The following is a 57148-nucleotide window of genomic DNA, read 5'->3' as shown; positions in this document are numbered from 1 at the left end:
GGCGGCCTTGCGCAGGTCCACCTTGGTCGCGGCGACGACGCGCAGGTCCACGGGGATCAACTCGTTCGACCCGAGCGGCTCCACCACCCGCTCCTGGATCACGCGCAGGAGCTTGACCTGGAGCGACAGCGGCATGCTCTCGATCTCGTCGAGGAACAGGGTGCCTCCGCTGGCGTGCTCGATGCGCCCGACCCGGCGCTTGCCGGCCCCGGTGAAGGCCCCGGCCTCGTGCCCGAACAGCTCGCTCTCGAAGATCGCTTCGGGCATCGCCCCGCAGTTCAGGGCGACGAAGGGGTGCTTGCGCCGGCCGCTGCCGGCGTGGAGGGCGCGGGCGACCATCTCCTTGCCGGTGCCGGTCTCGCCCAGCACCAGAACGTCGGCGTCGGTGTCGGCCACCGCGGCGATGGCGGTGCGCAGCCGCTCGATCCCCGGCGTACGACCGACGATGGGCGAGGCATCCCCGGCGGGCAGCCCGGCCAGCTGGTCGCGCAGGCGCCGGTTCTCCAGAACCAGCCGGCGCTTCTCCACCGCGCGCCGCGTCACCTCGACCAGCCGGTCCGACGGAAAAGGCTTTTCCAGGAAGTCGTAGGCGCCGCGCCGCATCGCCTCCACCGCCATCGGCACGTCGCCATGGCCGGTGATCAGGATGACCGGCAGCTCGGGGTCCAGCGCCAGGGCGCGCTCCATCAGTTCCAGCCCGTCGATCTGCGGCATGCGCACGTCGGTGACCAGGGCGCCCGGCCAGTCGCGGCCGAGATGCCGCAGCGCGCGCTCCGCCCCGTCGCAGGCGGTGACGTCGAAGCCCGCCAGTTCCAGCGTCTGCTGCCCGGCGAGGCGGACGGACCGCTCGTCGTCCACGAAAAGGACGGAGCCGCCCGGGGCGATGCTGCCGGTCGTCATGTCTGGGAATCCCTACGCTTGAGGCGGATGGTGAAGAGGGCGCCGCCCTCCGGATGGTTGGCGGCGGTCAGGCTGCCGCCGAAATCCTCGACGATGCCGTGGCTGATCGACAGGCCGAGGCCGAGCCCGTCGCCCGCCTCCTTGGTGGTGAAGAAGGGCACGAAGATGCGCGGCAGGTCGGCCTCGGCGATTCCGGGGCCGCTGTCGCGGACGGTCAACACCGCTTCCTCCCCCTCCTCGGCCAGGGCGATCCGGACATGGCGGCGGGGGGAGGCGCGCATGGCGTCGGCGGCGTTGCCGATCAGGTTGACCAGCACCTGCTGCAACCGCACGTCCTCGCCGGTGACCAGCAGGGGGACTGGCGGCAGGTCGGTGTCCACCGTCACGGACTCGCGGCGCAGCCGCGCCTCCAGCAGGGCCAGCGCCTGCCCGACGGCGGCGGCGGCGGAGACGGCGCCCAGCGTGCCCGAGGCGCGCCGGGCGAAGCCCTTCAGGCTGCGGGTGATGGCGGCCATGCGGTCGGTGAGGTCGGCGATCTCCGCCAGATTGTCGCGCACCGCGTCCGGCCGTCCGCGCCCCAGCAGCACCACCGCGTTGTCGGCGAAGCTGCGGATGGCGGCCAGCGGCTGGTTGATCTCGTGCGCCATGGCGGCCGACATCTGGCCCAGTGCCGCCAGCTTCGCCGCCTGGGTCAGCTCATTCTCGGTGGCGCGCAACTCCGCCGTGGCGGCGGCCACGCGGCGCTCCAGCTCGGCCCGCGCCTCCTCCTGGATGGCCAGCCGCTCCACGAGATTCAGGCGGCGCTGGGCCAGCGCGTAGCCGGTCAGGGCGGCAAGCGCCACCACCGCGGCGGCGAGCAGCCCGGCCTGCTGGGCGCGGGTGGCGACCGGGGCGAGGCTGGTCAGGGCGTGGATCGTCCAATCGCCGCCGGGCACCGCGGCGGATTGCAGGAGGTAGCGCCGCTCCACGTTCCCTTCCCGCAGGGTGATGCGGTCGGACGCCCCGCCGAAGGCCCAGGGCAGGGTGGGGATCTCCTCGGTCGGGGCCGCCGCCGCTGCGGGCAGCGTGACCGGCAGGCGGCGGGGCAGGGCGTTGTAGCGCCAACCCTCGACGTTGGTGATGAAGACAATGCCGTCGCGGTCGGAGACCAGAACCTTCTCCCGGCCGTGCGACCAGGCGCGTTCCAGCTCCTGGAAACCGACCTTCAAGACCACGACGCCCGCTGGTCGTTGGTCTGTGCGGTTTTCCGCCACCACCCGCTGGGCCGTGTAGTAGCCGGGAACGAGCGAGGTGGTGCCAAGCGCGAAATGGTGCCCCTCCCCCTGCTCCATGGCCGACTGGAAATAGGGGCGGTAGCTGAAGTTCTGCCCGACGAAGCTGGGTGCGGCGTTCCAATTGCTGGCCGCGACGGTGGTTCCCGCCCCGTTCATCACATAGAGGGCCGACGCCTTCAGCGTCGCGGCGATGGCCTCCAGCTTGCGGTTCAGGCGGTCCACCCGCTCCGGGTTGGGGGCGCGCAGCAGGTCGGCAACCTCGCGGTCGCGGGCGAGCACCATCGGCACGGCGGCGTGCCGCTCCAACTCCGTCCGCAGGTTGGATTCGTACAGCGACAGCTGCGCTGACCCCTGTTCGCGCAAGGATTCGCCGGCGTTGTCCGCCGCCAAACCCGCGGCCACCGCCGCGGCCAGCGGCATGCCGACGACCAGCACGGCCAGCATCACCCGCCGCGGACGGGCGAACAGGACGGGCAGCCGCCGGGCGACCCAGTCGCGGCTTTGCGAAAATGTCCAGCGGGTGGGGGCGATCCTAACCAACGGTCCTCAATTCATGCTGCGTCGCAACAAGAGGTCTTGATGTGCGGATTTTCGCACATGGATTCCGCCCCTGTCGTGCGGATTCTGACCCACGCCTTTTGTCAGAGCGCTGCGATTCCTCGTTTTTATTTTTGGCACACCGCTTGCTTGGAGAGAGGCATGACGGGCAGGCCGCCGACCGCGAGACAAGAGCGGCAGCCCATTTCAGGAACGCCACGAGGAGACGATCATGCACGCCCAAGGGCAGCCCCAGAAAAAGCCATTCTATACGAACCTGACTGTCCAGGTTCTCACCGCGATCACCATCGGCATTCTGCTCGGCCATTTCTATCCGGCTCTTGCGGTGCAGATGAAGCCCTTGGGCGACGTCTTCATCAAGATGATCAAAATGGTCATCGGCCCGATCGTCTTCCTGACCGTGGTCACCGGCATCTCCTCGATCGGCGACATGAAGAAGGTCGGCAAGGTCGGCGGCAAGGCGATCCTGTATTTCGAGATCGTCACCACCTTCGCCCTGGGTCTCGGCCTGCTGGTCGTCAATCTGGTGAAGCCGGGCGCGGGGATGAACATCCAGGCCGGCTCGCTGAAGGCCGACGCCGTCGCCAAATACGCCACCGAGGCGCAGAACCACACCACCATCGACTTCCTGGTCAACATCGTCCCGGACAACGTCGTCGGCGCCTTCGTCAAGGGCGACATGCTGCAGATCCTGTTCTTCGCGGTGATCTTCGGCGTCGCGCTGTCCGCCATGGGCCAGAAGGGCAAGGTGGTCGAGGACATGTTCGAGAAGGTGTCGCACGCCATGTTCGGCGTGATCGGCATCCTGATGCGCGTCGCCCCGCTGGGTGCGTTCGGCGCGATGTCCTTCACCATCGGAAAGTACGGCGTGTCGTCGCTGACTTCGCTCGGCCAGCTCATGGCGGCGGTCTACATCACGATGGCGCTGTTCGTCTTCGTCGTGCTGGGCAGCATCGCCCGGCTGTACAACTTCAACCTCCTGACCTTCCTGCGCTACATCAAGGACGAGCTGCTGATCGTGCTCGGCACCTCCTCGTCGGAGTCCGTGCTGCCGCGCATGATGGAGAAGATGCAGAAGTTCGGCTGCTCCAAGCATGTGGTCGGCCTCGTCATCCCGACCGGCTACTCCTTCAACCTGGACGGCACCTCGATCTACCTGTCGATGGCCGCGATCTTCATCGCCCAGGCCTTCAACATCGACCTGACGATCTGGCAGCAGCTCACCATCCTGGGCCTGCTGATGCTGACCTCGAAGGGTGCTGCGGCGGTCACCGGCGGCGGCTTCGTGACGCTGGCGGCCACGCTGTCGGCCACCGGCCACCTGCCGATCGAAGGTCTGGCGCTGCTGCTGGGCGTCGACCGCTTCATGTCGGAAGCCCGCGCCATCACCAACCTGATCGGCAACGGCGTCGCCACCATCGTGGTCGCCAAGATGGAAGGCGAATTCGACGAGAGCAAGGCGGTCGCCGAATACCAGGAGCACTTCAAGGAACCGGCCCTGGCCCGCATCTGAGGCGGGGGCGGGCTCCGGTTCCCGGTGGTGAAAAGGAAGGGGTGGTCCGCCGCGGGCTGCCCCTTTCCCATTCCGGTGCTCGGGTAATTCGGGTATAAGCCGAAGGGGAAACAGTTCGTCGTTCGGCAAATTAACTGAAATCAAGTTAAAAGGGGAGAGGACGTATGTCCGGCGACTTCGACGCGATGGCGCTTGAGTACCACCGGAATCCGAAGCCCGGTAAGTTGGCGATCGTCGCCACCAAGCCCATGGCGAACCAGCGCGACCTCGCGCTGGCCTATTCGCCGGGCGTGGCCGCGGCGTCCAGCGCCATCGCCGCCGACCCGGCCCAGGCCGCGGAACTGACGGCCCGCGCAAACCTCGTGGCGGTCATCACCAACGGCACGGCGGTTTTGGGTCTGGGCGACATCGGCCCGATGGCCGCCAAGCCGGTCATGGAGGGCAAGGCCGTCCTCTTCAAGAAGTTCGCCGGCATCGACTGCTTCGACCTGGAGTTGAACGAGAAGGACGTCGACGGTCTGGTGGACACCATCGTCCGCCTGGAGCCGACCTTCGGCGCCATCAACCTGGAGGACATCGCCGCCCCGGCCTGCTTCGAGGTGGAGCGCCGCTGCCGCGAGCGGATGAAGATCCCGGTCTTCCACGACGACCAGCACGGTACCGCCATCGTGGTGGGTGCGGCCGTCCTGAACGGGCTGAAGCTGGTCGGCAAGGACATCGCCACCGTCAAGGTCGTCTCCACCGGCGGCGGGGCCGCGGGCATCGCCTGCCTGGACCTGATGCTCAGCCTGGGCGTGAAGCGCGAGAATGTCTGGCTGGTCGACCGCATCGGCGTGGTCCACAAGGGCCGCAACGAGGAGATGAACCCCTACAAGGACGCCTACGCGCAGGAGACGGACGCCCGCGTGCTGAACGACGTCATCGACGGGGCGGACATCTTCCTCGGCCTGTCGGGCGCCAAGGTGCTGAAGCCGGAGATGCTGACCCGCATGGCCGACAGGCCGCTGGTGCTGGCGCTGGCCAACCCGGAGCCGGAGATCATGCCGGACCTCGCCCGGCAGGCGCGCCCCGACGCCATCATCGCCACGGGGCGGTCGGATTTCCCCAATCAGGTCAACAACGTCCTCTGCTTCCCCTTCATCTTCCGCGGCGCGCTGGACGTCGGCGCGACGACGGTGAACGAGGAGATGAAGATCGCCGCCACCCACGCCATGGCCAGCCTCGCCCAGGCCGAGCCGTCGGACGTGGTGGCCGCCGCCTATGTCGGCGAGAACCTCCGCTTCGGCCCGGACTACATCCTGCCCAAGCCCTTCGATCCGCGTCTGGTGATCGAAGTGTCCTCGGCGGTCGCCAAGGCCGCCATGGAGTCAGGCGTGGCGACGCGGCCGATCGTCGATTTCCGCGCCTACCGCGACAGCCTCGGCCAGTATGTCTTCCGCTCCGGCCTCGTCATGAAGCCGGTCATCACCAAGGCGAAGGCGGCGCCCAAGCGCATCGTCTACGCGGAGGGCGAGGAACCGCGCGTCCTGCGCTGCGCCCAGGTGGTGGTGGACGACGGCATTGCCCATCCGGTGCTGCTGGGCCGCGCCGACGTGATCGAGCGGACGATCGCCGACATGGGCCTGCGCATCCGCATCGGCAAGGACGTGGAGGTGATCGAGGCCGCCCGTGACCTGCGCTGCCACAACTACGCCGAGGTCTACCGGCAGCTGATGGGCCGCCGCGGCGTGTCGCCGGCCAACGCGCTGAACGTCGTGCGCACCCAGCCGAGCGTCTTCGGCGCGCTGATGGTCCGCCGGGGCGAGGCCGACGGCATGGTCTGCGGCACCTCGGGCCGCTACGGCGACCACTTCAACCACGTCATGGACGTGATTGGCCTGCGCAAGGGCGTGAAGGTGGCCGGCGCGATGAACGGCCTGATCTCGCAGAAGGGCACGCACTTCATCTGCGACACCTACGTCAACCACGATCCGACCGCCGAGCAGGTGGCCGAGATCGCCCGGCTGGCGGCGGAAGAGGTGAAGCGCTTCGGCATCGAGCCGAAGGTGGCGCTGCTCTCCCACTCCAACTTCGGCAGCGCGGACACCCCGTCGGCCCGCAAGATGCGGCTGGCCTACCAGCTCATTGCCGAGGAGAATCCCGACCTGGAGGTGGACGGCGAGATGCACGCCGACGCCGCCCTGTCGGAGGTGCTGCGCAAGGGCGTGCTGCCCGACAGCCGCCTGAAGGGCGAGGCGAACCTGCTGGTCATGCCGACCCTGGACGCCGCCAACATCGCCTTCAACATGCTGAAGATCATGGCCGACGCGCAGAATGTCGGGCCGATGCTGCTGGGCGCCGCGCGCCCCGTGCACATCGTCACCCCGTCGGTCACCACGCGCGGTCTGGTCAACATGACGGCGGTGGCGGTGGTCGACGCCCAGCTCGCCGCCCCGGTCAACGCTGCCCCGCGTCCCCCGGCGCTGCAGGACGGCGAGGACTGAGCGACCGCGACCGCGGAACCGGACGGTGCTTGCGCCGCTCCGGTCCCGCGGGCCACTCTGCCGGGATGAGTCCCGACGTCCCTTTCGGCAACGACCTGCCCACCCTGACGGCGTCGGCCGCCCGCCACCACGCGCAGGGACGGCTGGCCGAGGCGGTGACCGCCTACACCGACGCCTTGCGGCTGGACCGGCGCGACCCGGCGCTGCTCTGCGGCTTCGGGCTGGTTCTGCGCGATCTCGGACAGATTGACGGGGCCGCCACATGCTTCGAGGCGGCCTTCGCTCTTGATCCCGCGTGCGTGGACGCGGCGGACAGCCTGGGCACGCTGCGCGCCGGGCAAGGCCGCCTTGCGGAGGCCGAAGCCTGCCACCGCGCCGCGCTGGCCCGCGGCGGCGACCGGGCACCGATCTGGAACAATCTGGCAAACGCGCTGAGCCGGCAAGGGCGTGCGGCGGCGGCCCTGACGGCGTGGCAACGCGCCGTCCTGCTCGACCCGGCCTTGCCGGAGGGGTGGTCCAACCTCGGCGGCGGGCTGCGCGACGCGGAGCGGTTGGACGAGGCCGAGCGGGCGCACCGCCGCGCCCTGCGGCTGATGCCGGACGAACCGCAGGCCAACAACAATTTCGGCCACGCGCTGCAGGCGCGGCTCCGCCATACGGAAGCGGCCCGCTGGTTCCGGCGCGCCCTGACGCTCGACCCCGGCTATGCGGCAGCACTCTGCAATCTCGGTTTGGCGGTGCAGCGCCTGGGCGACGGGGGGCTGGCGGAGCGTTTGTACGGGTGGGCGTTGCGCGTGGCTCCCGATCTGGCGCTGGCCCATTTCAACCGCGGCCTGCTGCGGCTGGAGCGCGGCGCGCTGGCGGAGGGCTGGGCCGGATATGGGTGGCGCTTCGCGTCCGGTCAGGCGGGTGGGGCGCGGCAGCCGCGGATGCCCGCCTGGCGGGGCGAGGATCTGGCGGGAAAGCGCCTGCTGATCTGGGGCGAGCAGGGGGTCGGCGACACCATCCTGTTCTCCTCCCTCTGCGCGGAGGCCATCGCCCGCGCCCGCTCCGTGGTGATCGAAACCGACCGGCGGCTGGTGCCGCTGTTCGCCCGCTCCTTTCCCGCCGCGCTGGTCCGTCCCCCGATGCCCGATGCGGCGACCGTGCCCGACTGCGACCTGCACACGCCCATCGGCTCCCTGGCGCGGGTCTTCCGCCGCGAGCTGTCCGCGTTCGCCGGTGCCGCCGGCGGCTGGCTGGTGCCCGATCCGGTTCGGGTGGCGCTCTGGCGGGAGCGGGTGGCGGCGCTCGGCCCCGGCCTTCGCGTGGGGATCGGCTGGCGCAGCGCGCTGATGACCGAATCGCGCCGCGCCGCCTACAGCCGGCTCGACCAGTGGGACGCGCTGTTCGCCGTGCCGGGCGTGGTCTTCGTCAACCTCCAGTATGGCGCGTGCGAGGCCGAGCGGGTCGCGGCGGAGGCACGCTTCGGCGTCGCCATCCACCGCTGGGACGATCTCGACCTGACCGATGATTTCGACGGGACGGCGGCGCTGATGGCGAACCTGGATCTGGTGATCGCGCCTGCCACGGCGGTGGGGGAACTGGCGGCGGCGCTCGGTGTGCCGGTCTGGCGCTTCGGCGGGCGGGACTGGACCCAACTCGGCAGCGCGGTGCGCCCCTGGTTTGCGGCGCAGCGCCTGTTCCAGCCGCAGGGCGGGGAGGACATCCCTGGCGTGCTGAGGCGGATGGCCAGACAACTCGCCCGCTGCCCTATCTGAAATTTCGGCGAAAAACAATTCGCAACTTTACATGCTTTGCGGTAAAGTGAGGGTCGAGCGATCCATTCGCGCCTTCCCCGTTCGGGGGCGTGCCTGATGGGAGGGGGGTGTCATGTCAGACGCAATGGCCGGCGTTGGTCAGATGGTTGCGGACCTCAACAAGTCCGTGTCCGCGGCCGTCGAACGCCTGAACGCCCAGCGCGAGGCCGAGGCCGCCGCCGCCGGGAACGTGCAGGAGTTCCGCAAGGACGTCCGCAAGTCCTCCGTCAATACCCCCGGCTTCGCCACGGACATGGGCGTTCTCGCCAAGAACGTGACCCGCCTGAACGTGGTCGGTGCGCTGGGCGCCGACGACCCCGTCGACTTCTACAAGTTCCGCGTGACCACCAAGGGCGAGGTGACGCTGGGTCAGGTCGGCGACGAAGGGCTGCGCGTCCAGGTGATGTCCAAGTTCGGCACGGTCGTGGCCGACAGCGACAAGAGCGCCGGAAAGAACTACGACGCCTTCAAGAGCATGATGCAGGGCGAGTATGAACTCGACCGCGGCGACTACACGCTGCGCCTGACGCGCGAGAAGGGGCAGTCCGCCAAAGACCCCAAGAACTACGCGATCCAGCTCAGCATGGGCAAATACACCCAGGATTACGACACGGTCGTCAAGGCGCCGAAGAAGGGCGAAAGCCCGTTCAACCTCTCCACCGGCCAGCAGGCCATGCTGGACGGGCTGAGCCAAGCGGCGGCGAGTCTGAATTCGATCCCCACCGGCCAGTCCGGCACGCAGAAGCTGCTGGGCAGCTTCAACATGTTCGTCTGATCGAATCCTGTCCTCGACCAAAGGCCGAAGCCCTTTCCCCACCCATGGGGGAAGGGCTTTTTCCATTCGGGGCCCATGGTCCGCCCCGCTCGGTGCTCCTTCGCAGGCCCACTCCACAATCGGCGGACCTTTCGCCCGTGGGAAATGTTAAGTCAACGCTATGACCGCACCGGACCACCCGATCCTTCTCTGCCACGACTGCGGGGCACCGCACGCCCTGCCGCCGGCCATGCCCGGCCATCGCGCGGAATGCCACCGCTGCGGGGCGGTGCTGCGCCATTTCCGGACCGGCGGGCTGGGGCACGCGGTGGCCCTCGCCATCGCCTCGACGATTCTGTTCATCACCGCCAACCTGTTCCCGATCCTGACCTTCGAACTGGAGGGGCGGGCGCAGACCGCGACCCTGCTCAGCGGTTCGGTGGCGCTGTGGGACGGCGGCTACGAGGTGCTGGGCGTCCTGGTCTTCTTCGTGCTGTTCCTGGCACCGCTGGCGCAGGTTCTCGGCACGCTCTACGTCGTGATGCCGCTCGCCGCCGGGCGGACGGCGGCGCCCGGAGCGGCCTGGACCTTCCGGACGGTGGCGCGGCTGCGCCGCTGGGCGATGGCGGAGGTCTTCCTGCTCGGCCTGATCGTCGCCTATGTGAAGCTGTCCGATCTGGCGGAACTGGAGCCGGGGGCGTCGCTGGCCGCCCTGGTCGCCTTCATCCTGGTGCAGGTGTGGGGGGAGGCGTCGCTCAGCCCCTTCGAGGTGTGGGAGCGGATCGCGCCGCAAACCCGCGTGGCCCAGGCGGCCAACGCCGACCCGGAGCGGCTGACCGCCTGCCACGACTGCCATCAGGTGGTGGCCGATTCGGAAGGGCCCGGATTTAAGAGAGGGTGCCCGCGCTGCGGCGCACGGCTGCACCACCGCAAGCCGAACAGCCTGCCGCGCGGCTGGGCGCTGATTTCCGCGGCGACGATCCTCTACATTCCGGCGAACCTGCTGCCGATCATGACGGTGGTCTATTTCGGTGCCGGCCAGCCCGACACCATCCTGTCCGGTGTGGAGGCGCTGATCGCGGCGGAGATGTGGCCGGTGGCCCTGCTGGTCTTCTTCGCCAGCATCACCGTACCCGTGCTGAAGCTGGTCGGGCTGGCCTATCTGTTGTGGACGGTGCAGCGGGGCTCGCCGAAGCGGCAACGCGACCGCACGCGGCTCTACCGCCTGATCGAGGGGGTCGGGCGCTGGTCGATGGTGGACATCTTCATGATCTCGCTTCTGGCGGCCCTGGTCCAGCTGGGCGCCATCGCCACCATTCACGCGGAGCTGGGCGCCGTCGCCTTCGCCGCGGTCGTCATCATCACCATGCTGGCGTCGGAGTCCTTCGACCCGCGGCTGATCTGGGATGCGCCGTCCCGGCGGGCGCAGCGGCAGGATTCCTCCTATGACTGACCCGAATTCCTCGGTGGAGCCGGCCAGCCCGGTGATCCGCCGCCGTCGCGGCCCGCCGCTGATCTGGCTGGTGCCGCTGGTCGCCGCGCTGATCGGCGGCTGGCTGGCCTGGAGGACGCTGAACGAGCGCGGCCCGACCATCACCATCACCTTCGACACGGCGGAGGGGCTGGAGCCCGGCAAGACCCGCGTGCGCTACCGCGACGTCGATGTCGGGACGGTGCAGGGGGTGGCGGTCTCGCCCGACCTGTCGAACGTCATCGTCTCCGTGCGTATGGTGAAGGGCGCCGCCTCCTACCTCAACGACCGGACCAGCTTCTGGGTGGTCAAGCCGCGGCTGGGCTTCGGCGGCGTGTCGGGCCTCGGCACGCTGGTTTCGGGCGCCTACATCGGCATGGACCCGGGAACGGGGAACGGCAAGGCGCTCAGCGCCTTCCGCGGGCTGGAGGAACCGCCGCTGATCCGCTCCAGCTCTCCGGGCCGGCGCTTCGCGCTGCGCGCCGACCGGTTGGGCGGGCTGGGGCCGGGGGCGCCGATCTACTACCGCGGCATCCAGGTCGGCGAGGTGGTCGGCTATGAATTCTCCCAGGACTGGCAATCGCTGACCCTCCCGGTCTTCATCCACGCGCCCTACGACCGGATCGTCAGGCCCAATACCCGCTTCTGGAACGCCAGCGGCCTGTCGGTGTCCATCGGGCCGGAGGGGCCGACGGTGGCGCTGGAATCGTTGCAGTCGCTGGCGACCGGCGGGGTATCCTTCGAGACTCCCGGCCTTGGCGGACCCGGCGACGGTGGCGAGATCGCCGCGGAGGGAACGGCTTTCCCCCTCTATGAGAGCCGCAACGCCGCCAGCGACGCGCGCTTCACCCGGCGGGTGCCCTTCCTGGTGCATTTCGACGGGTCGGTGCGCGGCCTGCATCCGGGGTCGGCGGTGGAGTTCCGCGGCATCCGGGTGGGTGAGGTGACCGACATCCGCCTGGACGTGGACCCGGTGACCGGCAACGCGCGTATCCCGGTCACCCTGAACATCGAGCCGGAACGGCTGGGCGGCGAGCTGCCGGCGGCGCACGACACCGAAGCCGCCTATGCCGGCATGAAGGCGCTGGTCGAGCAGGGGCTGCGGGCGCAGTTGCGCACCGGCAACCTGCTGACCGGCGAGTTGATCGTGACGCTGGACCTGTTCCCTGACGCGCCGAAACAAACGATGATCTCCGGCGGTCCCTATCCGGAAGTGCCGTCCCAGCCGAACGTGCTCGACACGGCGACCAAAACCGCCACCGACCTGATGAACGAGCTTGCCCGCGCGCCCATCGCCGAAACGGTGGTGGAGCTGCGCTCGACCATCCAGAAGGCCGGCGCCCTGATCGGCTCGCCGGAGGTGGCGCAGGCCATGGGCTCGCTCAGCCGGTCGCTGGCGGAGCTGGAGAAGACGACGCAGGCGCTGGGCAGCGAGGGCGAACCGACCATCCGCGCTCTGCGCGACGTGGCGGAGAACACCTCCAAGCTGGTCCGGCAGGCCGAAAAGACGCTCAGCAGCACGGACGGGCTGGTGAACTCGTCCCGCCCCGCCGTCAGCGACCTGCAGGGGCTGGTGCGCGAATTGACCGCGGCGGCCCGCTCCCTACGTGGACTGACCGACTATCTCGAACGCCATCCCGAAGCCCTGATCCGGGGCAAACGCGGTTGAGGACTCCCATGGCTCCGATTGTTCATGCCCGTCGCCTGCTGCTGTGCGCCTCCGCCCTGGCGTCGCTCGCCGCCTGCAGCACGCCGCCAAGCCGCTTCTACCATCTGGACGCCGTCGCGCCGGATGCCGCCCAACCGCGGAGCGCCGAGGCGCAGCGGCGGGTGATCGGGCTGGAGGGCGTGGAGGTCCCCGGCTATCTCGACCGGTCCGAGTTGGTGATGCGGGCGCCGGGCAACCGGCTGATCGTCAAGGAGTTCGACCGCTGGGGCGGCCCCCTCGACGAGATGGTGACCCGTACGCTGCTGCGGAACCTGGAGAAAGGCCTGCCTGGGGCGGAGGTGGTCGGCCTGCCGCTTCAGCGCGACTTCCCACTGTCCCAGGCGGTGGAGGTGACGCTGGACCGCTTCGACGCGGCGGAGGACGGGCCGGCGGTTCTGCAGGCGCGCTGGCGGGTCTTCGACCAGGGCGGCGACCGGCTGCGCCGGCTGGGCCACACCGCGGTGGAGGAACCGGTGAGTGCGGCCGGCGATCCCGGTGCCGTCGCCGACGCCCTCAGCCGCACCCTGGCCCGTCTGGCGCAAGATATCGCAAGCGCGCTGCGCTGATCTGGTGAGTCTGTTTTAAAACGGACGATCCAGATGAAAATATTCGATTTCCGGTGGATTGTATCAAATGCTGCGCCGCAAAAGTCGCGCATTCCTCCAGTTTTTGTGACAGGACGTGCCTTGGACGGTGCCCTGCGTATTTCGCAGAGATTGATTGACTGGGATCAATGTGGCCGGGGACCTTTGGGCGCCTACTGATCGAGTAAGCGCGATGCTTGGCCGGGCGGGCTCGTCCGGTCCGGCGCCGCGCAACGTGGCGCGGCCCCCGCCGGGGAGGGCAGGGACCGCCGCAGACCAATAGAGGCGCGTCATGGATTCCCTGATGTTCGAACCGAAAATCCCCGTTGCCGAAGCCGAGACGCCGAACCCCTGGCGCGGTTTTGCGCCCGGTTCCTGGCGGACTACGGTCGATCTGCGCGATTTCATCGTGAAGAACGTCCGCCCCTACGGCGGCGACGGCAGCTTCCTCTCCCCGGCCAGCGACCGCACCCTGTCGCTGTGGAACACGGTGCGCGATCTCCTGAAGGAGGAACGCGCGGCCAAGGGAGGCGTTCTCGACGCCGACACGGAACTGGTGTCCTCCATCGTCAGTCACGCCCCCGGCTACATCGACCGGGAGCTTGAGGTCATCGTCGGGCTTCAGACGGACAAGCCGCTGAAGCGGTCGATCATGCCCTTCGGCGGCTGGCGCATGGTCAAGACGGGGCTGGAGGCCTACGGCTTCAAGCCCTCGGCGAAGCTGGACGACGTGTTTCCGGCGCTGCGCAAGACGCACAACGACGGCGTCTTCGACGTCTACACCGACGAGATGCTGCGCTGCCGCAAGTCGGGCGTCATCACCGGCCTGCCGGACGCCTACGGCCGCGGGCGCATCATCGGCGATTACCGCCGGCTGGCGCTCTACGGCGCCGATTTCCTGATCGCCGACAAGAAGGCCCAGTACAAGAGCCTGGAAGTCGACCGCATCGACGAGAACACGCTGCGCCTGCGCGAGGAGATCACCGAGCAGATCCGCGCGCTCCGCGACCTCGTGACGATGGCGTCGTCTTACGGCTTCGACGTGACCCGTCCGGCGACCAACGCCTTCGAGGCGGTGCAGTGGACCTACCTCGCCTATCTGGCGGCGGTGAAGGAGGCCAACGGGGCGGCCATGTCGCTCGGCCGCGTCTCCAGCTTCCTCGACGTCTACATCGAGCGCGACCTGCGCGAAGGCCGCCTGGACGAGGCGGGCGCTCAGGAGCTGATCGACCAGTTCGTCATCAAGCTGCGGATGGTGCGTTTCCTGCGCACGCCGGAATACGACCAGCTCTTCTCCGGCGACCCGACCTGGGTGACGGAATGCATCGGCGGCATGGCGCTCGACGGGCGGACGCTGGTGACTAAAGGCAGCTTCCGCATGCTGCACACGCTCCAGAATCTCGGCCCCGCTCCGGAACCGAACCTGACCGTGCTGTGGTCGGAGAGCCTGCCCGAAGGCTTCAAGAAGTTCTGCGCGGAGACGTCGATCAAGACCTGCTCGGTGCAGTACGAGAACGACGACCTGATGCGGCCCTTCTGGGGCGACGACTACGGCATCGCCTGCTGCGTCTCGGCCATGCGCATCGGCAAGCAGATGCAGTTCTTCGGCGCCCGCGCCAACCTCGCCAAGACACTGCTCTACGCCATCAACGGCGGCCGCGACGAGGTGTCGGGCGAGCAGGTCGGCCCGGCCTTCGCGCCGATCACCGGCGACGTGCTCGACCACGACACCGTGGTCGCCCGGCTGCTGCCGATGATGGAGTGGCTGGCGCGCGCCTACATGAACACGCTCAACGCCATCCACTTCATGCACGACAAGTACATGTACGAGCGGCTGGAGATGGCGCTGCACGACCGCGACGTGCTGCGCACCATGGCCTGCGGCATCGCCGGCCTGAGCGTGGTCGCGGACAGCCTGTCGGCGATCAAGCATGCCACGGTGAAGGTGGTGCGCGACGAGCGCGGGCTGGCCACCGACTTCGTCATCGAGGGCGACTATCCGGCCTTCGGCAACAACGACGACCGGGTCGACGGGATCGCGGTGTGGCTGGTCGAGACCTTCATGGGTCTGCTGCGCAAGCAGAAGGCCTACCGCGACGCGGTGCCGACGCAGTCGGTGCTGACGATCACCTCGAACGTGGTCTACGGCAAGAAGACGGGCAACACGCCGGACGGGCGCAAGGCCGGTCAGCCCTTCGCACCGGGGGCCAACCCGATGCACGGGCGCGACCGCAAGGGCGCCGTCGCGTCGATGGCGTCGGTGGCCAAACTGCCCTACGCGCACGCCCAGGACGGCATCAGCTACACCTTCACCATCGTTCCCGGCGCGCTGGGGCCGACCGAGGGTGAGCGGGTGGACAATCTGGTGGGCATGCTCGACGGCTATTTCGGCCAGGGCGGCCACCACATCAACGTGAACGTCTTCGACCGCGAGACGCTGCTGCACGCCATGGACCATCCGGAGCTGTATCCGCAGCTGACCATCCGGGTGTCAGGCTACGCGGTGAACTTCATCAAGCTGACCCGCGAGCAGCAGATGGACGTCATCAGCCGCACCTTCCATGGGGCGCATTGAGGCGCAGCTGAGTTGTTGAGTCGCGCAGTATTGCCCCCACCCTAACCCTCCCCCGCTGGGCGGGGGAGGGGACAAATCTCCCTCTCCCGCGTAAGCGGGGGAGGGAAGGGGCCCGCGGCGGAGCCGTGGGAAGGGTGGGGGTCCTCCTCCAAGACCTTCACACCACCCCCTGCGCGTCCTCCTTGATCCCCAGCGCCTGCATCCGCTCGTAGAGCGAGGCCCGCGAAATCCCCAGCAGCTTGGCGGCCTTCGCCTTCACCCCGCCGGTGCGCGACAGGGCGCCGATGATGGCCGCGCGTTCCGTGTCCTTCAGCACGTCGCTCAAGGGACGGTTTCCGCCCTCCGCCGGACGGTCGGCCGAGCCGGCCGGACCCGCCGTGCGCGGCAGGGCGGCGCGGATGTGCTCGGCGGTCAGGGCCGCGTCGTCGGTCATGGCCGACACCCGTTCCAGCACGTTGCGGAGTTCCCGCACGTTGCCCGGCCAGTCGTAATCCTCCAGAACGGCGATGGCCCCGGCGGTCAGCTCCCGCGACGCGGCGGCGGTGGTGAAGGCCAGCTCGTCGAGGATGCGGTCGGCGATGCTGCCGATGTCCTCCGTCCGATCGCGCAACGGCGGCAGGGTGATCGGAACCACGTTCAGCCGGTAATAGAGGTCGGCGCGGAACTGCCGCTCGCGGACCAGGGCGTCGAGGTCGCGGCTGGTCGCCGCGATCACCCGCAGATCGACGCGCACCATCTTGTTGGAGCCGACCGCCTCGAACTCCCGCTCCTGAAGCACGCGCAGCAGCTTGGCCTGGAGCGGCAGCGGCATGTCGCCGATCTCGTCCAGGAACAGGGTGCCGCCGTCGGCCAACTGGAATTTGCCTTCGCGCATCTTGCGGTCGGCGCCGGTGTAGGCGCCGGGAGCGACGCCGAACAGCTCCGATTCCAGGAGGTTCTCCGGAATCGCCGCGACGTTCACCCCGACGAAGGGCGCGTTGGCGCGCGGGCTCGCGGCGTGGATGCCGTGGGCCAGCAGCTCCTTGCCGGTGCCCGTCTCGCCCAGCAGCAGGACGGTGCTGTCGAGCTGCGCGGCGCGACGGGCCAGGCGCTTCACCTCGCGCATGGAATCGCTGTTGCCGATCATCTGCGACAGGGAGTATTTCGCGCGCCGCTCCTGCGCGAGCTCCTGCCGGGTGCGGTTCAGCTCCTCCTGGAGCTTCTGGTACTTCGACATCAGCGGGCGCAGCCGGTCGGCCCGGTCGAACAGGGCGAAGCCGATGGCGCCGATCAGCGTCCCGTCCTCCGCACGCAGCGGCAGGCGGGTCACCACGATGGTCCGCTCCTTGATGTCCATGAGGTCGAGCAGCATGGTCTGCCCGCTCTCCACCACATGGCGCATCTGGCTGTTGGGAATGACCTCCTCCACCGGGCGGCCCAGCGCGTCCTCCGGGTTGCCCGAATAGCCCAACAGCTCCAGATAGCGGTCGCCGATCCAGGCGATCCGCGCATGCTGGTCGACCACGATCAGCCCGACGCAGGCGTCCGCCAGATGGTGGAACAGCGACTCCACGGCCCTGGCCCGCAGATGTTCGAAGTTCGGTTCGAGGCTCATGCCTTCTTCCTTCTTGACGAGGGGCTTGATGGGGGGCGTCGCGGACCTAGCATCAAGTGGGAACACCATACCAGGGAATCCAGTTGGGGGATGCCCCGCCCCCACGCACGACGGTAATCCTATGCCGAATTACGCCGTGTGCCGCGGGACACGCTGTTGTATGGTGCGGCACGATTCCGACCGACCGAAGACTTCCCACTGGCATGCTGCCGAAGGCCGATTCGAACGACCCGACCATGCCGGGCCACGAGCAGCTGCTGCTTGCCGTCGCCCGCAACCGCGATTCGACCGCCTTCCGCACGCTGTTCGACCATTTCGCGCCGCGGATCAAGGCCTACATGCGCCGGCTGGGTGCCGACAGCAGCGCAGCGGAAGAGCTGGTCCAGGACGTCATGATGGTGGTGTGGCTCCGGGCCGACCGCTTCGACCCGGCGCTGGCCAGCGCGTCCACCTGGATCTACACCATCGCCCGCAACCGCCGGATCGACCGCGTCCGGCAGGAGCGGCGGCCGGAACTTCAGCCCGATGACCTGATGTCGGACGTTGGGGAGGAGCCCGCGCCCGATCATCAGTTCGAAGCCGCGGAAACGGCTTTCCGCCTGCGCGCGGTGATCGGCAACCTGCCGCCGGAGCAGGCCGACGTGTTGCGGCTCGCCTATTACGAGGACAAGGTTCATGCGGAAATCTCCGCCGAACGCGGCATCCCCCTGGGCACCGTGAAGACCCGTTTGCGGCTGGCCCTCGTCCGTCTGCGCCGGGCCTTCGAGGAGGGTGCGTGATCGTGCCGGCCCATCATCCCGCCCCCGAACTGCTTCTCGACTACGCCGCCGGCAGCCTGCGCGAGGTGCAGTCGCTGCTGGTCGCCGCGCATCTCGCCTATTGTCCGGAGTGCCGGGCGCAGGTTGCGGAGTTGGAAGCCTGCGGCGGCGTCCTGCTGGCGGATCTGCCGCCGGAGCCGGTGTCCGATTCCCTGTTCGGCACCCTGATGACCCGGTTGGACGGTGCGGTGGCCACGCCGCCGCCTGTTCCCGCGCCGGCCGGAAAGAGCCTGTTTCCCGGCCCGTTGCGCCGCGCCATCGGGGCGGAACCGGAGGCGCTGGAGTGGGTGCGCGTCGTTCCGGGCGTCCACCTGTCGGCCTGGGGCATTGGTGCGGGGACGGCTTCGGCCTGCCTGCTGCGCATGGCGCCGAGGTCGCGGGTGCCGGCCCACCGTCACACCGACAGCGAGATGCTGCTGGTTATGAAGGGCGGATTCTCCGACGAGTTCGGGGCTTATCGGGTCGGCGACGTGGCGTCCTACGACACCGGCACGCCGCACCACGCCGTGGCCGACGCGGATGGCGAATGCCTGTGCCTGCTGGTGCAGGATCAACCCCTGGTGTTCACCGGCCCGCTCGGCTGGCTGCTCAACCGTGGTTTCCGCTTCTGATCGGAAAACTGGAACGGGACAGGAACATTCCTTTCCCGCCGCGGGCGCGCTGCTGTTAGACTGCGGCCATGGCTGTGTTCGACGATTGCAAGGCCCTGTGCCGCGACTGCGCGGCAGCTCTCCGCGGGAGCGAGCCGCGCTGTGCGAAATGCGGCGGCCGGCGGCTGGTCCGGCATGACGAGTTGCACGGCCTCGCCATCGGTCACATCGACTGCGACGCCTTCTACGCCACGGTGGAGAAGCGCGACCGGCCCGAGTTGGTCAGCCGCCCGCTGATCATCGGCGGCGACCGGCGTGGGGTGGTCGCCGCCTGCTGCTACATCGCGCGGATGGCCGGGGTGCGCTCCGCCATGCCGATGTGGCAGGCGCTGGAGGCCTGTCCGGACGCCGTCGTGCTGCGGCCCGACATGGCGAAGTACAAGGCTGTGGGCCGGCAGGCGCGGGAGCTGATGCACGCCTTCACGCCGCTGGTCGAGCCGCTGTCCATCGACGAGGCCTTTCTCGACCTGTCCGGCGTGTCGGAACGGCTGAGCATCAGCCCGGCCCAGGCGCTGGCCGAACTGATCCGCCGGTTCGAGAGCCAGCTGGGCATCACCGCCTCGGTCGGGCTCAGCTACAACAAGCTGTTCGCCAAGATCGCCTCCGACTTGGAGAAGCCGCGGGGATTCTCGGTGATCGGGCGGGGGCAGGCGCTCGACTTCCTGGCGCCGAAGCCGGTGTCGATCCTGTGGGGCGTCGGGCCGGTGCTCCAGCGCAAGCTTCAATCGGACGGAATCCGCACGGTCGGCGACCTGCACGGCTGGTCGGAGATCGATCTCGTGCGCCGCCACGGCAAGATGGGCCGCCTGCTGCACCGCTTTGCCCGCGGTCAGGACGACCGTCGGGTGGAGCCGGAGTCGCCGAGCAAGAGCATTTCCGCGGAGACGACCTTCGATTGGGAGACCGCCGACAAGGCCGCGCTGAAGGACGCGCTGCGCCCGCTGGCCGAAACGGTGGCGCGTCGCCTGTCCGCCGCGGGCTTGCGGGGGCGCAGCGTGGTGCTGAAGATGAAGACCGCCGATTTCCAGACGATCACCCGCTCCCGCCGGGTCGATCCGCCCGCGCGATCGGCGGGGCTGATCTGGCAGACCGGCTGCGAGATGCTGGATGCCGAGCCGGACGGACGGTCGATCCGCCTGATCGGCGTCGGCTGCACCGACCTGCTCGACCCGGAGACCGAGGCGGAACCGGGGCTGTTCGACGGATTCGCTCCGTCTCCGCCGGGTTGAAGCGAATTCGGACCAATCCGGTCCAGGGACCGCTTGCCGCGGGGCGATGGAGGCGCACACTCTTCGCCTGGACGTTTCGGTATGGAGAGACGGGATGAGTCAGGCGGTGTGCGCGGGGGCCATGATGACCTGCAGCTTCGGGGCGGCGCCGTCCGCCCTGGTGGTGCTGCCGCTGAACCGGACGATGGCCGGCGGCCCGCCGATGGCGAACATCATGGACAACAAGCCGATCATGAACATCCCGCCTTTCGGTGTCTGCACCAGCCCGGCCAACCCGATGGTCGCCTCGATGATTCCGGTGCCGCCGCCGGGTGTGATCAAGCCGCAGCCCTGCGTTCCCTGCACCGTCGCCCCCTGGGTGCCCGGCGCCCCGACCGTGATGGTCGGGAACATGCCGGCCCTGACCTCCACCAGCAAGCTGATGTGCAACTGGGGCGGGGTGATCCAGATCACGCTGCCGGGGCAGTTCACGGTGCAGACGCCGTGAGGTGTGCGGGGATGTGAGTTGTGGGGGGCGTTCTTGCCCCCTCCCTAACCCTCCCCCGCTATCGCAGGGGAGGGGACGGACGCCGCTTCGCAGAAGGCACCCTCTCCCGCAACGCGGGGGAGGGTCGGGGTGGGGGCAAAGTTCTTAAAACAACGGTCTGCCCTCACCCCGCCGGGGGCTGCAGCACGGCGATCTCCTTGCCGTCCTCCGAATAGGTCCGCAGCGGTTCGATCAGCAGGCCGCGGCGGTAGACGCCGTGCTGCATCAGCGCGCCGGAGGGGAAGAAGCGGCGCAGCACGCCGTCCTGGAGCCCGTCCAGGAAGGCGGCGCGCTCGCTCACCGTGCCGTCGTCATAGTAGCCCAGCACCGGGCCGTGCAGACGGTCGTTGGCGTAGCTCTCCCGCCGCATCGGGCGGCCCTGCGGGCTGTGGAACAGCGCTTCCCCCTCGCGCTTGCCGTCGCCGTACTGGAAGACGGCGGCGACGGTGCCGGCCTCGTGGAAGAAGACGGACGGCCCGTCGAGAAGGCCGTTGCGGTAGGTCATGCGGCAGGTCGGGCGGGCGTTGGCGTAGAAGGTGGTCAGTCCATGCTGCACGCCGTCCACATACTCCGCCACCTGGACCAGGGCGCCGCCGGGGGCGTAGTTGCGCACCTCCCCGTGCAGCCTGCCGGCGCGCAGCCGGGCGCGCAGGATCGGGTGCCCATCGTCGCCATAGGCGGTATAGAGGCCATGGAACAACTCGTCGCGCATCTCGCCGCTGCGCACGATGCGGCCCTGCTCGTCGCGCTCCTCCACGGGTTGGGGAGCGGATGCAGCTTCGTCGGCCATCTCAGTTCACCTTCACCAGGGTGCCCTTGACGGTGAGGATGCCACCGGCGCTGACCTCGCCCATGCCCTGGGCCTTCAGCGCGGCGGACAGCCCTTCGGCGGACAGGGCGAGGCCGGCCTTGAGGTTCATCCCCATGCTGGCCTTGATGTCCATGCCCATGCCCGACTTGATCTCCATGGCCATGCCGGACTTCGCGTTGAAGGCGCCGCCGGCGTCGAGCTTCATGTCCGTCCCGGACTTGACGCCGACCTCGCCAGAGGTGGCGGTCACCTTCACCGACTTGCCCTTGATGACCACGTCGCCGGTCACGTCGATGGTCAGGTTGCCCTTCACGGTCAGGGTGTAGTCGCCGTCGGCCTTGTGGATGAAGTCGGCCTTGTTGGTGTGGGTCTCGTTGCCCTTCACCGTCACGGCGCGCGTGCCCTTCGCGACGTCGTGCGTCTCGTTGCCTTCCGACACGGTGATGCTGTGATCGTTCTTCACGGTCAGCTTGCGATCGTGCTGGATGTCGATGGTGCTGTCGTTCTCGACCGTCTCTACCTCGTCGTGTTTGATGAGGCGGGTCACGTCGTTCAACACCTCGACGTTCATGTCCTTCTGGGCGTGAACGAAAATCTCCTCGGCATCGGCCTTGTCCTCGAAACGGATCTCGTTGAACTTGCCGGTGCCGTTCTTCGAGGTCTGGGTCTTGATGGTGCTCTTGGTCGAATCGTCGGGCAGCGTGTAGGGCACGGTCTGCTCCGCGTTGTAGACGGAGCCGGTGACCAGCGGGCGGTCGGGGTCGCCGTCGAGGAAGGTCACCACCACCTCCTGCCCGACGCGCGGGAAGAACATGATGCCGTAGTTCTTGCCCGCCCAGTTCTGGGCGACGCGGACCCAGCAGGAGCTTTTCTCGTCCTTCTTGCCCAGCCGGTCCCAGTGGAACTGCACCTTGATGCGCCCGTACTTGTCGAGCCAGATCTCCTCCCCGCTCTTGCCGACGACGATGGCGGTCTGGGTGGAGTGGATGCGCGGCTTCACCGCCGTGTCGAGCGGGCGGAAGGGCAGGTCCGGTGGGAAGGCGGTGAAATGGGCGTTGAAATGGCCGCTCGCCCCGTCGATGCGCACGGAATGCAGGACATATTCGGCGTTCAGGTCGCTCTTGCGGTGGCCGGACACGGTGATGCGCGTCCCGGCCTCCAACGAGCGGCATTCGCCGCTGCCGCGCACCCGGCGACCGGGAAAGGCCAGAGCCTGCTGGCGCAGCTTGGCCAGCGCCTCCCCATCCGCCGAGGTGGTGTGGCGGCTCAGATAGTCGCTGACCGTGCCGAAGCCCGACGCGCCTTCCGCCGTGGCGTAGAGGTCGGTCGAGGGCGTTTCGAAATGATAGCTGTCGATGCCGTAGCTCTTGGATGTGACGCGCCGCTCGACGCTGAGCCCGTTCAGCACGTTGTCCTCGTCGTCGTGCCCTTCGGTGGCGCGGTACTCGAAGGCGTCGAGCAGCGGGCTCTTGGCGAAGGCGCTGTCGCTGTCGCCCAGCACCAGCGTGTGCTTCCCGTCCTCATGCGCGAAATAGTAGAAGATGCCTTCCTCTTCGAGCAGCCGGGCGACGAAATTGTAGTCGGTCTCGCGGTACTGCACGCAATATTCACGCTTGGCGTAGGTTCCGGTCAGCGACTTCTTAAGATCGGTGTAGCCGGCACCCTTGCAGACCTCCTCGACGATTTCGGGGACCGTCTTCTCCTGGAAGATGCGGCAGTCGCCGGAATGGGTCAGCATCCACAGCCAGGGGTGAAGCTCCGCCTCGTAATGGGCGACTTGGCTGCGGTCGTCGACGTGGGTCAGCTCGATCCGCCCGACGATGGCGTTGATGTGGCGCACCGTCTCCTGGTCGCCGAGCGTGACGGCGACGGTCACCGCCTTGCCGACGACACGGTCGAAGGCGATGTCCTCGTCCGACGAAATCATGGTGACGCGGTAGGTGAACAGCGACGACAGCCGCTCCTCCCCCACGATGGTGCGCAGCGCCAGCGCGTCCGCCCCCAACGGGGTGGTGATGGACAGATACTGGCCGTCCTGGGCAAAGCGTTTCGCCATGATCGCCGTTCCCCGTTCAGGCCGCCGTGCCGCCCAGGCTCACGGCGAAGCGTCCGTCCGCGCCGTGGTCCACGGTGATGCGGCCCACCGGCTGGCCGGCGGCAACGCGGTCGAGGATGCGGATCGCCACCTCCGGCACCACGAACTCCGACAGCAGCGTGTCGATCATGCGCGCCCCGGCGTCGGAGTTCAGCGCCCGCAGAACCAGCGCCTCCACCGCCGCGTCGGTGACGGCCAGTTCGGCGCCGCGGTTGCCGGCGGTGCGGCGTTGCAGCTTGTCCAACTTCATCGTCACGATGCGGCGGATCTGCGCCTCGCTCAGCGGGTAATAAGGCACGACGGACAGGCGGCCGAGGAAGGCCGGGCGGAAGCGGCGGCGCAGCACGTCGGAGATGGCGGCCAGCCCCTCTTCCCGCGCCTCACCGATGCGCCCGGCGTCGAGCGCCTCGCGGCCCAGAGCGAACAGCTCGGTGTCGCCCAGGTTGCTGGTCAGCAGGATCAGCGTGTTGCGGAAGTCCACCTCCACGCCCTCGCCGTCCTCCAGCACGCCCTTGTCGAAGACCTGATAGAACATGTCCAGCACGTCGGGGTGGGCCTTCTCCACCTCGTCCATCAGCACCACGGCGTGGGGGCGGCGGCGCACCGCCTCGGTCAGCACGCCGCCGCTGCCGTAGCCGACATAGCCCGGCGGGGCGCCGCGCAGGGTGGCCACCGCGTGGGCCTCCTGATACTCCGACATGTTGATGGTGATCAGGCTGTCCTCGCCGCCGTTCAGCAGTTCGGCGAGCGCCAGGGCGGTTTCGGTCTTGCCGACGCCGCTCGGGCCGCTCAGCAGGAAGACGCCGATCGGGCGCTGCGGCTCGCCCAGCCCGGCGCGATAGCCACGCACGGCCCGCGCGATGGCCTGGAGCGCCTGCGGCTGGCCGACGACGCGGGCGGCCATGCGGTCCTCCAGCGTGGCGACCACTTCCAGATCGTCCTTGGACATCGAACCGACCGGGATGCCGGTCCAGTTCGACACCACGGCGGCGACCACCGCCCCGTCCACCCGGTGCGGGACCAGCGGGCTGTCGCCCTGGATCGCTTTCAGCTTTTCCATGGCCGCGGCGGCCTCCACGGCGTGGCCAGCCTTCAAGGCGGCTTCCACCGCATCGACCAGATCGCGCTCGCGCGTCCAGCGCTCGTCCAGAGCGGCCTTTTCCAGCGCGATGGCGCCCCGGCGTTGCAAAATCTGCGACAGGCGGGCGTGGTGGGCGGTGCCGGGCTCGGCCTCCAGCCGCTCCGCCTCGCGGGCCAGGATGGCGTCCTCGCGCTCCATCGCCTCGATGGCCTCGGGCTTGGAGCTGCGGGCGATGGCGACGCGGGCGCAGGCGGTGTCGAGCACGCTGATCGCCTTGTCGGGCAACTGGCGGGCGGGGATGTAGCGGGCGGACAGAGCCACGGCGGCGGCGATGCCGTCGTCAAGCACGCTGACCCCGTGATGCTCCTCGAAGCGGCGGACGAGGCCGCGCAGCATCGCCGCCGCCGCCGTCTCGTCCGGCTCCGGCACCGAGACGGGCTGGAAGCGGCGGGCCAGCGCCGGGTCCTTCTCGAAATACTTCTTGTACTCGGCCCAGGTGGTGGCGGCGATGGTGCGGAACTCGCCACGGGCCAGGGCGGGCTTCAGCAGGTTGGCGGCGTCGCCCTGGCCGGCGGCCCCGCCGGCGCCGATCAAAGCGTGCGCCTCGTCGATAAAGACGACCATCGGCACGGGGGAGGCCGAGACCTCCTTGATGATCGACTTCAGCCGGTTCTCGAACTCGCCCTTCACCCCGGCCCCGGCCTGGAGCAGCCCGAGGTCGAGCGTGCGGATGACCATGCCGCGCAGCGGCGGCGGCACGTCGTCCTCGGCGATGCGCAGGGCCAGCCCCTCGACGATGGCGGTCTTGCCGACGCCGGGGTCGCCAACCAGGATCGGGTTGTTCTGGCGGCGGCGCATCATCACGTCGATGACCTGCCGGATCTCGCGGTCGCGCCCGATCACCGGGTCGATCTTCCCGGCCTTGGCCTGGGCGGTCAGGTCCTGGCTGTACTGGTCCAGCATGGCCCGCCCGTCCGACGCGGCGGAGACCGGAGCGGCGGCGGGAGAGGATTCGGATGCGGCGGCGGACGGTCCGCCTTCTTTCAGGACGCGCACCAGCTCCGGCAGGTCGGACGCGGTGCGCTCGCGCGGCAGGGCGAGCAGGGAGGGGGCGGACTCGGTGACCACCGCCCGCACGGAATCGCAGGCGACCGCGGCCCAGAGGATGGCCGGGAGAAGGATCTGCGGGCTGTCCAGATGGGTGACGGAGATCAGCAGCGCCGTCTCCAGCATCTCCGGAACGCGGGGGGAGAAGGCCGGGGTGCGGCTGTTGCCGCGGCGGATGCGGTCCAGCGCCGCATCCAGTTCGGTCTCCAGCCGGCCCGCCTCGACGCCGTAATGGCGCAGGATGCCGGCGACGGTGGCGTCCTTCAGCCGCAGCAGGGCCAGCAGCACATGCTCCGCCTCGACGTCGTAATGGGTCTGCGAGACGCACAGCGCGGCGGAGCGTTCGAGAACCTTGCGCCCGTCGCGGTCGAGCTTTCCGATGAGGGACTTGATGTCGGCGGTCACGGGACGGCTCCCTGGGGTGACGTTGCGGGCGGGGCGGGGTCGAGGGTCAAGCGCCCGTCCTTCAGGTTCGGGCGGCCCGGCGCCCGCAGCCAGGAGGTCCAGCCGAGGCGGCTGCCCTCCGGCGGCTTGGTGGACAGGCGCGTCGGCGGCACCTTGGTGGCCTCCAGCACCAGCACGATGCGGAAGTCCATGCCGTCCCCGGTGTGGAAGCGGGCGAGCGCGCAGAGCGTCTGGTGGTGCCGCCCGTCGGGCAGGAACTCGCGGAAGCGCTCCAGGCTGTCGAGCGTCAGTTCGATGGCGTAGCAACTCTGCTGGTCCCAGACGCGGCGGCCCAGCACCACTGTGCGGCCGAGGCTGTTGTTGCGCGCGCCGAAACCGCCACCGATGCGGGTCCGGCTCTCGTCGTCCAGCGGCAGCCAGCGCCCGACGAAGCTCTCGACCCGCACCTTGACCCGGAAGACGGCGCCGAGGATCGCCTCCAATCCAGCCGACGAGCGGCGCCGGTTGGCGAGGATGCCGGAGAAGGCCAGCAGCATGCGGTCGGGCGTGCCGGGCAGGCGCTGCTCCAGGCCGGGCGTGCCGATGCCGGCCAGCGCGCGCAGCACGCGGGCCATCAGGGTGCGTTCGGGGTCGCGCTCCAGCAGGGGCAGGCTGCCCTGGCGGGTGCGGTAGAAGATCGACATCAGGCGGTGGTTGAAGATGTCGTAGAAGGCGGAGCCCGCCGTGTCACGCCGCGCCGCCCGCTCGACCAGCAGTTCGGTGGCGACGTAGGGCAGGGGGCCGTTGATGCCCGCCACGCCGAGAACGGGGGAACGCACCACGCCGCGCCCGTCCTCGGTCCGCCGCGCCTCGACCACGTCGCTGGCGGGGAAGACGAAGCTCGGGTCGTGCTCGATGCGGACGGCCTCCTGCTCCGGGTCGATGCCGGTGCCGAGCGGGGCCAGGCCGGGGGCGGCGCGCTCCAGCAGGGCGATGGCCTGCAGCAGGTCGAAGCCCCAGGGCTCGGCCTCCAGCCGGTCGATCAGGGCAGGGGCGCTGCCGGAGGTTGGGAAAGGACGATCCGTCACAGGACCGGCTGGCTGCCGGCAAGGCGCGACCATGCCTTCCACACCCCTTCCCGTTGCACCGAGCGCAGCCGAAGCTGGGCGAAGGCGTTGACGTTGATGTAGAGCCCGAGGAAGCGGCTGAGCACTCCGCCGAAAACCAGCGGGCTGGCGCCGACGAAGTTCCGCTCGTCCAAAGCCACCGTCACCTCCAGCCCGCGCACGAAGCCGCGCCAGGCGTCCTGCCCCATGCGGTGCAGCACCGGGCGGGAGGACAGGCCCTGCACGCCGCGGATCTGGTGCTGGGCCGACGGGTCGTCGGGCGCGTGCAGCAGCAGGATGGATTGCAGGGCGCGCAGCCCCTCGGCGTCGCCGGTCATGCTGAGATGGTTGACCGACAGGTGCGAGATCAGCTTCCAGGCCGAGGAACCGCCCGCCGGGGCCGGGCGGCCGGGCGTCGGCTTGTGCAGGCAGCGGATGGTGGCGATGGGGGCGGATTCCTCGATCATCAGCGCGGCTCCCGCCGGCACTTGCTCCGCCAGCGCCCGGTTGGTGCAGAGCGTGCGCACCAGGAGCGTCTCGTCCGCCGGGTCGGTCGGCGTCAGGTCGAGGTGGTGCAGGCTGAGATGCAGGTCGGTGCCCGGCACGTCGTCGCGCTGGGTCGGCTCGCGCGCGGCCAGCCAGAACCCGCGCGGTTCCGTTTCGGCCTCCGCGTGCTGGTGCGAGAACAGGGGGACATAGCGGTGGTGCATGCCGTCGCCGTCGCGCAGGCCGCTGACCTCCAGAATCGAATGGACCTCGGTCGTCCGCTCGCGCAGGGCGTCGGGAACGACGCGGTAGGCGGTACGCCGGTGGTTCAGCCGGATCGGCTCCGCCGTACGGTTGAACAGGTTGACGATGGGCGTGCAGCCGAGAACGAAGCTGTCCTTGCGCAGGGTCAGCCGGTTGGGCAGCGGGCGCGACACCGCGATCAGGATGTCCACGACCTCCCCCGACAGCCGGCCTTGCGGAAGCGGCAGGTCGTAGAAGTCGAACTTCTGCGGAAACTCGAAGTATTCCTGCAGCAGACCGTAGGCGGGCTGGGCGTGCTTGGGGTGCGGCAGCACCGTCTCGTCCGGGCCGAAGCCCACGGGGGCGATCAGGTTCTCGCCGCGCAGCCGCACCGGCGGCTTGCCGGGCTGGACGTAGGCGATCTCCACCACGCCGCACAGGAACAGCTCGTGCAGGGCGGAGGTGAGGATCGTCTCGCCGTCGATGAACAGGCGCAGCTTGTCGATCGGCAGATTCTCGAAGGACTGGTTGCGCGTCTCCAGCCGCAGCCGCAGCACCGACGCGGTGGCGGCGCCGTCGAGGAAGTCGTAGCGGTCGGCCGGCTCCACCGCGGCGTCGGTCACCGCGACCGGCCACAGCGTCACGTCGTAGGCGGTGCGGAAGCGGCAGCGGATGTTGTCCTCCGCCACGGCGTGCAGCGGGGTGCCGCGCGGCACTCGGAATCCGCCGGTCAGCCGCCCCTCGCCGGGCACCGGCTCCATCCGGGCGATGCCCATGGCGGGGATCGGCGCGATCATCTGCGGGTGCAGGATGCCGAGCAGCGCCTCGGAGAAGCGCGGGAACTCGCGCTCCAGATTCAGTTGCAGGCGCCCGGACAGGAAGGCGAAGGATTCGATCAGCCGCTCGACGTTCGGGTCGGCGGCCTGATCCGGTCCCAGCGCCAGCCGGCGCGCGATCTTGGGATAGCTGCGCGCGAAGGCTTCGCCCGCCCGGCGGACGTACAGAAGCTCGCGTTCGTAATGGTCGAGGAGATCCTCGCGCCGCATTCCCGCTCGTCCTTTCAGCCGGTCCGGTCCGGCCCGTTGGGGGCTTGGCCGCGCAGGCCGACGTCGAACTCCAGCCGCTCGGTGACGGTGCCCGCCACGACCTCGCCGGAGATGCTGGTGACCATGGTGCCGCGCCCGTTTCCGGCGCTGACGGTCACCCGCGGGCGCTTCAGCCGCGGCTCGAAATCGATGATGGCTTGGCGCACCATCCGCTCCACCTGACGGCGGTCGGCGTCTGAGGCGGCGTCCAGATGCGTGATGTCGGAAATCCCATAGTCCAGCGCCGTTCCGCCGAGGTCGGGGCGGCGCGTGCCGGTGCTGCGGCTGTCGAGGATGCGCGCGACCTCGCGCCGGATGGACGCCTTGAGGTCGGGCATGGACAGCACCGTGGCGGACGGCTCGTCGCCCGTCGGGTGGTCCGGTTCGAAGTCGATCAGCCGTTCGAACAGCAGCGACCGTCCGCCGGTCATCGTCTTGGGCTGGGTCATCGCCGTGTCCGTTGGGGGTGAGGTCGCTTCAGTTCCTTCTCCCCCCTGGGGAGAAGGTTAGGATGAGGGGGGGGCGCGTCGCGGAGCGTCCGGCAAAAGCGCAACCCCCTCACCCGGCCCTACGGGCCACCCTCTCCCCGCTATCGGCGGACCGAAGGTCCGCCTGTCGCGTCAGCGCAAACTTCGTTTGCGCGTGAGCGGAGGGGAGAGGGTTATTCACCACCTCAGCTGTCGGACACGGTGCCCTTCAGCAGGTTGAACTTCACGCCGCCACCGCCTTCGTGCTTCTGCTCCTCGGTGTAGCGCTTGTAGGTCCAGTAGATCTCGGTGGCGTTGATCTCGATGGTCTCGGTCGTGTCGCCCTCGTTGACGCTCAGGCTGTGCTTGGCGATCAGCGGGTTGGTCAGCTCGATCGTCAGGAACTCGCCCCACTGGTGGGTGTCGCCGATCGGCTTCAGGCAGTGGATGGTCCACTGCTTCTTCGCCGTGTCGGAGTTGGCCGAGCGCAGCAGCAGCGAGATCAGCTTGGGCGAAGCCCGGTCCCACTTGCGCTCAAGCGTGATGTTCTCGACCTTCGGGGTGTGGACCGTACGGCGGGCGTTGGTCGACACCTCCATTTCGACGGTCATGTCCTGCGACAGGGATTCGCACAGGATCATGTCCTTGAACACCACGCCCCCGGCGATCTCCACCGCGGACTCCCCCTGGACGTTGGGGATATCGAGAATGATCATAGACATGCGGATTTACTCCGGACGATGCGTTCGGTGGGGAGGGGATCAGGCTTCCGGCGCCGGCAGTTCGGCGACCATGCGGATGGAGGCCGACAGCTCTTCGAGCTGGAAATGCGGGCGCAGGAAGATGTTGGCGCGGTAGACGCCCGGACGGCCCGGCACGTCGTAGACGTCGATGCGGGCCTCGCGCAGCGGGAAACGGGCCTTCGTGCCCTGCGACGCCTCGTCGTCCAGCAGGACGTAGTTGGCGATCCAGGTGTTCAGGTGGTCCGTGATGTTGTTGCGCGTCAGGAAGGCGCCGATCTTGTCGCGCAGCATCACCTTCAGGTAATGGGCGAAACGCGACGACACCAGCATGTACGGCAGCATCGCGGAGATGCGGGCGTTCGCGTTGGCCTCGTCGGTGTTGTAGACCTTCGGCTTGTTCGTGGTCTGGCCGCTGAAGAACGCCGCGTAATCCGTGTTCTTGCAATGGACCAGAGAGATGAAGCCAAGGTCGTTCAGCTCCTTCTCACGGCGATCGGTGATGGCGATCTCCGTCGGGCACTTCAGGGCGACGTCGCCCTCGTCCGTCTTGAAGGTGTGGCTGGGCAAACCCTCGACCTTGCCGCCGCCTTCCACGCCGCGGATGGCCGCGGTCCAGCCGTGCTTGGCGAAGCTGTCGGTGATGCGCGCGGCCAGCGCCCAGGAGGCGTTGCCCCACAGGTACTTGGAGTGATCGCGGCCGTCGGTGTCCTCGACGAAGTTCATGCCTTCGACCGGAACGGTGTTCGGGCCGTAGGGCAGGCGCATCAGGACGTGCGGCATGGTCAGCGAGACGTAGCGGGAGTCCTCCGACGCGCGGAAGGAGCGCCACTTCACCATCTCGGCCGTCTCGAAGATCTTCGACAGGTCGCGCGGGGCGCCCAGCTCGCCGAAGTTCTCCATGTCGAACATGGTCGGCGACACGGCGCTGATGAACGGCGCGTGGGCGGCGGCGGCGAGGTTCGACATCTTCTCCAGCAGGGAGATGTCCTGCGGATGGCGGCCGAACTCGTAGTCGCCGACCAGCATGCTGTAGGGCGTGCCGCCCAGCGTGCCGTACTCGGCCTCGTAGACCATCTTGAACATGGCGCTCTGGTCGAACTCGACCGCGCTGTCCAGGTCCTTCTGGAGGTCCTTGCGCGAGACGTTGAGGACGCGCAGCTTCAGCGTCGTCGAGGTCTCGGTGTTCATGACGAGGTAGTTGAGGCCGCGCCACGTCGCTTCCAGCTTCTGGAAGTCGGGGTGGTGCATGACCTCGTTCAGCTGGTCGCTGATCAGCTCGTCGATCTGCGCGATGCGCTGGTTGATCGCCTCGACCACGTCGATGGCGGAGGCGTCGCCGGTCTCGGCGAGGACCTGATCGACGAATTCGGTCAGAAGGTCGCGGGCATAGGGCCGCTGGCCCTCCTCGCGCGCCATCTTGCCTTCGACCATCATGCGGTCGAGCAGGGACAGACTGGCGGCGCTCTCAACGGACGTTTCCGTGCTCACCTGTTCGCTCCGTGAAGGGGGTTCTGGTTGGGCTTACCGGGACGGGGGATCAGGCGGGCTCGCCCGCGGGCTCGCCAGCGGCGGCGGCGTCCGCCGGGCCGAGGAGCTTCTTCAGCTCGTCCTGCTGTTCGGTGCTGGTGATGACGTCGTTCAGCAGGCCGTTCAGCTCGTCGTTGCCGTCCAGCTTGGCCAGCAGGTCCGAGAGCTTCTGCCGGGCTTCGAACAGGCGGCTCAGCGTCGGCACCTGCTTCAGCACCTCCACCGGCTGGAAGTCGTCCATGTGGCGCATGTTCAGGAGGATGTTCAGCTTGCCGCCGTCCTCCTGAAGCTTGTTGTCCACCTGGAAGGCGAGGCGCGGCGCCGTAGCGGCCATCACGTCGTTGAAGTTGTCGCGGTCGATCTCGACGAACTTGCGCTCCTTCAGCTTGGGAAGGGGCTTTTCCGGCTTGCCGCTGAGATCGGCCAGGATGCCGACCAGGAAGGGCAGCTCCTTCATCTCCTGGGCGCCGCCGGTGTGGACTTCGTAGGTGAGCTTTACCCGCGGCGGGCGGACGCGCTCCAACTTCTTCTGACTGCTCTCGCTCATATCTGACGACCTCATAGGGTTGTGCGCGTCGCGCGCCGGCTGTCGAGCTTCGCCATCATTCGAAAGGCACCCCTGTGGAGGCCAGCCGAGATGGACCCCAATTGGACGACATCGCCCCGGAACACCTCCGTTTCGGAGGGAATGTCCGGTGCACGAAGCATCGCCCGCTCAGCTTCGAAGGTGCTGCAAGAGGAAGTTGCGGGCCTCCAATAGTTGACTCATCCGCTCGGCGCTGGACAGCAGGCCGGTGTCGGGATGGAAGATCGGGGCCAGGGTGCGGAAGCGGCTGTTGACCGTCTGCGTGTCCAGGCCCCATTCATGGGTGAAGCCCAGCACGTAGGTGGCCTGCCAGGGCTTGCGGATCGGCTGGCGCAGCGGGCGGAAGGCCAGCGTCTCCAGCGCCGCGGTCAGCTGCTCCAGTCGCAGGCGGCAGCGGCTCATCTCGCTTTCCACGGCGTTCAACTCGCCCGCGGTGATGAGGTGCGCGCCGTCGTCGCTGCCAATGGTGGCGGCGACCCAGGCGGCCTTGCGCACGGTCGCCGCATCCAGCGGGGTGGCGTGGCGCACGCGCAGCTTCGGCACCACCCGCACGCGGCGGGTGCCGCCGCTCTTCAGCGTCACGGTGCGGTGGGAGACGTCCACCGGTTCGGGGCTGCCGGGATCGGGCAGGTGGGTCAGCGCCTCCGGCCCGACCAGCGTCAGGCAGGATCGGATCAGGGCGGGCACCGTCATGCCGCGCGCCGTCGCCGCGGAGTCCACGGCGGCGTAAAGGGCATGCTGACAGGGTGCTGTGATGGTGGGCAAAGGGCCTCCGGGTACGCACGGCGGTATTGCCCCGCAAGGTGTGCGATGGCGGGCCGTCGCGGAACGCCTTGTTGGTCCACTCCCGGAGTCACGCCGCCGGAACTGCGTCCGTTGCGGAGTGAAGGCGGTCAGGCGTCCTTGCCGCCGCGGAGTTCCTCCATCACAGCGCGGATGCCGGTTTCCAGCGCCCGGACGCGGCGGCGCTGCCGTTCCTCCCGCCGCGTCGCCTCCTGCGCCTCTCCGCGCAGGCGGTCCACCTCCTCGACCAGCGAGGGGGCGACGGTGCCGCGGTCGGTGTAGAACAGCCCGACCTGGATGACCTCGTAGAGGGACGTCCCGGCCGGCATCAGCCGCTCCAGCGCGGAGAGGGCAGCCAGCCGCTCGCCGGGGGAATCGCTGCGCAGCCGGGCGAGGATGGCGTGCAGGCGGGCATCCCGGTTCATGATGGCCGGTTCATGATGGAGCGTGTCCTTTCTGGTTGGCCGGGGAGTATCGCAGGGGCCGGGGAGCGGCAAAAGCAGATCAGACCAAGTTGGGCCAATCTGAACGGGATGCCCTCGCGGAAAGCCGCTATAGCCGGACCCTTGGGAGGCTGGCCATGCTCTACGGTTTCGGGCGTCTGGCGCTTGTTTTGTGGCTGTGCGCCGTGGGCGGGCAGGCGTTCACCCTGTTCGCCTTTCACAACGCGGTGGCGGAGGCGCACACGGCGGAAATCGCCGCGCGCGCGTCGGCGTTGGCCAGCCGCGTCGCCGCCAGCGCGGCGGAGCGCGCCGCCATCGGCTTTCCGCTCGCCGACCAGAACGATCTGCAAAGGCTGATCGAGGTGGCGTCCACCGGCGGCGGGGGCCTGCGGCTTTATGTGGTGGACCCGCGCGGGACCGTTCTGTTCGCCACCGCCCAGGCGGCGGGGACGCCGGTGCCCGCCTCTTGGATGGGGGGCGCGGCTGGGCTGCCGGCGGAGCCGTGGGACCTCGCGGACCGCGACGGCGTGCTGGTCGGCGTGCCAGTGGCCGACGCCCTGGGCAAGCCCGCCGGCGCCGTGCTGGGCCTCGCCCCGCAGCAGGACGCGCGGGTGGAGGTTCTGGCCGCGCTGCGCGAGACGGCGACGGTCACCGCCGTCTTCCTGGCCGCCATCGGGATTCTCGCCGTTCTGGGCACGCGGCTGCTGCTGTCGGGTGTCTGCCGGTCCGTTCTGGAGCGGACGGCCTTTTACGCCGCCGAGGCGCGGCAGCTTCAGGCCGACACGCCTGCCGCCGCGGCGGTCGGCGATCCGGCGCTGTCCGCCGTCCTGGCCGGGCTGCGCGCGGCGGAAACCGAGGCCGCCCGCATCGACGGGGAGGTGCTGCGATGACCCGCCCGGCGATGCCATTCTCCAATCGGGGGATGTTGCGGCGATTCATTCCGCTGATGGCGGTGGTGGTGGTCGTGCCCTGGCTCGCCACGCTGGCGGCGGCGCTGATCGCCGCGGCGGGGCTGGCCGACCGGGGAACCGCCTCCCGCGCCGAGATCGTGGGAACGGCCATCGCGCATGACCTGGAAAAGTCGCTGGCGCTCGGCCTGCCGCTCGACCGCATGGCCGGGATGGACGATTATCTGGGCGAGGCGGGTGCGGTCTTTCCGGAGATCAAGCTGATCCTGGTGGTGGACGGCGCCGGTCGCCCGCTGTTCCAGAAATCCGACGCGGCGCGCCCCGACCTGTCGGTCCGGCTGGTGCCGGCGGACACCGATTGGTCCGCGCTGGGGCTGGTCCTGCAACGCTTTCCCATCCGGCAGGGAGCCGCGATGGCGGGGGAGGTCCTGCTGGGCCGCAACGCGGTGGCGCAGCCGGCCAACGCGCCGCGCATCCTGATCGATTTCGCGGTGGCGCTGAGCATCGCTTTGGCTCTCGGCGGGCTGGCGCTGCGCACCATGCTGAACGCCCAGGTGACGACGCCGCTGCGGCTGGCGGCGTCGCTGGAGGCCAACCTTGCGCGCTCCGCCTATGACCGCATCGCCCCGCCGGTCGAGCAAAGCCTGATCGGCAATCTGCTGGCCGAGATGAACCGGGTGGTGACCGGCGTGAACGACCGCTTCGCCCGCCTGTGCAGCTATCTGGCCGAGGTGCGCGATCTCAGCTTCAACAAGGATGCCGCGGCTGAGGTGGCGCCACTGATCGAGCGGATCGAGCGGCTGGGCCGCTTCTCGCCCGACCGGCTGACCGCTCTGGCCCCGCCGGACGCCGGGTCGCTGCCCTACGCCACCGCCTTCTGCGCGGGCGTGGGTGCGGCCGTCGCCGCGGCGGTGGCGACGCGGCACCTGCCGCCGGTTGTGGCGCTCGGGGGGGTGGCGCTGGGGATGGCCGCGGCGGTGCCGCTCGCCTTCGCGCTCGGCCGTCGCGCGCCCGTCGCGGGAGCGCTGGCGCTGGGAGGCTGGGCGCTGCTGAACGGGCTGGGCGACGGGGCGTCGGTGTGGCTGACCGGGGCGATGCTGGGCGGATTGGCCGCGGCGTTTCCCTTCCAGGCGGTGCGTCCCGCCGCGGAAAGCCTGCGCGCCGGACCGGCGGTGTCCGCGGCTGGCGGTCTGGTCGTTGGAACGGGGCTGTCGGTTCTGTGCATCGGCGGTGGCGTGCCGGGTGTTCTCATGGCCGGCGCGGTGCTGTCCGGGGTGGCCGGTCTGCTGGCCGCCGTCCGGCTGGAGCGGCGGGCCGGTCTGACGCTGCCGCGCGTGACCCTTCGCGCTCTGCTGGCGGTGGACCGCTGGTGGGTGGACGGGACGCTGCGGCCGAAGGGTTGGGCGCTGTGGCTGGTCACGGCGCTGGCCCTGGCGGCGTTGAGCCGGACCGACGGCGGCGGGGCGGTGGACGCCCGCCGGGTTGCGGAACTGTTCTGGCTCCACGCCACCCCGGCCTGGCTGGCCGCCGCGCTGGTCGCGGTTCTGGTTCCGCGGAGCGGGGCGGCGCTGCTGAGTTTGGGCGCAACGGCGATGGTCGGGCTTCTCCTGGCGCTCGGCCCGGTGGAGCCGGGAACCGCCGTCGCGCTGGGCGCCGCTGCGGCTCTCGGCGCCGGGCATGCGGGCTTTGCGGCGTCAGGGGGGTGGGGGGGGCTGACGGCGGTCCGCGCCGCGCTGACCCTGGCCGGAACGCTCGGTGTGTTGTGGCTGGCCGGTGGGAGCAACACGGTGGTGGCCACGGGCATGCTGCCCTCGTTGGCCCTGCTCGCCGGGATCGCCGCGCTGCCGCCGCTGGCGCTGGCGCTGTGGCGCCACGCGACGCCGCGCCGGCGCGTTCCGGTCGAAGGGGAGGCCGCGCGATGACCGGGCTTCGCCAGCGCATGACGGTCGCCGCGGCGGCGGTGGTCCTCGCCGTGCTCGTCACCGCCGCGGTCTTCGCCCTGCTGCGCATCGGGAGCGGCGCCACCCGCCACGCCGAGGACGAGGGGCGGATGACCCTGCGGCTGTGGGAAGGGCTGCTCGACCAGTCCGCCGCCGCCGCTCGGGTGGCGGTGGGCGACCCCCGCCTCACCGACGCGCTGGAGCGCGGCAACGCGGCGGCGGCGGCGGAGCGGCTGGGCGGGCTGGGCTTCACGGCGGCGACCGTGGTCAACGGTGTCGGGCAGACCCTGCTCGCCGTGCCCACCGACCAGCCGATCCGCCTTCTCGACGAGCGGCGCATCGGGCAGGTGCTGGCCCGCAACGACACGCAGGACGGTCTGGTGCTGACCGGCGGTGCCGCGCAGCTTCTGCTTGCCCGCCCACTCGGCGCGCAGCGGCCCGCCGACCGGGCGCTGGTCGCCACCCGTCCGCTGACCGGCAGCCTGGAGGCTCTGGCTGGCATTCTCGGCGGCTCCGCCTTCCTGGTCGGCAGCGACGGCGCATTGTATGGCCACGCCGGACCGCTGGCCTGGGCGGACGTGCGTCCCGCCGCTGAGCGCGGTGAGGAGGTGCAGGCGACCATCGGCGCCCGCGGCTACGGCGTGCGCAAACTGCGCCTGCCCAAGGTGGCCGGCACGGAGGGGGACGGCACGCTGTACCTCGTCACGGTGCGCGAGACCACGCTGGCCGCCATGGCCGACAGCCTGCTCGACAGTTCCGCCATCCTGGTGGTGCTGATGGTGCTGGTGGCGGGGACGCTGGGCCTCGACTGGTATTTCCGGCGGGTCTTCACGCCGGTCTATGCCTCGATGTCCGCCCTGTCCGCCTTGGCCGCTGGGGACACCGGCGTCGCCGTTCTGGGGGCGGAGCGCGCCGACGAGGCCGGGCAGTTGGCCCGCACCGTGGAGGTCTTCCGCAGCCGCAGCCGGGCGCTGCGCGACGCCGAGGAGCGGCGCGCCCGCCACTGGTTGCGCCAGCAGTCCTTCATCCGCCGCCAGATGCTTCGCCTGTCCGAAACCCTGCCGGAGCAGGGGCGGCGCGAGCTTCTCGCCGACCTCGCCCGCATCGAGGCCGCCTCGGAGGGCAAAACGCCCTGCGCGCGCACCGACGATCCCGGCGCGCTCGCCGTCGCCTTCGAGGTGATGGCGGAGCGCGTGCGCGACCAGCACACCGCGCTCGATGGCATGGTCCGGCAGCTTCAGTCGGCGCTGGACACCCGCACGGAGCTTGTTGAGCTGCAGAAGCAGTTCGAGATCGCCCGGCGCATGCAGGCGGCGATCCTGCCCCCCGACCTGACCACGGCCCCCGATCAGGAGACTGATCTGGAGGCGTCCGGCCTGATGCGTCCGGCGGCGGAGTTCGACGGCAGCTTCTACGATTTCTTCCTGACGGCGGACGGGTCGCTGGCGGTCCTGATCGGGCAGGTGTCGGGCGGCGGGCTGGCTGCGGGCTTCATGACGGTGACGGCGCGCGCCGCGCTGCGGACACTGGCGGCGGCCGGGCTCGGGCCGGCGGCCTGCCTGACCGGCGCCAACCGTCTGCTGGCGGCGGACAACGCTGCGGGCCTGTCGATCGGCCTCGCCATGGGCATCGTATCGCCGCGCTCGCGCCGCCTGGTCTTCGCCGCCGCGGGCGTGCCGGAGCCCTTCCTGCTGCGGCGCTTCGGCGACGTGGTGGACCTTCCGGTGGCGGCCAACCCGCCGCTGGGCCTCGATCCCGCCATGACGGCGGTGGAAACCGCGCTGGACCTGCCGGTGCCCTCCACGCTGGTGCTGTGCAACGGCGGGCTGCTGGACGGCGAGAACCGCTTCGGCGTCGCCTTCGGGCGGGCGCGGCTGACCGGCATCCTCGGCAACCTCGACGACCTGTCCGCCGCCAGCGTCACCGCGGCGGTGTCCGCCGGGCTGGCCGAGCATGGCGGCGGCGCCGCGATGGCGGTGGACCGGCTGTGCGTCGCCCTGCGGGTGCGGGCATGAGGGCGCGCGGCATCCTGGCCGGCGCGCTCGCCCTGGTGGGCGCGCTGCTCGCCGGGCCGGCGGCGGCGGAGGTGGCCCCGGTATCGGATGGCGGCCCCGCGCTGTTCCAGTGCAGCCGCTACCTCCGCAACGGGGAGGCGCTCTACGGCATTCCGCCGGGCATCCTGCACGCCATGAGCGTCGTGGAGTCCGGGCGGGCGGGCATGCCCTGGCCCTGGGCGCTGAACGTCTCCGGGCGCCCGCACTACCCGGCGACGCGGCGCGAGGCGCTGCGGCTGATGCAGGACGGCGAGGGCGGCCTGCGCGGCGACGTGGCGGTCGGCTGCATGCAGATCCACACGCGCTGGCACGCCGGCTCCTTCGCGGGGGGCGAGGACATGCTCGATCCCGCGGTCAACGTCGCCTACGCCGCCCGCTTCCTGCGGGAACTGTACGACCGCCACGGCTCCTGGACGGAGGCGGTGCGCCGCTACCACGCCAGCGATCCGACGGCGCAGGACACCTATCTCTGCCTCGTGCTCGACCGGCGGGTGCGGCTCGGCTACCAGCGCGAGACGGCGGAGATGCGCCGGCTGTGCGGCGGCCCGGAATCGTGAGCGCGGTGCCATGAAGAAACTCCTGGTCGGCGTGCTGGCGCTGCTCCTCCTCCTGGTGGCCTTCGCGGGCGGCTATTTCCTGGCCGGGGGCAGCGTGCCGGGTGCCACGGACGACCCCGCGCCCGCCGAAGCGAAGGCAGCGCCCGCCGCTGTACCGCAGGAGACGGCAAAGGCGGAGCCGGAGAAGGCCGCGCCGGCCGCCGTCCCGGTCCGTCCGGTCGCGTCCGTGAAGGCGGCGACCGCGCGCTTCTCCATCGAACTCGGCGTGTTCCGCTCCGCCGGGAACGCCCAGGACTTCGCGGCGGCGCTGGCCGGGCGGGGCCTTCCTGTGGAGATCGTCGAGACCATGGACGCCGCCGGGGGGCAGTGGCACCGCGTGCGCGCGGGCGCCTTCGCCGACCGCTGGCAGGCCGAGGCGCGCCGCCCCTCCTTCGAGCGGACCGCTGGGATCGGCGGGGTGGTGGTCGAGGAGCCGCTTGCCGCCGCCATGCCGACGAAGGCCGGCGGCGGCGAATGATCCAGTTCGGACCAAGGGGGTAACCCGCCGGATTTGCGGGCTTCTCCGCATGGCGGGGTGGGCTTCCGGTCCATCGCCGCGAGGCCCCCGCGGGACTACGCCAGAACGAACCAGACAGCGCGCGGATTTGGGCCGCCGGGATGCTTCTATCAGGCTGGGCCGTCGTCCTGTGGGGCGGCGGTTCATCCGATGGTTTCTTCCCCAGGAATTCCCGCGATGACCACGATCACGCTCGGACGATGGCAGGTGGCGGCTCTGGCCGCCGGCGTCGCCGTGCTGACCGTCGTGGCCCTGCTACTGGGCGCGGTGATGGCGGCCCTGATCCTGACCGGCGGTGGAGACTCGCCGATGGCGTCGGCCTCCGCTCCTGCCACCGCGTCCGCTGCCACGACCACCGCGGCGCCCGCCGCTGGCGGCGGGCTGGGCGCGACGGCACGGAGTAACATCGCCGACAGCTTCGAGGCCCGCCAGGGCGTGATCGAGACGGCGGACATCTTCAGCGACGAGGCGCGCGGGCGAGCGATTTCGGCGACCGAGCCGGTGACCCGCGGCGCCGCCGATGCGGCCCGTCGCTTCCTGCCCGGCTGGATGGCCGGCACCGCCGCCCACGTCATCGAGAAGACCGGCTACCGCGTCACCGAATTCGCCGGCAACAGCGTGGAAGGCGTCGTCGAGGACACGCTGAACGACCGGCTGGACGCGATGAAGGAGGATGGTGGAGGAAGCGGACCGGCGCCGGTCCGCCACTACGCCATCGAACTCGGGCGCTTCGCCACCCCGTCCAACGCGGAGTCCTTCGCCGCCGCCGCCGCCCAGCGCGGCGTGCGCGGCACGGTCGATTTCGCGCCGCTGCCGGGCGGCAACGCCCCCTACGCCGTGCGCACCGGACGCTACGCCGCCGCCGACGAGGCCGCCCGCGCGCTGGACGCGCTGACGCGGGCCAACGGGGTGTCCGGAACCGTCGTCACCCTTGCCGAAGCGGGAGAGCGCTGAACGCCATGAGTCCGGTGAACGGAAAAGGATTGGGCCCGCGATTGGGAACGGCCGGCGTGCTGGCGCTGGCCCTGCTCGCCGCCGGCTGCGCGGAGAAGCCGCGGGCCGCGCTGGACAGCGTGTCCTTCACGGTCGCCCCCGCCGCCAACGACACCACGCCGGTCGCCATCGACCTCGTGTCCGTCCGCGACAAGGCGCTGGTGGACAAGCTGGGCGCGCTGACCGCCGCGGAGTGGTTCGGCCAGCGCGAGCAGTCCATGCGCGACCATCCGACCACGCTCGGCGTGACGAGCTGGGAGCTGGTCCCCGGCCAGACGCTGAAGACGGACCTGCCGCCGGGCGAGCCGGCCTGGGCGATCCTGATCTTCGCCAACTATTCCACGCCGGGACCGCACCGCCTGCGCGTGCCGGACACACGAACGCTGACCCTCACCGCCGGGGACAAGGATGTCGAACTGGTTCCGTGATGTTCTTTCCTTTTCCGTGAGGGCCGCATGACCGAGGCGCGCGACATTCCCGACGCCATCGACTGGCATGACGGGATGCTGCTGGCCCCGCAGCATTTCCAGCAGCAGGCGCTGCGGCATGAACGGCAGCTGACCTACCATGTCCGGCAGGCGCGGCCCTTCCATTGGGGCGTCGTCCATCTCCAGGTCGACCGGGTGCAGCTCGTCTCCGGGCTGGTCCAGGTGCGGGAGCTGGAGGCGATCCTGCCCGACGGTCTCGTCGTGGACTACCGCGCCGGGATCGACGAGCCGCTGGAGGTGGACATCTCCGCCTACGCGGACCCGGTGGGGCAGACGCAGATCACCATCCACCTGATCGTTCCCGCCGCCCGCGGCAACCGCGCGCCGGGGCCGGGAGAGACGCCGCGCTACGTCTCGGTCGAGGGCGCGCCCGTCGCCGACCAGCATGGCGGGGAGGAGCTGTCCATCGCCCGGCTGCGCCCGCGGCTGGCTCTGTTCGCCACCACCGGCCCGACGCAGAAGCCGCCGCAGAAGTTCGTCTCGATGCCGATCGCGCAGGCGACCTTCCGCAACGACGCCTTCGTGCTGACCGACTTCGTGCCGCCGGCGCTGACCGTCGCCGCCAACGCGCCGCTCGGCCGGCTGGGGGCGGAGGTGGTGCGGCGCGTGCGCGAGAAGGCGCTGTTCCTGGCCGAGCGTTCCGGCGTCGGCAACGGCAACCCGGCGACCGAGCTGGCCGAGGCCGCGCGGGCGGAAATCCGCAGCCTCGTCACCGGCCTGCCGCCGCTGGAGGCGCAGCTCGGCGTCGGCGTCTGCCACCCGTTCGACGTCTACATGTCGCTCTGCACGCTGGCCGGGCACCTGTCGGCCTTCGCCAGCGGCGCCGTGCCCGCCAAGCTGTCGCGCTACGACCACGACGATCCGATGGCGAGCTTCGGCGAGGTGCGCGACTTCATCCTGCGCATGATCGACCGGGTGAAGGAGGGCGTCGCCCGCATCCCCTTCACCTTCGAGGACGGCATGTTCGGCCTGGCCATGGACGAGGCCTGGCTGAAGGGCCGGCTGGTCGTCGGCGTGCGCGGCCCGGCCTCCGCCCCGGTCAGCGAGGTCGCCGCCTGGATGGAGAACTGCATCGTCGCCTCCCGCTCGCGGCTGGAGACGCTGTCCGGCCTGCGCGTGAAGGGGGCCGAGCGCGTCGCGCTGGACGACAGCGGCGAGGGTGGGGTGGCCGCCCCGCGCGGCGTGGTGCCGTTCGAGATCAAGGTCGATCCCCGCTACATCGTCCCCGGCGAGCGGCTGGAGATCTGGAATCCGGACTCGCTGGGCAGCCGCTTCCGCCCCGTTGAGATCACCCTCTTCGTCAGCGCCTGAGCCGGGGAATGACCGCCATGCTGCACCGTCGGGATCTGGTCGATCACTTCCTCGCCTTCGCGCGGGAACTCCAGAAACACCGCGCCGCCGTCGGCGCTGCCGGGCGCCCTGGCGCTGCGGTGAAGCCCGAGGGCGCCGCGGGGGAGACGGCGGACAGCCTGCCAGCCTTCCTGACCGAGGACGCCCTGGCGGTCCCGGCGCCGCGCGGTGCCGCCGCGGCGGTGCCGGCCCTGGCGCTGGAGCCCGACGCCGAGATCATCATCCGCCGCCTTCAGGACTTCCTGGAGGCGCAGGCGGTCCAGGTCGGGCGCACCGGCACCGACCTGATGATCAGCCAGCACCGCGAGGCGCAATACGCCATGGCGGCGCTGGCCGACGATCTGTTCATCCACGACGTGGAATGGAACGGGCGGGAGCTGTGGCGCAGCGTGCTGCTGGAGCAGGCGGTGTTCCGCACCCGGCTGGCCGGCGAGCGGGTGTTCGACCGGATGGAGGCGCTGCTCGCCAGCAACGACCGGCGGCTGGTCCAGCTGGCGGCGGTCTATCTCTGCGTGCTCGGCATGGGCTTCAAGGGGCGCTGCCGGGTGCCGGGCGGCGAGTCCACCTTGCGCGACTACAGCGCCCGCCTGTTCGAGTTCATCGCCGGCCGCGAGTCCGAGCTGGGTGCCGGAGTGCTGCCCGGCGGGCGGACGCTGATCCCCGCCGCCTACGCCTACACGCTGACCGATGGCAAGGCGCGCACGCTGGCGCGCGGGCCACGCTGGCCGCTGGTCCTGGGGGCCATCGCCGGGCTGTGGCTGGTGCTGGGTCAGGCGCTCTGGTGGATGTCCACCGCACAGCTTTCCAACGCGGCGGACGCGGTGCTTCAGGCATCGGTCCGCGTGACCCGCTGACGGGAGAGGACGGTCATGGAACTCCTGGCAGCGGTCCTGTCCGGCATCGCCGGCAACCAGATCTGGGTCTTCGCGGGGCTTCTCGTCCTCGTGTTGCTGATCATCGCGGTGATGGCGGCGATCCTGCTGCGCGCCCGCAGCGCGGCGCCGCCCGCCCCGGCGGAGCCCGCCGCCCTGCCGCCGCCCGACGCGACGGCGGAGGAGGGCGGGGCGGTCCCGGCGCTCGCGGCGACGGCGCCGGACGTCACCATCCGCGACATCCGGCGCCTGTTCCGCGACGGCTTGGCGGCCTACCGCGAGACACTGTCGCGCAACGTCTATCTGGTGCCCTGGTATCTGCGCACCGGGGTCGCCGCGTCCGACGACGCCGGCCTGCTGTCCTGCGCGGAGGAGGTGCGCCCCCCGGTGACCGCCGAGCGGCACGCCGGCTTCTCCTGGCGCTTCTACGACCGGGCGGTGGTCATCGATGTCGATGATCCCCGCGCCGCCTGGGCGGGCGTGCTCGACCTGCTGGGCCGCCGCCGCCCGATGCTGCCCGCCGACGGGCTGATCCTGACCGTTCCGCTGGCCGAGCTGGACGACGTGCGCCGTGCCACCGCGCGGGGAACGGAGCTGTACGCCCGGCTGTGGGAGATCCAGCGCACGTTGGGCTTCGCCCTGCCGGTCTATGTGGTGGTGACGGGCTGCGAGGAGGCCCCCGGCTTCGCGGCGCTGGCCGAGGCTCTGCCGCCGTCCCTGACCGGCGGGATGCTCGGCTGGTCGAGCCCCTACGCGCTGGAAACCGCCTTCTCCCCCGACTTCGTGAGCGAGGCGCTGCAATCGCTGGCGGACGGCCTGCTGGCGGTGGAGCTGGAGGTGTTCGGTGCCACGGCCACGCCGGACGGCGCCCCGTTGTTCGCCCTGACGGAGCGGCTGACCGGGACGGAGGCGGCGCTGCGCGCCCTGCTCGGCACCGCCTTCAAGCGCACCGCCTATCAGGAGACGCTCTACGTCCGCGGCATCTACTTCACAGGCCGTCCCGATGCGGACGCGGCGGCGCTGTTCGGGCGCGACCTGCTGAACCGCAAGATCTTCCCCGAAGCCGGCCTGCCCAAGCCGACCCGCGCGCTGGCCGCGTCCCGCGCGTGGCGTCGCTATTCCTGGCCGGTGGGGACGGGGGCCGCCGCGCTGGCCGCGGTGCTGCTGCTGTGGGTGGGGGTGCAGCGCGCGTCCACCCTGTCGGACCGGCTGGTTCCGGTGCTGGCCGACATTCCGGGCGGGCTCCAGCAGCTCGCCGACCAGCGCCCGGCGGTCGAGGCCGGGGCGCCGATGACCGCCGCCTACGGCGATCCCGCCGCCCGCTTCGTGCAGGGCGTGACGATGCTGCCCACCGATTGGTCCTTCAACCCGCTGCCGGCCTCCTGGATCAGCGGCGTTCCGGACTCGGTGTCGGGGGCGCTGGCCGTCGGCTATCGCCGGCTGGCCCTGTCGACCGTGCGCGATGTGGCCGAGGACCGGCTGCGCCGCCTGACCCGCGACGGTGGGGTGGGACCGGCGGGGGCGGGCGCCTTCGAGCGGCTGCGCGCCTTCGCGGGCGAGATCGGCATCGCCGAGGGGCTGGCCCGCGCCTACAACAACGTTGACGCCCGCGACCCGGCCCTGCCGTTGGACGAGGTGCTGGACTTCGCGCTGGGCTCCGGCGTGGCGCGCGGCTTCTCAGCGCGGCTGCACGGCTGGGAGATCGACCAGCCGCCGGGCGGCACCGCCATCCCCGCGCCGGGGCCGGGCGCGCAGCGTCCCATCGACCTGACCGCCCATCGGGCGGAGGTCGGGCGCCGTTTCCGGCAGTACGCCGACGCCTATCTGCGCGACCTCGCCATGGGCGGCCTCGCTGCCGCGCGGCTGTCGGTCGCCGCCAGCGAACTGGAACTGCTGGCCGGCGGGGCGCGCTCCGGCGCCGACGCGGCGGCGGCCTACGCCGAGGTTCTGTCGAGCCTGGAGGACGCCGCGCGCGGTTTGGGGGCGGAGCGCGGCGCCTGGATCGGCGCCAACGGCCCCGTTCTGCCGCCGGAGTTCGAGGCGCTGCTCGGCCGTCTGGAGAAGTCCGACCTGCTCGGACCCAACCTGCGCGCCGACATCCTGGATCTGGCGCAGCGCCGCTACGACGAGGCGGGAGTCGGCGCCCGCAGCCTGGATTCGGTGATCGGCCGCCTGCTGGAACAGGCCCCCAACGGAGGCGCCCGGCTGGCTCCGGCGGCGGAGCAGCTCCGCCGCACCCTGGCGGTGTGGATGGCCCGCCGCTTTATGAAGACCGACGACACCGGCGCGCTGACGATGCCCGCCGTGGGCGCCGGCTGGGACCGCGCCGCGCTGGACAGCATCCCGCCGCTGGTCGAGGACTATCTGCTGTTCGACGCCAAGGACCTGCCGCAGGCGCCGGCCATGCTCCGCACCTCCATGAGGGCGGCGGCGCAGCACCAGCTCCGCCAGGGGGTGGAGCGTATCCTCGCCCGTGCCTTGGCCGGCAGTCCGGCGGGCGGTGGGGTGGACCGGGCCGGCGGGCTGGCGCAGCTCCGCGCCTCGGCCCACGCCCTGCGCACCGCCTTCCCGGTGCTGGCCGAGACGATGCAGTCCTTCCGCCAGATCGGGCTGACCACCTCCGCCGAGACCATCCGCGACACGGTGGCCCGGCAGGCCAACGCCGTTCTGGCCCAGGCCGACCGGCTGCTGGAGGGCGACCAGCTCTATCGGCCCGACGCCCACGCGCTCGACGTCTGGGTGGACGGGCCGCTGGTGCCGCATCTGCTGTTCGGGCAGACCACGCCGGCCGGGCTGGCGCTCTATCTCGGCAACGCCCGGCAGGAGGTGACGGTGCTCGCCCGCGACATCGCCGCTCCGGTGGTGGAGATCCTGGAACGCCCGGTGATGGGCGCCGGGACAGGGTCGGGCGCGGCGTCCAAGTGGGCGCGCATCATCACCGAACTGGACAGGTACGACGGCGGGCGCCCGAACAGTTCGCTGGCGCAGCTCGAAAAGTTCGTGACGGTCGAAAGCGCCGCGGTGGACGCCGCCGGTTGCCAGAATCTGGGCGCCATCGACGGGGTGCCGGACGACTTCTTCCGCAGCCGGCTGGCCCAGCTGAAGCAGTGGATCGCCACGCGCTGCGTGCTGGCCGCCGACGCCCGTGTCTACGACGCCTATGTCGACATGGCCGCCTCGTTCAACGAGATGCTGGCCGGCCGCTTCCCCTTCGCCGCCGCTGCGGTGTCGGGGGAGGAAGCCGATCCGGCGGCGGTGCGCGCCTTCTACGAGCGGTTCGACGCACGGTCGGCCTTCGTGCTTGAGGGCTTGCGCCGCGGCGAGCGGTTTGGCATCGCCGGGCGGGAAGCGCTGCGCTTCGTCGAGACGATGGAGCGGGCGCGCCCGCTGCTGATCGCGGCAGTGACTCCGGACCAGAGCGGCGGGCTGGCGCTCGACCCGGCCTTCCGCGTCAACCGCGGGCGTGAGGCCGGGGGCAGCGACATCATCGAATGGAGGCTCGCCACGCCGAACGGCGCCCTGTCCAGCGTGCTGCCGCGCGCGCCGCTGCGCTGGTATCCCGGCGACAAGGTGAGCGTGACGCTGCGCTGGGCCAAGGACGGCACGGTTCTGCCGGTGTCCGGCGTCGGCACGGGGGTGACGGTCGATGGACCTTCGCTGCGCTTCGACTATGACGGTCCCTGGGCGCTGTTCGCCCTGGCCAGCCGGCAGGCCGCGCCGCAGCGCGACCGCCGCCCCGGCCCGGACACCGAACCGCTGCTGCTGTTCGAGGCCACGGCCAGCGGCCCGGTCAAGGAGGCCGTCAATCCGGCCCCGATGCCGATCGCTCCGGCGGCCCAGGCCCCGCAGATGCCGGCGGTGAAGCCCAACGTGCGGGTCTTCATGACGCTGGCGGTCAAGCGCACCGTCCTGGCCGACGGCAAGCCGCCGCGCGAGGAGAAGGTGGCCGTTCCGGCGCTGCCCGCGCAGGCGCCGCCGCTGGCTCCGGTCGGCTCCATGCGGCGGATGCCGGGGCTGGCCGGCTGGCCGGCGCCCTCCGGTGCGGTGGCACCGGCGGACCGCGCCTTCTTCGATCTGGGCACTCCCCCGTCCCAGCCCCCGATGCTCCGCCCCGCGGCCCAACGCTTCCCGTGAGCAGCACCCCATGAGTTGCCAATGACCGCATCCCACCCGTTGATCGACATCGGCGCCCTGCTCCAGCCCATCCCCGGCGACGATCCGGCGGGCGACGACCTGCGCCACGGCCCGGAGTTCGACGCGCTGACCGAGGCGCGCCGGATGGACGACGATCTGGACCAGGGGATCTGGCAGACCACCGTCAAGAAGGCCGACTGGAAGGGGGTCGTCCTGCAGGCGTCGGACCTGCTGAAGACCCGCACCAAGGACCTCCAGGTCGCGGCGTGGCTGGTCCAGGCGCTGGGCCGCCTGCATGGTCCGGCGGGGCTGGCGCCTGGGCTTCTGCTGATCCATGGGCTGGTGGAGGATTTCTGGGACGGCCTCTACCCCCGCCTTGACGACGGCGACCCGGAACCGCGGCTGGCCCCGCTGGCCTGGCTGGACAGCCAGTTGTCGCGCGACTTGATGGCGACCACCGTCACCCAGCCGGGGGCGAACGCCGACGAGACGCACCGTTTTCAGGACTGGCAGAACGCGCAGCGCCTGCGCAAGCTCGCCACCCGCGACCAGCGCGCCTTCCACGCGGCGGTCGATGACGGCGAGGTGACGGTCGAGCAGATCCTGGCCGCGCAGGACCGCACGCCGCCCGACTTCTACCAGACCCAGCACGGCCATCTGCGCGACACGGTGACGGCGGTGCGCACCCTGGCGGCGGAGCTGGACGCCATGGCCGGCCGCGCAGCGCCCGGCTTCACCCAGCTTCTGAAGACTCTGGAGAGCCTGATCCAGTTTCACCGCGACGCGCTCGCCAAGCGCGGCATCGATCCGGACGGCGCTCCCGCCGCGACGGAGGAGGCCGAAGGCGGGGAGGAGGCCACCACCGACGCGTCCGCCGAGATCATTCCCGCCGCCTTCGCCCGCCCCGGCGGCCCGCGGACCCGGCAGGAAGCCTACGCGATGCTGCACCAGATTGCCGATTTCCTGGCGCGGGAGGAGCCGCACAGCCCGACCTCCTACCTTGTCCGCCGCGCCGCCGCCTGGGGGAACCTGTCCCTGCCGGAGCTTTACGCCGAGCTGCTGGGCGACCGCGGCGAGGTCGGGCGGATCTTCGGCCTGCTGCGGCTTGAGGAGCGCTGAGCCATGCCCCGCATCCTGCTCGACTATCCCGGCATCAAGGGCGAGTCGCTGATCCGCAACTACAAAAATCTGGCCGAATGCATCAGCTTTGACCTGTCCTCGGGCAAGCGCGAGGTCGGCGGCTTCAACTACGACGACCCGATCGAGGACAACTCCTATTTCAGCGGCCGGAAGGCGCCGAAGCAGGACAAACTCGGCGTCGACAGCCTGAAGCTGGAGCGTCACTTCGACCTCGCCTCGCCCAAATTGATGCAGGCGGCCTTCGATCCGCAGAAGAAGGACGTCACGGCGACGATCCACTTCTTCCGCACCTTCGCCCAGTTGCAAGGCGGCGAGCATTTTGGCGAAAGCGACATCTTCGCCGAGCCGTACCTGACCATCATCCTGAAGAACACGCAGATCACGGAATACGTGCTGTCGGTCGACAACGACGACAGCAGCAACGGGACCGAGACCATCGCTCTGGCTTTCGACCAGTTGCAGATGACCTACCAGCACCAGATCGACGGCCGGAAAATCGGCCAAATCCGTGGCGATATCACATTGGCGAGCAAGTCATGACCCAGTCGAACCCGTCGGCCCTGACCGGCGACACCACCCTCCTGTCCCGCAACGGCGCGGGGCGCCGCGGCCCAGGGCGCCGGGCCGAGCATTTCCTGGAGCAGGTGATGTTCCAGAGCCGCTGGCTCCTGGCGCCTCTCTATGTCGGCTTGGTGGGCGCGCTGTTGATGATCGGCTGGCGCTTCGCGCTGGAAATGGTGCACGCACTGCCGCTTCTGATTCATGGCACGGAAAACGACATCATCCTGATCGTGCTCGGGCTGGTCGACCTGACGATGGTCGGCAACCTCGTGCTGATGGTGATCTTCAGCGGCTATGAGAACTTCGTCTCGAAGATCGACGTCGCCGGCCACGCCGACCGTCCGGAATGGATGGGCAAGCTGGATTTCAGCGCGCTGAAGGTCAAGCTGATCGCCAGCATCGTGGCGATCTCTTCCATTCAGATCCTGAAGACCTTCATGAACGTGTCGGAGGTGTCCGACCGCGACCTGATGTGGCTGGTCGCCATCCACGTGACCTTCATCGTCTCCGGCGTGCTGCTGGCGACCATGGACGTGCTGGTCAAGAAGAGCCACGCGCACTGACATCCGGCAGGAAAGGAGAGGGCATCATGATTCGGTACGCACTGGCGTTCCTCGCCATCCTTCTGACCGGCCTGCCCGGAGCGTCAAGGGCGGAGCCGGCGAAGGTGGTGGTCGGCACCTACGTCAACCAGATCACCGGGGTGAACCTCCGCGACAATCAGGTCAATGTGGACTTCTACGTCTGGTTCCGCTGGGACGACGACTCGCTGAACCCGCTGGAGACGTTCGAGCTGATGAACGGGCGGATCGAGTCGCGCACCCCCACCCCGGTCCGCAAGCTGAAGGACACCAACTACGGGCAGGCGCGCGTCCAGGCGGTTCTGAACCAGCCCTGGGACGTGAGCCGCTTCCCGCTGGACACCCAGACCATCCGTCTGGTGATCGAGGACAGCGACCTGACGGCCGAGCACTTCGTCTATGTGCCGGACACCGACAACAGCACGCTCGACCCCGACGTCGACGTCTCGGGCTACACTCTGACCAGCAACGGCGCCACCATTTCGGCGCACCGCTACCGCACCAATTACGGCGACATCACCCTGCCGAAGAACCACGAGTCGGTCTATTCCCGCTACACCCACGCGATCACCCTGGAGCGGCCGGATTCGGTCTATTATATCAAGACCTTTTCGACCATCTTCATCTCCTCGGTGGTGGCCTTCCTGGCCTTCCTGGTGAAGCCGGTGGACCTCGACCCCCGCTTCGGCCTGGGCATCGGCGCGCTGTTCGCCGTGGTCGCCTGCTACTTCGTCATCGCCAGCGACCTGCCGCGCAGCAGCGGCTTCACCCTGTCGGACCGGGTCAACCTCGCCTCCATGGGCATGATCTTCCTCAGCCTGATGCAGAGCGCGGTGTCGCTGATGATCTACGAGCGGAACGCGGCGAAGTCCCTGCTTCTGGACCGCTGGTGTCTGGTGGTCTTTCCCGTAACCTACGCGCTGCTGTGCGTCTGGCTGACCACGGTGTGAGGTTGGTGATCCGACACCGCCGCGGGACGCCGCTCCGGCCTGAGCTTCGCCACAATCCGTCGTCATGCTCCGCGGAGAGCGACAAGGGAGAGTGGCATGATCGGAAACCGGACGGCGCTGGCTGCGGCGGCGTTTCTCGCCATCGGGATCGCGGTGGCGGGCTGGTCGGCGGGGCGGGAGGTCGCGCAGGTCCGGCTGGCCGACCGCTTCGTCACCGTGAAGGGCTCCGCCGAGCGTGAGGTCAAGGCGAACCTCGCCCTCTGGCCGGTGCGCTTCGTCGCCACCGGCGACGATCTGTCCGCCGTGCAGGCGAAGACGGCGGCGGACGAGAAAGCCGTGCTGGCCTTTCTGGAGCGCTACGGTCTGGGCGCCGACGCCGTCGTCTCGCGCTCGCTCGATCTCGTGGACCTGCTCGCCCAAGCCTACCGCCAGGGTCCGGCGGATCAGCGCTACATCCTCACCCGCACCCTGATGGTCCGCAGCCCCGACGTGGAGTGGGTGGACCGCGCCAGCCAGAATCTGGCGGAGCTTCTTGACCAGGGCGTCACCCTGGGCGGGGAGCCGGGCATGGGCTCCGGCCCCAACTACCTGTTCACGCGACTGAACGACGTGAAGACCGAGATGATCGCTGAGGCGACGGCCAAGGCGCGCGAGGCGGCAACCCAGTTCGCGACCGACAGCGGCGCGACGCTGGGCGGTATCCGTCGTGCCAATCAGGGCCTGTTCCAGATCCTCGCCCGCGACGAGGCCCCCGGCATCATGGAAAGCCGGCAGATCGACAAGGTCGTCCGCGTCGTGTCGACGCTCGACTGGGAATTGGTGGATTGAAGGGGCGATAGCGCTCCGCCCGCATCCTCCGCTATATAGCTACCATACATATCGAATTCCCGGCATCAGACCGCCCTCGGCCAGAGGGGGGCGGACGGCGTTGCGTGTCACCGCTCTATGAGGCGTTCTGACGTCGAAGCCGCTAATCTTGTGTCTGTAATCCATCGAGTCCGACACCGGATAAGCAATAACGCCTCGATCAGAGCCAGAACAGGCCTGCAACTTAGGCATAATGAACAGATCGCGTGCATTGTTTGCGCGGCGCGCCTCTTGGTTTGGCCCGATCCTCAAGTCGGCTTCGAGCGCTCTCTCATCGCTATCCCTAAAAAATGACGGCATTGTCAGAAAGCGCTAGTTCACCTGCGCCGAGAATGGTTATATAGTCAACGTATATAGCGAAATCGGAGTGCCCGCTCATGTCCGTCCAACCGCAGGTGTCGTTCGCCGGGCCGCAAGCGTCGCCGATCGGCGCCGAGCGCATCCGGCTGCTGGAGGCGGTGGGGCGCGAGGGCAGCATTTCCGGCGCGGCGCGGTCGGTGGGCGTCACCTACAAGGCGGCCTGGGACGCCATCGACGCCATGAACAACCTGTTCGGCCGCCCGCTGGTCGAGGCGCAGGCCGGCGGAAAGCGCGGCGGCGGAACCGCCTTGACGCCGGACGGCGTACGGCTGGTCGCCACCTTCCACCGTCTGCAGAGCGAGATGGTCCGCGCCTTCCAGGTGCTGGAACCGGAACTGAACGGCACCGGCCTGTCCGCTGCCAGCCTGATATGGGGATTTTTCATGCGCACCAGTGCCCGCAATACCCTCCGCGGAACCATCACCGCCATCACCGACGGGGCGGTGAACGCCGAAGTCATCCTGGCCGTCTCGGACCAGACCTCGATCGTCGCGATCATCACCCGCGACAGCGTGCGTGACCTGGGCCTGTTCCCGGGGCGCGCGGCGACGGCGCTGATCAAGGCGCCCTTCGTGATCCTCGCCCCGGCGGACGAGGCGAAGCGCACCTCGATGCGCAACCGCGTGGAGGGCGTAGTGGCCCGCCGCGAAGACGGCGCCGTGAACAGCGAGATCACCCTGGACATCGGCGGCGGCAAGACGCTGACCGCCATCATCACGCTGCGCAGCGCCGACGACATCGGTCTCAAGCCCGGCGACCCGGCCTGCGCGCTGATCGACGCATCGCACATCATCCTTGCGGTGGATTGACGATAGGATCGGAAGGAGTTTTCGAATGAGGCATTTCCTGCTTGCCACCGTCGCCGTGATGTCCCTTTCGGCGACGGCCCACGCCGACGAATTCAACGTCGCGGTCGCCGCGAACTTCACCGCCCCGGCGAAGGAGATCGCCACCGTCTTCGAGCAGAAGACCGGCCACAAGGCCGTCCTGAGCTTCGGCGCGACCGGCCAGTTCTACGCCCAGATCAAGCAGGACGCGCCCTTCGTCGTCTTCCTCGCCGCCGACGACGAGACGCCGAAGAAGGCGGTCGAGGAGGGCTTGGCCGTTCCGGATTCCCGCTTCACCTACGCCGTCGGCCGTCTGGTGCTGTGGACCAAGGCCAGCGACGCCCAGCTGGGCGAGGACACGCTGCGCAAGGGCGCTTTCGAGAAGCTGTCGATCGCCAACCCGGCGACCGCGCCCTATGGCGGCGCCGCGGTGCAGGCCATGAAGAAGATGGGCGTCTTCGAGGCGATCCAACCGAAGATCGTCCAGGGCAACAGCATCGCCCAGGCCTTCCAGTTCGCCGAGACCGGGGCTGCCGAGCTGGCCTTCGTCGCCCTGTCCCAGGTGATCGCCAAGCCGGACGGCACCCGCTGGCCGGTTCCGGAGTCGCTGCACGACCCGATCTTCCAGGACGCCGTCCTGCTGAGGAAGGGCGCCGGCAACGAGGCCGCCACGGCCTTCCTCGCCTTCCTGAAGGGGCCGGAGGCCGCCGCGGTGATCTCCAAGTACGGCTACGGCACGAGGGCGCCGAACTGACCATGCTGGCCTCCCTGGTAAGGACAGCCCGCCGATGAGCTGGCAACCGATCATCCTGACCCTGGAACTGGCGGCGCTGACGACGGTCATCCTGCTGATCGTCGGCACGCCCCTGGCCTGGTGGCTGGCGCGGTCCGGAGCCTGGTGGAAGGAGGCGGTGGCCACGGTGGTGGCGCTGCCTCTGGTGCTGCCGCCGACGGTTCTGGGCTTCTACCTGCTGATGCTGCTGGGACCGAACGGCCCCGGCGGGTGGCTGGCCTCCCTGTGGGGCGCCCGCTCCATGGCCTTCACCTTCGAAGGGCTGGTCATCGGGTCGGTGCTGTACTCGATGCCCTTCGTGGTGCAGCCGATCCGCAACGCCTTCGAGGCGTTCGGCGACCGCCCGCTGGAGGCGGCGGCGACGCTGCGCGCCTCGCCGCTTGACACCTTCTTCACCGTGGCGGTGCCGCTGGCCCGCCGCGGCTTCCTGACCGGCGCCGTGCTGGGCTTCGCCCACACCATGGGCGAGTTCGGCGTCGTCCTGATGATCGGCGGCAACATCCCCGGTCAGACCAAGGTCCTGTCGGTGGCCATCTACGACTATGTCGAGACGCTGCAATGGGACGAGGCCCATCTGCTGGCCGGCGGCATGCTGGTCTTCTCCTTCACGGTGATCCTGACGATGATGATGCTGGAGAAGCGCATCGGGCGGGGCGGGGAATGAGCCTGTCGGTGCATTTCCACGGGACGCTCGGCCGGTTCGAGCTGGATGTGGCGTTCGAGGCGCCGGGCCGCGGCATCACCGCGCTGTTCGGCCCGTCCGGCTGCGGCAAGACCTCGGTGCTGCGTTGCGCGGCCGGGCTGCAGCGGTTGAACGGGCGCTTTGCCCTGGACGGTGATGTCTGGCAGGAGGGGCGGACCTTCCGGCCGACGCACAAGCGGCCCATCGGCTACGTCTTCCAGGAGGCCAGCCTGTTCCCGCATCTGTCGGTGCGCACCAACCTGCTGTTCGGCCATAGCCGGACGGTGGGGCGGGGCGTGCCGGAGCACATCCGCCTGGGCGACGTGGTGGATCTGCTGGGGTTGGGGCACCTGCTCGACCGCTCGCCGGAGCATCTGTCCGGCGGCGAGCGCCAGCGGGTCGGCGTGGGCCGCGCGCTGCTCTCGCAACCGCGCCTGCTGCTGATGGACGAGCCTCTGGCGGCGCTCGACCGCTTCAGCAAGGAGGAAATCCTTCCCTATCTGGAACGGTTGCACGGCGTGCTGTCCGTCCCCGTCCTCTATGTCAGCCACGACATCGCGGAGGTCGAGCGGCTGGCCGACCATCTGGTGCTGCTGCGCCAGGGGCGCGTCGTCGCCGCCGGACCGATGCAGGAGCTTCAGGCCGATCCCACCCTGCCCATCGCCCGCATGCCCGAAGCCGGGGTGACCCTGCCCGCGGTGGTGGCGGGACGGGAGGACGCCTATGGTCTGACCCTGCTGCGGCTGGACGGCGGAAACCTGCTCGTTCCGGGTGACCTCGGGCCGCAGGGGACGGCACGGCGCGCCCGCATCGCGGCGTCCGACGTCAGCCTCGCCCGCAACCCGCCGGAGGGCAGCACCATCCTGAACGCGCTTCCCGCCCGCATCGTCGCGGCGGAGCGGCACGACGACGTCCAGATGATGGCCGTCGTAGCCCTGGGCGAGGAGGGGAGGGGCGCGCGTCTGCTCGCCCGCGTCACCCGCAAGAGCTGGGATGCTCTGGGACTGTCGCCGGGCCAGCCGGTCTATGCCCAGGTCAAGGGCGTGGCCCTGGTCCAGGAAACGATGTGAGTCGAACGGGGGCTGTGCCTATCCGGGCGTGAAGCGCCTGGGCAGGCGCAGCGCCCCCGTTCCCATCGCGATTCCGAACAGAACGCACAACAGCCCCGCCGCGTGGGCGAGCGTGAAGGCCTCGCCCAGGAACAGCACGGCGGCCAGCACGCCCGCTGCCGGAATCAGCCCGGTGAACAGCCCGGCCCGGTTGGCCGGCACATGGGCGATTCCGCGCATCCACAGCACCACCGCCAGCAGGCCGCCGGTCAGCCCGGACGCCACGAACAGCAGCCAGACCCAGCCGGGCACCGCCGCCGGATCGAAGCCGCCCAGCGTCGCCAGCGCACCCGGCGCCATCATCGCCGCGGCCAGGACATTCGCCAGGCAGGTCAGCGCCAGAGGCGGAATCCGCCCGCCGAGCCGCCGCGCGAAGACTCCGTACAGCCCCTCCGACACCACCGCGCCCAGCACCAGCGCGTTGCCGACAACGGAATCGTCCGGTCCACCGCCGCCGCCCGGCCTGAGGTTCAGCGCGACCATGCCCACGACCGCCAAGGCGATGGCCGCGGCGCTGCCGGCCCCGATCCGCTCGCGCAGGATCAGCGCCGCCCCCAGCGCCGTCATGGCCGGGATGGTGCTGGTGATGATTCCGGCGGCCACCGCGCTGGTCTCGCGCAGCCCATAGAGAAGGAACAGGTTGAACAGCACCATGCCGAACAGGGAGAGCAGGGCGAGGCTCGTCCAGTCCCGAGCGTTGCGCGGAAGCGCCGCCGCTCCACCCCTGAGGGCAAAGGGCGCCAGCAGCGCCGCGACCAGGGCGAAGCGCATTTCGGCCGCCACAAGCGGTGGGATATGGGATACGATGACCTTGGAGGCCGGAACGGACAGGCCGACCAGGGTCATCGACAGGGCGAGGTTGAGAAAAGCGGTACGCATGGCCGCATTCTATGGGTGCCGACGCCGTCTTACGGAAGCGGCATTTTCACGCAATGAATTTGCAAAGAATGCGTGTCATTCTTCGCGCCAAGGTCGCGGTACACAAGGGGCGGGGTATGTCGGAGCCGATCCTCGGGATCACCAACTGGATGCATCTTTTCCGCTGGATCGTGAAGCTGATCCGTGACGAATACGGTGTGGATGAAAAGGTCCTGACCCGCAACGCCGCGTTGGATGGCGGAATCGGCCTCACCGCCGAGCAGCTCGAGCAGGTGCTTGACCACATCGCCGAGACCTTCGAGCTGACCTTTCCCGAGAACACCCTGAACGAAGCCGTGCGGTTGGAAGACCTCTGCACGCTGACCGCCTGGATGCGGGGCCTCTTCAAGAAGCCGGACTTCGTCACCCCGCCGTTCGAGGAGCGCTGCCGGTCCCTCAACAACGTGCCGGCCTGATTCGCACGGTTCATACCTCACGGCTGGAAACGCTCCCGCGGGTTCCCATCTGCGGCAGCGAACCCGTCCCGCCAACCATTCTTCCCTTGAGCCTTTCATGCCGTTGCATCTCATCAAGCTGGCCGTCGGGATCGACGACCTCGACCATTTGGCGGCCGTGCAGGCCCGCCGCGCGCAGACCGTCGCAGACCGATTGATGGTTCCCGTTTTCACGCGCCGTGTGCCGAAGCGTGGGGAGGATATCCTCGCCGGCGGGTCGATTTACTGGGTGGTCCGCGGTTCCGTCGCCGCCCGACAGCGGGTGATCTCCATCGACACCACCGTGGACGAGGAAGGAGAGAGTTGCTGCATCCTCGGCATGGACCCGCAACTTGTCGCCACCGTGCCGACGCCCCACCGGCCGTTTCAGGGATGGCGCTATCTCGACCCGCAAGCCGCGCCCAAGGATCTGTCCGACGCCGGTGGGCAGGGCGACGAGTTGCCGGCCCATCTGGCCGCCGAATTACGGTCTCTCGGCCTGCTGTAATCCGTTCGGCCGGATGCGGACCACCAACTTATTGATTTTTCACGGCTTGGCAGAATTTTCATCGCCCTGTCAAAAAAGCGCTTGCGTGTTCGTGGGGGAGGCGCCTATAACCCCCTCCACCGACGCGGTGGCCGCCAACGAGGCGCCGACGGGTCGGGAACACAGAGACATTCTGGCCCTGGC

Annotated in this window: 48 protein-coding genes (1 of these 48 cut by a window edge); 33 read left to right on the top strand and 15 right to left on the bottom strand. The window is 69.7% G+C overall.

Annotation, left to right across the window (positions count from 1 at the left end; translation table 11 throughout):
- Together JJL56_RS26775 and JJL56_RS26770 are read right to left on the bottom strand one after the other, a co-directional pair.
- Positions 1 to 900 carry the 5' portion of a sigma-54-dependent transcriptional regulator gene (locus tag JJL56_RS26775; RefSeq protein ID WP_200486948.1) on the bottom strand. It extends 480 nt beyond the left edge of the window, so 900 of the gene's 1380 nt are visible here — the first part of the coding sequence; it begins with the start codon at positions 898 to 900; its stop codon lies beyond the left edge, outside the window.
- The gene (locus JJL56_RS26770) at positions 897 to 2714 is read right to left on the bottom strand and encodes a sensor histidine kinase (protein WP_247891280.1); all 1818 of its coding nucleotides are present in this window, start codon (positions 2712 to 2714) and stop codon (positions 897 to 899) included. The genes JJL56_RS26775 and JJL56_RS26770 overlap by 4 nt, the downstream gene beginning before the upstream one ends.
- A gap of 229 nt (positions 2715 to 2943) precedes the next feature.
- On the opposite strand from JJL56_RS26770, the gene JJL56_RS26765 reads away from it, so the two are divergent.
- The 8 genes from JJL56_RS26765 to pflB all read left to right on the top strand — a co-directional run bounded on the left by JJL56_RS26765 (position 2944) and on the right by pflB (position 15619).
- Positions 2944 to 4245, top strand: coding sequence for a dicarboxylate/amino acid:cation symporter (locus tag JJL56_RS26765; RefSeq protein ID WP_200486947.1), 1302 nt, complete (start codon positions 2944 to 2946; stop codon positions 4243 to 4245).
- Positions 4246 to 4409: 164 nt separating this feature from the next.
- Complete coding sequence (locus tag JJL56_RS26760; protein WP_145629017.1) at positions 4410 to 6728, top strand: NADP-dependent malic enzyme; 2319 nt, start codon at positions 4410 to 4412, stop codon at positions 6726 to 6728.
- Positions 6729 to 6793: 65 nt separating this feature from the next.
- Positions 6794 to 8488, top strand: a complete 1695-nt coding sequence (locus JJL56_RS26755; RefSeq protein WP_200486946.1) for a tetratricopeptide repeat protein — start codon at positions 6794 to 6796, stop codon at positions 8486 to 8488.
- A 112-nt stretch (positions 8489 to 8600) separates the two neighbouring features.
- Positions 8601 to 9302 carry a hypothetical protein gene (locus JJL56_RS26750; protein WP_145629013.1) on the top strand — a complete coding sequence of 234 codons (702 nt, stop codon included), beginning with the start codon at positions 8601 to 8603 and terminating at the stop codon, positions 9300 to 9302.
- A 160-nt stretch (positions 9303 to 9462) separates the two neighbouring features.
- Positions 9463 to 10734, top strand: a complete 1272-nt coding sequence (locus JJL56_RS26745) for a paraquat-inducible protein A (protein WP_200486945.1) — start codon at positions 9463 to 9465, stop codon at positions 10732 to 10734.
- Positions 10727 to 12421, top strand: a complete 1695-nt coding sequence (locus tag JJL56_RS26740; protein ID WP_247891279.1) for a PqiB family protein — start codon at positions 10727 to 10729, stop codon at positions 12419 to 12421. The genes JJL56_RS26745 and JJL56_RS26740 overlap by 8 nt, the downstream gene beginning before the upstream one ends.
- 8 nt (positions 12422 to 12429) lie before the next feature.
- On the top strand, positions 12430 to 13026 hold the full coding sequence (locus JJL56_RS26735; RefSeq protein WP_247891278.1) for a PqiC family protein: 597 nt from the start codon (positions 12430 to 12432) through the stop codon (positions 13024 to 13026).
- Between the two features lie 322 nt (positions 13027 to 13348).
- Complete coding sequence (gene pflB / locus JJL56_RS26730) at positions 13349 to 15619, top strand: formate C-acetyltransferase (protein WP_200486942.1); 2271 nt, start codon at positions 13349 to 13351, stop codon at positions 15617 to 15619.
- A gap of 157 nt (positions 15620 to 15776) precedes the next feature.
- Here the strand turns inward: pflB and JJL56_RS26725 are convergent, their stop codons facing one another.
- Complete coding sequence (locus JJL56_RS26725) at positions 15777 to 17213, bottom strand: sigma-54 interaction domain-containing protein (RefSeq protein WP_145629373.1); 1437 nt, start codon at positions 17211 to 17213, stop codon at positions 15777 to 15779.
- Between the two features lie 203 nt (positions 17214 to 17416).
- Between JJL56_RS26725 and JJL56_RS26720 the strand changes: the two genes are divergently transcribed.
- The 4 genes from JJL56_RS26720 to JJL56_RS26705 all read left to right on the top strand — a co-directional run bounded on the left by JJL56_RS26720 (position 17417) and on the right by JJL56_RS26705 (position 20397).
- Entirely contained in the window at positions 17417 to 17992 is a 576-nt protein-coding gene (locus JJL56_RS26720) for a sigma-70 family RNA polymerase sigma factor (RefSeq protein ID WP_145629376.1), read from the top strand.
- Positions 17989 to 18642 (top strand): ChrR family anti-sigma-E factor, encoded by a 654-nt coding sequence (locus JJL56_RS26715; RefSeq protein ID WP_145629380.1) that lies wholly within the window; start codon positions 17989 to 17991, stop codon positions 18640 to 18642. Before JJL56_RS26720 ends, JJL56_RS26715 begins: the two co-directional genes overlap by 4 nt.
- A 68-nt stretch (positions 18643 to 18710) precedes the next feature.
- Positions 18711 to 19910: a DNA polymerase IV gene (locus JJL56_RS26710; protein ID WP_200486941.1), complete on the top strand. Its 1200-nt coding sequence runs from the start codon at positions 18711 to 18713 to the stop codon at positions 19908 to 19910.
- Between the two features lie 94 nt (positions 19911 to 20004).
- The gene (locus JJL56_RS26705) at positions 20005 to 20397 is read left to right on the top strand and encodes a DUF4280 domain-containing protein (RefSeq protein WP_145629385.1); all 393 of its coding nucleotides are present in this window, start codon (positions 20005 to 20007) and stop codon (positions 20395 to 20397) included.
- A gap of 163 nt (positions 20398 to 20560) precedes the next feature.
- Here the strand turns inward: JJL56_RS26705 and JJL56_RS26700 are convergent, their stop codons facing one another.
- The 11 genes from JJL56_RS26700 to JJL56_RS26650 form a co-directional block, all read right to left on the bottom strand.
- Complete coding sequence (locus JJL56_RS26700) at positions 20561 to 21226, bottom strand: toxin-antitoxin system YwqK family antitoxin (protein WP_145629387.1); 666 nt, start codon at positions 21224 to 21226, stop codon at positions 20561 to 20563.
- Position 21227: 1 nt separating this feature from the next.
- Positions 21228 to 23303 (bottom strand): type VI secretion system Vgr family protein, encoded by a 2076-nt coding sequence (locus JJL56_RS26695; protein ID WP_145629389.1) that lies wholly within the window; start codon positions 23301 to 23303, stop codon positions 21228 to 21230.
- 16 nt (positions 23304 to 23319) lie between these two features.
- Entirely contained in the window at positions 23320 to 25935 is a 2616-nt protein-coding gene (gene tssH / locus JJL56_RS26690) for a type VI secretion system ATPase TssH (protein ID WP_200486940.1), read from the bottom strand.
- Entirely contained in the window at positions 25932 to 27002 is a 1071-nt protein-coding gene (gene tssG, locus JJL56_RS26685; RefSeq protein WP_247889665.1) for a type VI secretion system baseplate subunit TssG, read from the bottom strand. The genes tssH and tssG overlap by 4 nt, the downstream gene beginning before the upstream one ends.
- The gene (tssF, locus tag JJL56_RS26680; protein ID WP_200486939.1) at positions 26999 to 28795 is read right to left on the bottom strand and encodes a type VI secretion system baseplate subunit TssF; all 1797 of its coding nucleotides are present in this window, start codon (positions 28793 to 28795) and stop codon (positions 26999 to 27001) included. Before tssF ends, tssG begins: the two co-directional genes overlap by 4 nt.
- A gap of 14 nt (positions 28796 to 28809) precedes the next feature.
- Positions 28810 to 29283 carry a type VI secretion system baseplate subunit TssE gene (tssE, locus tag JJL56_RS26675; RefSeq protein WP_145629396.1) on the bottom strand — a complete coding sequence of 158 codons (474 nt, stop codon included), beginning with the start codon at positions 29281 to 29283 and terminating at the stop codon, positions 28810 to 28812.
- 224 nt (positions 29284 to 29507) lie between these two features.
- Positions 29508 to 30023, bottom strand: coding sequence for an Hcp family type VI secretion system effector (locus tag JJL56_RS26670; protein ID WP_109071735.1), 516 nt, complete (start codon positions 30021 to 30023; stop codon positions 29508 to 29510).
- 39 nt (positions 30024 to 30062) lie between these two features.
- Positions 30063 to 31532: a type VI secretion system contractile sheath large subunit gene (tssC, locus tag JJL56_RS26665; protein ID WP_145629398.1), complete on the bottom strand. Its 1470-nt coding sequence runs from the start codon at positions 31530 to 31532 to the stop codon at positions 30063 to 30065.
- Between the two features lie 49 nt (positions 31533 to 31581).
- A complete protein-coding gene (gene tssB, locus JJL56_RS26660; RefSeq protein WP_145629400.1) occupies positions 31582 to 32118 on the bottom strand; it encodes a type VI secretion system contractile sheath small subunit in 537 nt (178 codons plus the stop codon).
- Positions 32119 to 32286: 168 nt separating this feature from the next.
- Positions 32287 to 32922: a hypothetical protein gene (locus tag JJL56_RS26655; protein WP_247890550.1), complete on the bottom strand. Its 636-nt coding sequence runs from the start codon at positions 32920 to 32922 to the stop codon at positions 32287 to 32289.
- A gap of 128 nt (positions 32923 to 33050) precedes the next feature.
- Positions 33051 to 33365 carry a hypothetical protein gene (locus JJL56_RS26650; protein WP_145629405.1) on the bottom strand — a complete coding sequence of 105 codons (315 nt, stop codon included), beginning with the start codon at positions 33363 to 33365 and terminating at the stop codon, positions 33051 to 33053.
- 155 nt (positions 33366 to 33520) lie between these two features.
- Between JJL56_RS26650 and JJL56_RS26645 the strand changes: the two genes are divergently transcribed.
- The 19 genes from JJL56_RS26645 (at position 33521) to modC (ending at position 55066) form a co-directional block, all read left to right on the top strand.
- Entirely contained in the window at positions 33521 to 34273 is a 753-nt protein-coding gene (locus JJL56_RS26645) for a hypothetical protein (RefSeq protein WP_247889667.1), read from the top strand.
- Positions 34270 to 36213, top strand: a complete 1944-nt coding sequence (locus JJL56_RS33395; protein ID WP_247891277.1) for a hypothetical protein — start codon at positions 34270 to 34272, stop codon at positions 36211 to 36213. The genes JJL56_RS26645 and JJL56_RS33395 overlap by 4 nt, the downstream gene beginning before the upstream one ends.
- Positions 36210 to 38246, top strand: a complete 2037-nt coding sequence (locus JJL56_RS26635) for a PP2C family protein-serine/threonine phosphatase (protein WP_145629409.1) — start codon at positions 36210 to 36212, stop codon at positions 38244 to 38246. Before JJL56_RS33395 ends, JJL56_RS26635 begins: the two co-directional genes overlap by 4 nt.
- On the top strand, positions 38243 to 38842 hold the full coding sequence (locus tag JJL56_RS26630; protein WP_200486938.1) for a lytic transglycosylase domain-containing protein: 600 nt from the start codon (positions 38243 to 38245) through the stop codon (positions 38840 to 38842). Before JJL56_RS26635 ends, JJL56_RS26630 begins: the two co-directional genes overlap by 4 nt.
- A 10-nt stretch (positions 38843 to 38852) precedes the next feature.
- On the top strand, positions 38853 to 39359 hold the full coding sequence (locus tag JJL56_RS26625) for an SPOR domain-containing protein (protein ID WP_145629411.1): 507 nt from the start codon (positions 38853 to 38855) through the stop codon (positions 39357 to 39359).
- 216 nt (positions 39360 to 39575) lie between these two features.
- Positions 39576 to 40352 (top strand): SPOR domain-containing protein, encoded by a 777-nt coding sequence (locus JJL56_RS26620; RefSeq protein WP_200486937.1) that lies wholly within the window; start codon positions 39576 to 39578, stop codon positions 40350 to 40352.
- Between the two features lie 41 nt (positions 40353 to 40393).
- Positions 40394 to 40819, top strand: a complete 426-nt coding sequence (locus JJL56_RS26615) for a hypothetical protein (protein WP_247891276.1) — start codon at positions 40394 to 40396, stop codon at positions 40817 to 40819.
- A 27-nt stretch (positions 40820 to 40846) separates the two neighbouring features.
- On the top strand, positions 40847 to 42190 hold the full coding sequence (gene tssK, locus JJL56_RS26610; RefSeq protein ID WP_200486935.1) for a type VI secretion system baseplate subunit TssK: 1344 nt from the start codon (positions 40847 to 40849) through the stop codon (positions 42188 to 42190).
- A gap of 17 nt (positions 42191 to 42207) precedes the next feature.
- Positions 42208 to 43083, top strand: coding sequence for a DotU family type IV/VI secretion system protein (locus JJL56_RS26605; protein WP_247891275.1), 876 nt, complete (start codon positions 42208 to 42210; stop codon positions 43081 to 43083).
- 15 nt (positions 43084 to 43098) lie between these two features.
- Complete coding sequence (locus JJL56_RS26600; RefSeq protein WP_200486933.1) at positions 43099 to 47235, top strand: type VI secretion system protein; 4137 nt, start codon at positions 43099 to 43101, stop codon at positions 47233 to 47235.
- 21 nt (positions 47236 to 47256) lie between these two features.
- The gene (gene tssA, locus JJL56_RS26595; RefSeq protein ID WP_200486932.1) at positions 47257 to 48354 is read left to right on the top strand and encodes a type VI secretion system protein TssA; all 1098 of its coding nucleotides are present in this window, start codon (positions 47257 to 47259) and stop codon (positions 48352 to 48354) included.
- Positions 48355 to 48357: 3 nt separating this feature from the next.
- A complete protein-coding gene (locus tag JJL56_RS26590) occupies positions 48358 to 48915 on the top strand; it encodes an Hcp family type VI secretion system effector (protein ID WP_200486931.1) in 558 nt (185 codons plus the stop codon).
- Positions 48912 to 49499, top strand: a complete 588-nt coding sequence (locus JJL56_RS26585; RefSeq protein ID WP_145629426.1) for a TIGR00645 family protein — start codon at positions 48912 to 48914, stop codon at positions 49497 to 49499. The genes JJL56_RS26590 and JJL56_RS26585 overlap by 4 nt, the downstream gene beginning before the upstream one ends.
- Before the next feature lie 26 nt (positions 49500 to 49525).
- Positions 49526 to 50467: a ligand-gated ion channel gene (locus JJL56_RS26580; protein WP_145629428.1), complete on the top strand. Its 942-nt coding sequence runs from the start codon at positions 49526 to 49528 to the stop codon at positions 50465 to 50467.
- Between the two features lie 96 nt (positions 50468 to 50563).
- Complete coding sequence (locus tag JJL56_RS26575) at positions 50564 to 51295, top strand: SIMPL domain-containing protein (RefSeq protein ID WP_200486930.1); 732 nt, start codon at positions 50564 to 50566, stop codon at positions 51293 to 51295.
- 416 nt (positions 51296 to 51711) lie between these two features.
- Positions 51712 to 52503: a TOBE domain-containing protein gene (locus JJL56_RS26570; protein WP_145629432.1), complete on the top strand. Its 792-nt coding sequence runs from the start codon at positions 51712 to 51714 to the stop codon at positions 52501 to 52503.
- 25 nt (positions 52504 to 52528) lie between these two features.
- Positions 52529 to 53275 carry a molybdate ABC transporter substrate-binding protein gene (modA, locus tag JJL56_RS26565; protein WP_145629434.1) on the top strand — a complete coding sequence of 249 codons (747 nt, stop codon included), beginning with the start codon at positions 52529 to 52531 and terminating at the stop codon, positions 53273 to 53275.
- A 34-nt stretch (positions 53276 to 53309) separates the two neighbouring features.
- Entirely contained in the window at positions 53310 to 53978 is a 669-nt protein-coding gene (modB, locus tag JJL56_RS26560) for a molybdate ABC transporter permease subunit (RefSeq protein WP_200486929.1), read from the top strand.
- Positions 53975 to 55066 (top strand): molybdenum ABC transporter ATP-binding protein, encoded by a 1092-nt coding sequence (gene modC, locus JJL56_RS26555; protein WP_200486928.1) that lies wholly within the window; start codon positions 53975 to 53977, stop codon positions 55064 to 55066. Before modB ends, modC begins: the two co-directional genes overlap by 4 nt.
- A gap of 18 nt (positions 55067 to 55084) precedes the next feature.
- Here the strand turns inward: modC and JJL56_RS26550 are convergent, their stop codons facing one another.
- Positions 55085 to 55984 carry a DMT family transporter gene (locus JJL56_RS26550; protein ID WP_145629440.1) on the bottom strand — a complete coding sequence of 300 codons (900 nt, stop codon included), beginning with the start codon at positions 55982 to 55984 and terminating at the stop codon, positions 55085 to 55087.
- A gap of 11 nt (positions 55985 to 55995) precedes the next feature.
- Between JJL56_RS26550 and JJL56_RS26545 the strand changes: the two genes are divergently transcribed.
- Positions 55996 to 56439: an acyl carrier protein gene (locus JJL56_RS26545; protein ID WP_247889672.1), complete on the top strand. Its 444-nt coding sequence runs from the start codon at positions 55996 to 55998 to the stop codon at positions 56437 to 56439.
- A gap of 97 nt (positions 56440 to 56536) precedes the next feature.
- Positions 56537 to 56965, top strand: coding sequence for a DUF1489 family protein (locus tag JJL56_RS26540; RefSeq protein WP_200486927.1), 429 nt, complete (start codon positions 56537 to 56539; stop codon positions 56963 to 56965).
- The last annotated feature ends 183 nt before the right edge of the window (positions 56966 to 57148 follow it).

Origin of the sequence: Azospirillum aestuarii (genome assembly GCF_016632405.1) — a bacterium.
GTDB lineage: Bacteria > Pseudomonadota > Alphaproteobacteria > Azospirillales > Azospirillaceae > Azospirillum > Azospirillum aestuarii.
This window is presented reverse-complemented; position numbering and strand designations above follow the sequence as displayed.

Bases quoted from the DNA above. Each gene is read 5' to 3' on its own strand.
- JJL56_RS26750 (WP_145629013.1), top strand. From the start codon at position 8,601: ATGTCAGACGCAATGGCCGGCGTTGGTCAGATGGTTGCGGACCTCAAC.
- JJL56_RS26635 (WP_145629409.1), top strand. From the start codon at position 36,210: ATGACCGGGCTTCGCCAGCGCATGACGGTCGCCGCGGCGGCGGTGGTC.
- JJL56_RS26735 (WP_247891278.1), top strand. From the start codon at position 12,430: ATGGCTCCGATTGTTCATGCCCGTCGCCTGCTGCTGTGCGCCTCCGCC.
- pflB (WP_200486942.1), top strand. From the start codon at position 13,349: ATGTTCGAACCGAAAATCCCCGTTGCCGAAGCCGAGACGCCGAACCCC.
- tssK (WP_200486935.1), top strand. From the start codon at position 40,847: ATGACCGAGGCGCGCGACATTCCCGACGCCATCGACTGGCATGACGGG.
- JJL56_RS26705 (WP_145629385.1), top strand. From the start codon at position 20,005: ATGAGTCAGGCGGTGTGCGCGGGGGCCATGATGACCTGCAGCTTCGGG.
- JJL56_RS26670 (WP_109071735.1), bottom strand. From the start codon at position 30,023: ATGTCTATGATCATTCTCGATATCCCCAACGTCCAGGGGGAGTCCGCG.
- modC (WP_200486928.1), top strand. From the start codon at position 53,975: ATGAGCCTGTCGGTGCATTTCCACGGGACGCTCGGCCGGTTCGAGCTG.
- JJL56_RS26600 (WP_200486933.1), top strand. From the start codon at position 43,099: ATGGAACTCCTGGCAGCGGTCCTGTCCGGCATCGCCGGCAACCAGATC.
- JJL56_RS26645 (WP_247889667.1), top strand. From the start codon at position 33,521: ATGCTCTACGGTTTCGGGCGTCTGGCGCTTGTTTTGTGGCTGTGCGCC.
- JJL56_RS26625 (WP_145629411.1), top strand. From the start codon at position 38,853: ATGAAGAAACTCCTGGTCGGCGTGCTGGCGCTGCTCCTCCTCCTGGTG.
- tssA (WP_200486932.1), top strand. From the start codon at position 47,257: ATGACCGCATCCCACCCGTTGATCGACATCGGCGCCCTGCTCCAGCCC.
- JJL56_RS26765 (WP_200486947.1), top strand. From the start codon at position 2,944: ATGCACGCCCAAGGGCAGCCCCAGAAAAAGCCATTCTATACGAACCTG.
- JJL56_RS26630 (WP_200486938.1), top strand. From the start codon at position 38,243: ATGAGGGCGCGCGGCATCCTGGCCGGCGCGCTCGCCCTGGTGGGCGCG.
- JJL56_RS26570 (WP_145629432.1), top strand. From the start codon at position 51,712: ATGTCCGTCCAACCGCAGGTGTCGTTCGCCGGGCCGCAAGCGTCGCCG.
- JJL56_RS26585 (WP_145629426.1), top strand. From the start codon at position 48,912: ATGACCCAGTCGAACCCGTCGGCCCTGACCGGCGACACCACCCTCCTG.
- JJL56_RS26620 (WP_200486937.1), top strand. From the start codon at position 39,576: ATGACCACGATCACGCTCGGACGATGGCAGGTGGCGGCTCTGGCCGCC.
- JJL56_RS26540 (WP_200486927.1), top strand. From the start codon at position 56,537: ATGCCGTTGCATCTCATCAAGCTGGCCGTCGGGATCGACGACCTCGAC.
- JJL56_RS26545 (WP_247889672.1), top strand. From the start codon at position 55,996: ATGGGTGCCGACGCCGTCTTACGGAAGCGGCATTTTCACGCAATGAAT.
- JJL56_RS26740 (WP_247891279.1), top strand. From the start codon at position 10,727: ATGACTGACCCGAATTCCTCGGTGGAGCCGGCCAGCCCGGTGATCCGC.
- JJL56_RS26580 (WP_145629428.1), top strand. From the start codon at position 49,526: ATGATTCGGTACGCACTGGCGTTCCTCGCCATCCTTCTGACCGGCCTG.
- JJL56_RS26700 (WP_145629387.1), bottom strand. From the start codon at position 21,226: ATGGCCGACGAAGCTGCATCCGCTCCCCAACCCGTGGAGGAGCGCGAC.
- JJL56_RS26745 (WP_200486945.1), top strand. From the start codon at position 9,463: ATGACCGCACCGGACCACCCGATCCTTCTCTGCCACGACTGCGGGGCA.
- JJL56_RS26695 (WP_145629389.1), bottom strand. From the start codon at position 23,303: ATGGCGAAACGCTTTGCCCAGGACGGCCAGTATCTGTCCATCACCACC.
- JJL56_RS26590 (WP_200486931.1), top strand. From the start codon at position 48,358: ATGCCCCGCATCCTGCTCGACTATCCCGGCATCAAGGGCGAGTCGCTG.
- tssE (WP_145629396.1), bottom strand. From the start codon at position 29,283: ATGACCCAGCCCAAGACGATGACCGGCGGACGGTCGCTGCTGTTCGAA.
- JJL56_RS26720 (WP_145629376.1), top strand. From the start codon at position 17,417: ATGCTGCCGAAGGCCGATTCGAACGACCCGACCATGCCGGGCCACGAG.
- tssB (WP_145629400.1), bottom strand. From the start codon at position 32,118: ATGAGCGAGAGCAGTCAGAAGAAGTTGGAGCGCGTCCGCCCGCCGCGG.
- JJL56_RS26710 (WP_200486941.1), top strand. From the start codon at position 18,711: ATGGCTGTGTTCGACGATTGCAAGGCCCTGTGCCGCGACTGCGCGGCA.
- JJL56_RS26760 (WP_145629017.1), top strand. From the start codon at position 4,410: ATGTCCGGCGACTTCGACGCGATGGCGCTTGAGTACCACCGGAATCCG.
- JJL56_RS26605 (WP_247891275.1), top strand. From the start codon at position 42,208: ATGCTGCACCGTCGGGATCTGGTCGATCACTTCCTCGCCTTCGCGCGG.
- JJL56_RS26550 (WP_145629440.1), bottom strand. From the start codon at position 55,984: ATGCGTACCGCTTTTCTCAACCTCGCCCTGTCGATGACCCTGGTCGGC.
- JJL56_RS26575 (WP_200486930.1), top strand. From the start codon at position 50,564: ATGATCGGAAACCGGACGGCGCTGGCTGCGGCGGCGTTTCTCGCCATC.
- JJL56_RS33395 (WP_247891277.1), top strand. From the start codon at position 34,270: ATGACCCGCCCGGCGATGCCATTCTCCAATCGGGGGATGTTGCGGCGA.
- JJL56_RS26725 (WP_145629373.1), bottom strand. From the start codon at position 17,213: ATGAGCCTCGAACCGAACTTCGAACATCTGCGGGCCAGGGCCGTGGAG.
- JJL56_RS26650 (WP_145629405.1), bottom strand. From the start codon at position 33,365: ATGAACCGGGATGCCCGCCTGCACGCCATCCTCGCCCGGCTGCGCAGC.
- JJL56_RS26755 (WP_200486946.1), top strand. From the start codon at position 6,794: ATGAGTCCCGACGTCCCTTTCGGCAACGACCTGCCCACCCTGACGGCG.
- modB (WP_200486929.1), top strand. From the start codon at position 53,310: ATGAGCTGGCAACCGATCATCCTGACCCTGGAACTGGCGGCGCTGACG.
- tssF (WP_200486939.1), bottom strand. From the start codon at position 28,795: ATGCGGCGCGAGGATCTCCTCGACCATTACGAACGCGAGCTTCTGTAC.
- modA (WP_145629434.1), top strand. From the start codon at position 52,529: ATGAGGCATTTCCTGCTTGCCACCGTCGCCGTGATGTCCCTTTCGGCG.